The organism is Baaleninema simplex PCC 7105, from assembly GCF_000332355.1.
In the GTDB taxonomy this organism is placed as follows: Bacteria; Cyanobacteriota; Cyanobacteriia; order Cyanobacteriales; family Geitlerinemataceae; genus Baaleninema; species Baaleninema simplex.
Genome location: NZ_KB235959.1, coordinates 457,231 through 500,392, shown reverse-complemented (window position 1 = coordinate 500,392; position 43,162 = coordinate 457,231). Strand labels below are relative to the sequence as shown.

Below are 43,162 nucleotides of genomic sequence, written 5' to 3'. Positions count from 1 at the left end.
GAGTCGTTTGCCATCTGAGTTATGTTTTTTTCGCTGGCTTTCCCCGAGTAATCCTCCCAAATAGTGTCTAAACCCCTTTTTTGTTCTTGGGTTTTGAAGTCGGGGTCGAAACGCTTGCACCACTTCTCAAAGCAGGGTGGCATAGCGGCTGGGGTGGTCTCTCTCATGGGGACACTCTCCACCTTAAATCCTTGTCAGTCAAGGGTTTTGCTTTTATTTTACCTTTTAAGTCCCGCTAGAAGAAAGCGAACCGGGGCGCGTGGATTGGGAAACGATGCTAATGGGACTCTGCACCCCCGCCAACTTACTCGATTTCGTGCGAAACTTCATCTTCTTCGACGAAACCACCCAACCCACCACAAAAATTCTGGCTCGCAACCACCAATATCTCGGTGTGAACCGCGCCTTTACTGCCGTGCGCGATCGCCTCGAACGTCCCAACCCCGACAAACTCGGCGTGTTCTGGCACACCCAAGGCAGCGGCAAATCTTACTCGATGGCGTTTCTCGGCGAAAAAGTCCACCGTCTTTTACCCGGTAGCTACACCTTCGTCATCGTTACCGATCGCGACGACCTGGACAACCAAATTTCCAGTACTTTTTCTAACCTCGGGGCGAACACCGACAAAACCCAAGCCACCAGCGGCGAACACCTCACCGAACTCTTACGCAAAAACCACCGCTACGTCTTCACGCTGATTCACAAGTTCAACCAGCCGGGAACCATCTACAGCCAGCGAGACGACATTATCGTCATTTGCGACGAAGCCCACCGCACCCAATACGGACTCCTCGCCGATAATATGCGGGCCGGACTGCCCAACGCCGCCTTCATCGCCTTTACGGGGACGCCGTTGATGAACTCCCCCGAAGACCAGAAAACCCGGCAAACCTTCGGAGACTACATTTCCACCTATAACTTCCAGCGGGCGATCGAAGACGGGGCGACGGTTCCCCTGTACTACGACAACCGAGGCGAAAAACTCACGTTCGAGTACGACGGTCGAGTTACATCGGTCTCCAACGACGAAGCCTTCAACCGCAAAATCGCCGAAGAACTGGAACGGTACGACCTCGACGCAGACGACGAAGCCAGTATCCGCCGCCGTCTGGGAAAAGATTACACCATCCTCACCGCCAAAGACCGACTCGATCGCATCGCCGAAGACCTCGTGGCTCACTATCTCGAACGCTGGCAAACGGGAAAAGCCATGCTCGTCTGCCTCGATAAAATTACCGCCGTCAGGATTCACGGCTTCATCGATAAATACTGGAAACAGGCGATCGATCGACAACGAAAACGGCTCAAACACGCCCGCGACGAGCAAGAAGCGACGGAAAAACGGGAGCATCTCGAGTGGCTGACCGAAACGGAATATCTGGTAGTGGTGAGCGAATCTCAAAACGAAGTCGCCACCTTTCGCGAGTGGGACATCGACATCGAACCCCACCGCAGGACGATTAAAACCCGAAAACTCGACACTGAATTTCGCGACCCCAAACACCCCTTTCGTCTGGCGATCGTCTGCGCCATGTGGCTGACAGGGTTCGACGTGAAGACCCTCTCGACGCTGTACATCGACAAACCCATGCAGGGACACAATCTCATGCAGGCGATCGCCCGCGCCAATCGCGTCGCTGAGGGCAAACGTAACGGCCTCCTCGTCGATTACAACGGCTTGCTGAAAAGCCTCCGAGCTGCCCTCTCCAAATACGCCCGAGGTGAAGCCCCAGTTTCAGAGGACGAGACGGACACCGAGGACACCAGCCTTTACCCCGATATCGAAACCGAACTCAAGCAATCCTACGAAAGTTAGATCGACAACTGCATCCAGCACGTCAAGCATCTCGGCTGCGACTTGCAACAGCTTATCGAGGCCGAGGGATTCGACAAACTCGCTCAACTCGACGAACACAATGACGGCTCGATTCTCAACGCCATTTGCAGCACTGACGAAAGCCGCGCCAAATTTAACGTCCTCGCCCGTCAGGTTTTCAACATCAAAACATCGCTCTCGGGCTATTCTCACATCGCCCGTCCTTACGACAAACCATATCGCGCGATCGATGCTATTTACAAGCAACTTCACCAACGCCGCGAAGCCAGTGCCGATCTCAATCGCGTTCTGTTCGAGTTGCAACGGTCGATCGGCGATTCGATTCGCGTCGAACGAGAACGAGACGCCGGGGCGGATTCGGGGCAACTCTACGATATTGGTTCCATCGATTGGGATTTACTGAAAACCGAATTCGATCGATCGCCCCGTAAAAACGTTAACGTCCAAGACCTGAAAACGGCGATCGAACATCAGCTCGATCGAATGCTGCAAGGCAACCGCAACCAAAAACGCCTCGACCTGTACGATCGCTACCAACAAATCGTCCTCGACTACAACCGCGAAACTGACCGAGTGGCGATCGAACAAACCTTCGAGGCTCTGATTGCCCTCGTCCGCGACATTTCCGAAGAAGACAGCCGCGCCGTTCGCGAAGGACTCGACGACGAATATCTCGCCATCTTCGATTTACTCTGCCAGGGGAAAGATCGCCTCAGCAAGCAATCGATCGCCCGCGTCAAAACCGTTGCCCGAGAACTGTTGGATATCGTGCGATCGCAGTTAGCTGAAATTGAAGGCTGGTCGCAAAAAGAGCAGACTCGGGCAAAAGTTTGCACGCTCGTTCGCAATCGTCTTTACGACGCAGAGACGGGTCTACCCGAGGATGATTACTGTGAAGAGGAGATCGATTGTTATACCGAGAAGATTTTTCGGTATATTCAAGAACAATACAGCGCAGCATAATGCTAGTTACACCCGCAATCACCACTGCCAAAACATCCACAGATACTCAGGCTCAACATCCGGTCAAAGCTTCAGACATTGCGATCGCCTCGAGCCAGTTTCTCCTTCATATAGCAGAATCATTTGAGTTGTGAACGCCCTCTGTAGTTGGGATTGCTGTGCTACAGTACTTTCAGATTACAGGATTTCACGAATCAGTTGGTCTGGCTATATCCCATCCCTATCTCAAAGTTTCTCTGAACTTTGCAAGAACCTCTCTGTGTCCTCTGTGTCTCTGTGGTGAAGGTGTTTTAAAACCAAGCTTATTGGAAAAGGACGGAGTATCAGCACATCACTACAGGCGCAATCAATTCTTCACCCCACCCAACACAGCGAATTTCCAGCCAAGGAAAAACTCCCCGTACCCAGACGGAGAGTTCTGTATTGCAAACAAGAGGAAGAGAAGTTTATCGCTTCTCGAACGACTGAACTTCCAAAACAGGCCCGATCGCGGCAAGCGTCATCACATCGTCGCGTACCGAACCGTTAACCTCTACCTTCAGGCCATCTTCGAGCAATTCCGGGGGCGCACCTCGATAAATTTCGTAAGTCGTCCCGTTGTCAGCTTCGATCGCCCAGGTTCCAGTACCCATCGCAACCCGTTTGACCGTTCCCGTTACCATCATCCTGTCACACCTCCAGGTCTCACTGCTAAACGAGCCAGCGCAACGCAGGCGAGGGCGTTCGCCGCCAGGAAGCCGCGAGCCACCCAACCGCTACCGAGCCACACCAACGCGGGATCGATCGCCGCACTCACCGCCAAACAACTGGCAACGCCCAGTGTCGTTCCAACGGCAAACCATTTCCAATCGCGATGTCCCAGCAGCAACAAGATTAACCCAGCCGGAATCAACACGCTGGCAAAAATGGGGTTGAGAGCCGGATTCCCTTGAATTGCCGTTCCTAACTCCGGTAACGAACTCCCCATGACCCGCAGCGGCCATTGGGGTAAATCGAACAGGTACAGACTCCGCAACACGAAGACGCCGGAACTGCCCATCACCAACCCCGTGGCTAGATTCCAGTTCCAACGGAAGGGGAAGTAATTCCGCAACAACCACGCCAAGAGATAGGAACCCACAACCATCGCAATTTTCGGCAACAGGGCGATCGTTCCGCCGTCTATCCAGAAGCGGGGGTTCAAATAGCCGTTATCGCGCAACCAGCGGAAGAAGTCGCGAAACGTCAGTTGACCGTTAACCGCCAGTTGCACGGCAGATTTCGCATCGAGATGTCCCGAGCCAAAATGGTTGAGGGTGTCGTCCTGTACCGGACGAGCCGATTCTTTGAGGATGCGAACCACGTCTTCGGCATCGTCAACGCCAGCCGCTTTAATCAACGCCGCAACCCCAGCCACGTGGGGAGATGCCATACTCGTACCTTGGAAGGCTAAGAAAGCGGGCGTTCCGTTTTGGGGGTCGATGGTATGTTGCAGGATACCGCCCGATTCGCCATTTTTCGTGTTGCCACCGGGGGCGGAGAGGTCTACCCCTGCACCGAAGTTGGAATAGGGGGCTTTGTCGCCAGAGGCGTCTACAGCAGAAACGCCCACAACGCGGGGATAGCGGGCGGGATATCCGGCAGAGTTTTGGTTGGCGTTTCCGGCAGCGGCCACGATAACGACACCTTTGTTATAGGCGTAGTCGATCGCCTCTTGCATCAGTTGACTTTCGCCGCTTCCGCCCAAGCTGAGGTTGATGACATCTGCGCCGTTATCGGCGGCGAATTTAATGGCTTCGGCAATGTCGCTGACGGTTCCGCCTCCTTGGGAACTGAGGACTTTCAGGGGCATCAGTTTGGCACCGTGGGCGATACCGGCGACGCCGAAGTTGTTGTTTGTCGATTGGGCGATGGTTCCGGCGACGTGGGTTCCGTGGCCGTTGTCGTCGTCGGCTCGTTCGCGATCGTTGACGAAGTCGTAACCGGGAAGGAGTTCGGTGGTTTCGAGATCGGGAACTTGGGTAATTCCGGTATCGATGACCGCTACAGTCACGTTTGCACCGTCGCTGTCGAGCCAAGCCCCTTCTACGTTAATCGCTTGCAGGTTCCACTGCTTGCTGTAGAGGGGATCGTTGGGGCGGTTGGGGGAGAGGGCGGCGTTATCCTCTGGGGTAGAGGTGGAACAGTCGCTGTCTCGGTACAGTTCCGGTTTCGGCAAGCCGTAGATATAGTTGGGTTCGATCGCTTCGACAAATTTGCCGAACTCTTTTCTGAGTTGGCGCAGCCTCTGGCGATCGCCCTCTACGATATAAACATTGTCTGTGCCGGAAAATTCGCTGTTGAGACGGGGTTGCAGGTCGTATTGGCTGCGAATCGCCTCGAGTTGCTGTTCGACTTGTGCCGGGGGAATGTCTTCACGAAAGTCGAGAACGATCGAGTCGTACGTGCCTTGGGCGGCGAGTCCTTGAAAGGTGGATAACGCCCACCCCAAGCCGAGGAGAAATAGAAACGTCAGTAAAAGCTTTTTCATAATCGGTTCGTCGTGTGTTCGGCAGAGCGCGATCTTGAGATTTGTTCCACGATAGCGCATTGCTGACGGGCGATCGATGGGAAGATAAACTGGAAGAGAAAGAGAAGTTGAAACGAAATTCTTCGATTGAGAGAGCAACAGCGAGTCAGATGTGCAAGTTTCAATCGTTGAGTTTGTAGGACGAACTGATTATGGAACGGGGTTTGATTTGGTTGCCCTTATTGGCGTTGTTTTTCGGCCTGGCTTGGGCGGGTTGGAACGAATTTCAGAAAGTGGAGGCGTATCGCAGTTGGGCCGAAGGATTCGATCGCGCCAAGTACGACATTTTGGCGGTATTGGGTCAAAAAGACCATCAAATCACCTGGGGGAAAGCCACCCGTCAGGGCATGGTGGACTTGCAAACGTTTTCTTTACAAGATGTTAAGGAGATTCGCCTGCTCGTTAACGGGGAAGCGATCGACGAAGAGAATTTACCCCGCAAGAGTAAATCTATTGCCTTGGAGTTCGTGTTTCCCGAGTGGCAACCGTCGGTGAACGTTCCGTTTACGGATGTGGAATTGGCGGCGAGGTGGTGTCGGGTGTTGCGATCGCTCGGGTAAGGAAACGAGGTGATGGAGAGATACGGTAATACGGTGGGAGCATCTAGTTAATGCAATGAGTAGAAATACGCATTGACAGAGGTTCGAGAATAGAGAGGAAAGCATTCCCCAGTCGTCAATGACCCCAGAAGAACGTCAAAAACAAGGTGATAAGAAAAACTTATTAAGTAAAGCAAGACAGAAAGCGCATTCGCATATTTTCAAAATTTATAAAGCCATAAGCTTGACGCTTTATCAGTTTAAGACGATTATTAATACCCTCCATAACACCATTGGTTGTTCGGCTCAAGAAATAATTACATATTGTGTTAAGATGTGTTAAGATGATTGCGAATTGTCTTGACAGCATCACCATAAATACTCTGTGCTTTACACAACCATTCTTTAAATTTATTTTTTCCGCTCTCTGGGTCTTGAGTTGTTTCATAAATTTCTCTAAAATCCTCTTTAAGCTGATAAGCTTTTCGTAAACGTTTTGACTGTTTTAAAACGGCCTCTAATTTTTCCAATTCCTCTTCTTTTTAATCTTTTTGGTTTTTCAGCAATAACCATTTTGCTCCTTTGATTTTGATTTTAAACTTCACCTGCTTTCGGATTTTATTTAGATTGTCATTCACCGCTTTCATAACGTGAAATCTATCGACGACAATTTGGGCATTGGGAAACACTTTTTCGATAAGCTTTGGAAATCCTCCGGGTACATCTCAAAAATGTAAATTCATCGAATTGGGCGCACTCAATTTCCAGATCTCCGGCATCTCCAAGATGCCGGAGATCTTATACCGGAAGTGCTAATCGGGAATTTTGCCACCCCAAACTGATGTTTTTGCACTCATTGAGATGCACCCGAAACAGATCGGCTGAAAACCCCATTCCGCAATGATTCATATTGAAAACGATCCGCAAACGAAGTCATACTGCTATATTATCACCTCAAACTCCGAAGACCCCTTTTTATCCCGATTTTGTCAAACAACTAATTTAGAATTGCTATAGTACTCAATTTTGCGGCTGTTGGGTTTCGGCTTCGCTCCATTCAACCTACCCCAGACTCATATTTTTACTGTTTTGCGGTACTTTGAGGTTCGAGATTTTACGACTCAGTTGAGTTTTCTATGGCAATCCTAGATGGTTTGCGGAAACAGATCGGCTGAAAACCCCATATCGTAACGATCTATCCTGAAAACAAGCCGCAAACGAAGTCGTACTGCTATATATAGCAACCCTAAATCAGTTGTGTAACAAAATTGAGACAAAAAGGGAATTGGAAACGGGGAACGGGGAACGGGGAATCAGATTTTTTCGAGTGTTTTAATTTTTGGCGATCCATTTGGGACTGCTATAGTACGATTCCAGATTACTCAATGAAGTTTTAGACTCAGGATTCCTGATAAGATTGTGAGAATTGGTGTCAGAGTTGCGATCGCTTATGCCAAAGGCTCACGTTATCGGTTTAGGAAAGTCAGGGGTTGCCGCTGCTCAGTTGTTGAAACGCAAGGGTTGGAGGGTGACGGCGAGCGATCGCGGAACCAGCGACAGCCTCCAACGCCAACAACAGCAACTCACCGAACAGGATATTCCCGTTAGCTTGGAAACGAGTTTCGATCCCGAGGCGAATACCGATTTAGCCTTACTCGTCGTCAGTCCCGGTGTTCCCTGGGATTTGCCCAATTTAGAGCGATCGCGGGAACTGGGGATCGAAACCATCGGCGAAATGGAATTGGCTTGGCGACATTTGCAAAGCTGTCCCTGGGTGGGAATTACGGGAACCAACGGGAAAACCACCACTACCGCCCTCACCGCCGCGATTTTCCAAGCCGCCGGACATAATACCCCCGCTTGTGGCAACATTGGAAACGCTGCCTGTGAGTTGGCGTTGAGTCAAGCCAACGGTGAGCCACCTCTCGATTGGATTGTTGCCGAAATCAGCAGCTATCAAATCGAGTCGTCCAACAGCATCACGCCTCGGATTGGGGTTTGGACGACGTTCACCGCCGATCACCTCAACCGCCACAAAACCCTCGAAAATTACTACAACATTAAAGCCAAACTCCTCAAGGCGTCGGAATTGCAAGTGTTCAACGGCGACGATCCCTATTTGCGAAGTGTGGCGTCGCAATGGCCGAATGCTTATTGGACGAGTACGACGAACGAGGCGGTGTTGAAACCCTTTGCGTACCTCGACGGCGATGCGGTGATGGTGGATGGTGAGAAAATTCTTTCGGTTTCGGCGTTGAAAATGCCCGGTTCCCACAACCGCCAAAATCTGTTAATGTCCGTGACAGCGGCTCGATTGGCGGGTATCGATGCCGAGGCGATCGCCCATGCTATTGCTACGTTTCCCGGCGTTCCCCACCGTTTGGAGGTGTTGGGAAGTCGCGACGGCGTGCAGTTCGTCAACGACAGCAAGGCGACGAATTACGATGCGGCGTTGGTGGGGTTGGCGTCGGTGGCGTCTCCTGCGGTGTTGATTGCGGGAGGGGAACCGAAGGAAGGGGACGCGATCGCTTGGTTGCACAAGATTCAGGAGAAAGCGGCGTTCGTGTTACTCATCGGCGAGGCAGCGTCGCTGTTTGCTCAGAAACTCGACAGCGTGGGATACTCGGATTACGAAATTGTGGAAACGATGGAACGGGCAGTGATGCGATCGCAGGAAATCGCCCCGAAATACGACGTCGCGACGGTGTTGTTGTCTCCGGCTTGTGCGAGTTTCGACCAGTTTCCGAATTTTGAGGTTCGGGGCGATCGCTTCCGCCAGTTGTGCCAGGAATTTTTGTGATTCTGTCTTTTTAAACTTTTATTATTCTACCGTGTCGAACTTCGCTTTTAACGCCAGTGGCTACCATCACGAAAAGTTCGACGGCTTAAATCGCTACACGGGCGAGATTTTGAGTTCGTTGTTCAACTCAAATGTCTCGAATTTTACGATTTATACGGCAGACAAGTTGTTAAATCGAAATTACGAAAATTTGGTTTCGAGAATTCCGTTTCAAAATATCGACAGAAATGATTTTAAACATAATTTAACTCGGTTAATTTGGCATCAAACCCTATTGCCGATTTCGTTGATTCAACGAAAAACTGATTTGTTTTACTCGCCCGTACCGGAAGGAATGTTATTTCCGGTTTGTCCGCAAATCGTTACAGTTCACGACCTTTTACCGATAGTTTTTCCCGATAGCTATCCGAGAGTAAAATATTATTTTCGATATATTTTGCCACGAATTTTAAAGAAATCGAAAGCGATCGTGACAACTTCTGACAATACAAAAAAAGACATTGAAAGTCAATTTAACATAACCAAAAAGCCAATTCACGTTATTTATCAAGGATATAAAAATAATGTTTTTAACATTAAACGCAGAAAGAGAGATACATTAATTCTTAATAAATATTATTTAAAACTCTTTATTCTGTGCGTTGGCGAAACTCGTCCCTATAAAAACATACGCCGTCTCATAGAAGCCTTTTCTCGTGTCAACGTGGAAAACCTCGAGTTGGCGATCGCAGGAAAACTCAACAAACTCGATCGCGAAATTATCGATTATCCCCGACACCTCGGAATTGGCGATCGCGTCAAATTTCTGGGCTTCGTTCCCGACGAGTCTCTGGCTGCGTTATATCGGAATGCGATCGCCTTTGCGTTTCCCTCCCTTTACGAAGGGTTCGGAATTCCACCTCTGGAGGCGATGGCGTGTGGATGTCCGATTGTGGCGTCTCACGCCGCCTCAATTCCCGAAGTTTGCGGCGATGCAGCCGAATATGTCGATCCGTGGAGTGTCGAGAGTATCGCGGCGGGAATTTACCGCGTCGCCACCGATTCTAATTTGCGATCGCACTTACGAGAACGGGGACTCGAACGGGTAAAATTGTTTGACAGCGATCGTATGTTTGAGGAAATACTCGGAGTTTTGAATCGATATTCAAAGTAAATCTTCATAGGTTGGGTGGAACATAGTGAAACCCAAAAACGATAAATTTAGGAATTTAATTTCGGGCTTAAGCCAAATTGTAAAATTTTAAATTTATCCGTCCCAAAACCACAAAAAACAATCCGGTTCGCTGTTGGGTTCCGTTTTTACACCCAACCTACAAAAATCGACCAAAAAACGAACCGATTGACTGTTGGGTTCCGCTTCTACACCTAACTTACAAATTAATCGACAACATTAAAAGGAAATCGCAACATTGCTCGTCAACCTTTCGTTTTTAATGGAGAAACCCACCGGAATTAGCACGTATGCGCTGAACGTGGTTCCTCATTTGCGAAATCTCGACCCTACCTTACTGGTAGCTCGTCCGTTTAACGAATCGCATTTTCCCGAATTCAAACATTATCCGATTCCCGCCGGACAAACTCCAGAACAAGGCATTCGCGGACATCTCAAACGGCTGTGGTGGACGCAGTTTGATTTACCTCGAATCGACCGAAAACTGAAGTCTAATTTCCTGTTTTCTCCCATCACCGAAGCCCCGTTAGGCTGGAAGGGACGCTATGCCGTAACCCTGTACGACGCAATTCCACTGCGGTTTCCCAAGCGGTTTTCGCCGATGACGCTCTATCACCGCTATTACGTTCCCCAGGTGTTGCAACAGGCAGAAACAGTTATTTGTATTTCCGAATCCACCGCCAACGATGCCATGAAGTTTTATGACGTTCCCGCTTCCAAATTGGTGTCGATTCCGTTGGGGTTCGATCGCACCCTCTACCGTTTTCTCGACCTTCCGACTCAAAACTATTTCCTCTACGTCGGTCGTCACGATCCCTATAAAAACCTACATCGCGCGATCGCAGCCTTTTCCCAACTTCCCAAATCCATCGATTGCGAATTTTGGATCGCCGGATCGTTCGATCGCCGCTACACGCCGCAGTTGCAAACTCAAGCCATCGAGTTGGGAGTCGGCGATCGCGTCAAATTTCTCGATTACGTCAAACGAGAGGATCTCCCCATTTTGACGAATCAAGCGATCGCTTTAGTATTTCCGTCTCTCTGGGAAGGATTCGGCTTACCCGTTCTCGAAGCCATGGCCTGTGGGTGTCCGGTTATCGCCTCCAACGTGGCTTCAATTCCAGAAGTTGCCGGAAATGCTGCAATTCTCATCGATCCTTATAATAGTGAAACGATCGCGACTGCTATGCATCAAGTCGTCATAGATAATACGATGCGATCGCACCTCCGACAAGCCGGACTCGAGCGATCGCATCAGTTTAGTTGGGATAAAACCGGGCCGAAAACTGCCCGAGTCTTACAACAATATTGTCGTCGAACGCTTTAGATCGACGACCTCATACAACTGTACATAGTCCAATAATACCTGTTAGATAAATAGCGAACCATGTTATCACTTCTCTTTCGACATCAAGTTGTTAAAAGACCGCTGTTTTATATTCTCCTACTGAGTTTCTTATTAAATCTTTATGCGATTTGGTGGGGATTGCCAAGTTTTTTAGGCTGGGCGATGGATGAAATTCTTCCCTATCAAGTTTGGGATGGCATATCCGAACGGTTTTCTAACGGTTGGCATTCTAAGTATGCTCCATTTCATTTTTACATACTTAGCATTCTATATATACCTATTTGGCTTTTATCAAAGCTGAAACTCTTAGACTTTTACGATCTTCCGGTTTATAACTTTTTATACTATGTCGGACGCTGTCTCAGCTTGGTAATGGGAACCACATCGATCTATATCACGTACTTATGTGGTCGAGAACTACTTTCCAAACGAGCAGCCCTCTTCTCATCGCTGATTGTGACTTTAACCGTCACGGTCATTTATTACTCGAAAACAGTCAACCTAGACATTCCTTATGTCTTTTGGTTTTGCTTATCTTTATTGTTTTACATCAAGATACTCAAACACCATCGACTCCGAGACTATATTCTCTTTGCGGCAACAGCTACGACCTCCGTTTGTACCAAAGACCAAGCCTATGGGTTATATATTTTAACCGTGTTGTTTATCGTATTCGAGCTGTACCAATATAAAAATCGACAACACCCTCGAGTTTCGGCTTGGAATCTCGTTTGCGATCGGCGAATCTATTTACCCATTGCGATCGGTGTTAGTTTGTTTGCGATATATCACAATTTCCTGTTTAACTGGGATGGATTTGTAAAACATCTCGACCTAATCCTTGGTGATGCGAGTTACAGTGGGGTAGAAATCAGCGAAGAAAACAAACATAATTGGATCGAACAGTTAAGATTGTTCCATCGTTTTTTAAAAGATTTAGTCGTATCGTTTGGGTTTCCCTTGTTTGCAGTCTGTCTTTCAGGTGTAGTTCTCGCTCTCCGAAACCCACGAAGAAACCAAATTTTATTAAGCACTTTAATTATTGTGATTTCATACTACATCTTTTTTTTAATGCCGATCGCATTTTGTCGAGAACGATTTTTAATTCCAGTTTGCATCGTCCTTTCCTTATTTGGCGGTAAGTCGATCGATGGAATTTTGAATGTTGTGTCAAATCCTCTGACTCAAATTTTAGTTTCTGCCCTATTTATCTACAGCTTTTTTTATGGATCGTCGATCGATCTACTCATGCATCAAGACTCGAGATATTACGTCGAAAACTGGATGCAACAGAATTTACAACCCGGCGATACTCTTACAATGTATGGCATCGAACGGTATTTACCGCGAGAAAACAAAATGGCAGACTTTGAAGTGACGGTCGATAAAACCTTTGAGTTTGAAGACCTCGTCCGAGAATCCCCTCAATACATTGTCACAACGAGTCTTATGAATTTAAACACTTATACGCCATCGTCTCCAAATTGGAGCTTTTTCGTCCAACTTTATGGCGATGATTCGGGCTACGAGACTATTTTAAAACACCAAACCAAACCGATTTGGAACCTACTGTATTTAGACGGCTACGAAGCAATAGAAAATCCGAGGTATCGAACGGGAAACCTGAACAAAATCAACCCTGAAATCACAATTTTAAAACGACGCGACGAGCTTTAGAGGTTTGAAGTACGACTTCAAGTCGGGTGCAACCGTGCTATTCTCCTGTTGAGTGTGTTCTGTGTGGAGTGACTTGAATATGGTGATGTCTCCGGCTGTTCGACAACTTAACGGCTCGGTAACGGTGCGATCGCCGTTTGCCCTGAGTCCCCTGTCGCTGCCTAAATCGCCCCTGTTCGGAACCGACGGTATCCGAGGTAAAGTCGGCGATTTACTCAACGCCCCCCTCGCCCTACAAGTAGGATTTTGGGCGGGACTCGCCCTCCGCGAACGCTACGGAACCGGGGCGATCGTCTTGGGACAAGATTCGCGCAACTCCAGCAGTATGCTGGCGGCAGCACTGTCAGCGGGATTAACCGCCGCCGGATTGGAAGTGTGGGATCTCGGCTTGTGTCCGACGCCTTGCGTTGCCTACCTCACCCACTGTTCCGAGGCTGTAGGTGGTGTTATGATTTCCGCCAGTCACAACCCCCCCGAAGACAACGGCATCAAATTCTTCGGGGCGGACGGCGTTAAACTCCCCAACGACGTACAACGCCAAATCGAAGACGGAATCCGCGGCCAACTGCACCCTCGCGAAATTGACAGTTGGGGGCATCACTACAACCGCCCCGAACTCGTCGGCGACTATCTCTCCTCGCTGCAAACTCCCCTCAACGGCGATCGCGACTTTTGCGGACTGCGCGTCGTCCTCGATTTAGCCTGGGGTGCCGCCAGTCAAGTCGCCCCCCAAGCCTTCCGCGAACTGGGTGCAGACGTCATTTGTCTCCACGATCGCCCCGACGGCGATCGCATCAACGTCAACTGCGGTTCGACACATCTGGAAGTTCTGCAAGCGGCGGTTCTCGACCACAACGCCGATTTGGGATTTGCCTTCGACGGCGACGCCGATCGCGTGTTGGCGGTGGACGGACGCGGACGCCCCATCGACGGCGACTATATCCTTTATCTGTGGGGTCAACACCTACAAAAGTCCCAGCAACTCCCCGAAAATCTCATTGTTTCCACCGTTATGGCGAACCTGGGATTTGAAAGAGCCTGGGAAAAACAAGGCGGAAAACTGCTGCGGACTCCGGTAGGCGATCGCTACGTTCATGCAGAAATGTGCCGAACCGGATCGATGTTAGGCGGCGAACAATCGGGTCACGTGATTTGCAGTCATTACGGCATCAGCGGCGACGGATTGATGACGGCGTTACACTTGGCGGCGTTAGTACGATGCAGCGGAACTTCGCTTTCGGAATTAGTCGATAATAGTTTCCAAACTTACCCGCAACTGTTGAAAAACGTGCGCGTGGAAGATCGCGAGTTGCGGACGAACTGGCAAAATTGCGATCCCTTACAACAGGCGATCGAGCAGGCGAAAACGGCAATGGGAGATCTCGGTCGCGTGTTAGTTCGTGCTTCGGGAACCGAACCGGTGGTTCGCGTGATGGTAGAAGCGGTTAACGCCGAACTGGCCGATCGCTGGGCGGAAAATTTAGTGTTTGCCGTTCGCCAGCATTTGGTGTAGTGGTAAGCTGAAACTTTGGAATCTGCTTGAAAATTTGGCTGTAAAACTCCCCCGTAGAGGAACGATCTGAAATGCTTTTACGGGGGGGAGCGATCGCTTCAAATCCAATCGTTCGATCGTCTTTTTATTATTTTTATGATATAATAATAAATTGTACTTTTTGAAATATCCACAGAATCGTCTCAGATCGGATTCAATCAGCAATGTCTTCGTTAACCTTCGCAGATATATTTTCCGGAATTGGCGGATTTCGACTTTCACTCGAACAAGCAGGATTGAAATGTCTGTATTCGTGTGAAGCAAACGAATCCTGTCGCCAAGTCTATTTTGAAAATTTTGGCGATTACCCCGATGGCGATATTTCTGAAGTGGACTTTAGCCAAATTTCCGATGTGAACGTCGTCACAGCGGGGTTTCCCTGTCAACCGTTCAGCATCTGCGGAAAGCGTCGCGGTTTTTCGGACGAACGAGGAACCATATTTTTCTATTTATGCGAATTTTTAAAACAGAAGCAACCCGAAGTCATTATTTTAGAAAATGTCAAACATTTGCTTCACGTTGCCAAAGGTTCAAATTTTAAAGTCATTTTAAATACGCTTCAAAGCTTGGGGTATCTCGTCACCTATAAATTACTAAACGCTAAAGATTTCGGACTTCCTCAAAATCGAGAGCGAGTTTTTATTGTCGGTTCTAAGTATAAAAAGTTCGATTTTTCTAAACTTCAAAAAATTGAACCCGTTCCCAATTTAAAAGATTTCTTAGACAACGAAGAAAATTTTGAGTATTTATCCCCCGACGAATACACTCTCATTGAAAATCCCAAAAAACAGGATTCAGGACTGATTTTCGTCGGATATCGAAATAAGAGTATTTGGAAAACGGGAATTCGTCCGAATACCGAGCATTTATCGCGAGTCCATCGCCAACCCAATCGAATTTACTCCGTTGACGGCGTTCATCCCACGCTTCCTTCACAGGAGTCTTCTGGACGATTTTTTATCTATTTACCCGAGAAAGATAGAGTTCGTAAATTGACATTGAAAGAATGCTATAAAATAATGGGTTTTCCGAAAGAGTTTAAAAAAAGCTCGGTTATCGGAGATGCTTATCGTCAAATTGGAAATTCCGTCGCGACAACGGTTGTACGAGAACTGATTCGTGAAGTAATAAATCAAAAGATTTTTAGTTCGAGTTCGAGGTATCAACCAGATGCGGTGGTTAAACAACCCTTACCCCCGGTGCAACTAACAATTCCTGGCTTGTAATCATGAACCACGCGCAAAAACTGAAAGAGTTATATTCAAAATCTATCGATCTCGAAGAGTCTCAGGTTACAAAATTAGAACGTGAATTACCTGAATATGTCCAAAAGCACATACGCACGATTGCTGAAAAATCACTATCTTTCAAAGGCGTTTATACGGTCTTAGTGACGCTTTTAGTTCATAAAATTTTAAACCCAAAGCAAGATATTCGATATCATCAAGAACAATTAGAGAATGGGTTTTCTGGGCGCACTATAGACACTAAGTATATTACACCCACTTTACGAGATTTAGAACTCCCAGCAATGGCAGAAACTGGCTGGTTGACTCGCTCCCTCGAGCAACCGTATCCTTACACTTTGAATTATGAAGGTAAAATTGGCGATAAAAAGGTTAAAAAGGCTTTTTTAAAACTCGTCTATTACGTTCAAATCATCGATCTCGATTGTGCTAATACTATATTAATGCTTTTACTCAAGCAGGTTAAAACAATAAGCGATAGCGCTAAAAATATCGAAATTTCGCCGTTAAAAAATCCCGAACGTTTGGATATTGACTCTCTCGTCGAAAGCCTTTCACTGCATTTCAACAGTACGTATGGCGTTCGCGGTGCGTCTAAGTTACCTGTCTTGGCATTTTATGCGATTTTCACTGTGTTGCTGCAACAGCTTGAGAGATATCATGACTGTAGTTTGAAAGATTTAGGAAGTCATACAGCCTCAGACTTAAAATCTAAGACAGCGGGAGATATTGAAATTTTGGATGCTGAGAAAAATTTGACAGAAGCTATTGAAATTAAACACAACAAACCGATCGACACCTCAGTGATCGCGATTGCTCGAGAGAAAATTTACAAATTCAATCCACGCCGCTATTGTATATTTTCTTCGCATGAAATTAATTATGAAAACATTAAAAATCAGACAAGAGAAATCGCCATAAAACACGGCTGTCAAGTTATTGTGAATGGAATAGTTCCCACTCTCAAATATTATCTAAGGCTTATTGCTTCCTTGGATGATTTTGTATCTCGATATTCTGATTTAGTACAAAAAGACAAAGAAATACAACTCATTCACAAACAAAAATGGCAGGAAATTATTGGCAAGTTAAATCGACTTTAAATCTCGGTCGATCCACCGATTTATACTTAATTCCCATCACATACCAGTCGATCGTTCAACTTTCACATTGACTCACACTACCCAAAAACGCACCCCAACCATGCTGAGAGACGAGGGAAACGCGCTCTCGAGAGGGTACTACCTCTCGACAGGTCGATCGATCTCCACAGTTGAAAAGTCAGTCAAAAACAGTGTGATGACACCTTTAGCCTTTATTATGGAGTTTGCGCGCAAAACGCGGAGACGCTAAAACGTTCTCCCCATCAGTTATCGCGCAGTGTGGGGCAAGACCCAGCCTAACCTTTCCACAACTCAACCCCTCTCCTACCGCCCGTATCGACGATCGAGCCGAGCCATGCCTATCTTAGAAGCCTTTATTTTTGCCACCGTCTTTTGCGGTTTTTTCGGCATCATTTGGAAACGGAACCTGATGATGAAAATCTTGGCGATGGATGTCATGAGTACAGGAGTCATCGCCTGGTACGTCTGGGTGGCAGCACGAGACGGTCTGTTAGCACCGATCGACACCGGAGGCGAAGCCGTTGACTACGCCGATCCCGTCCCGCAAGCGGTCATTCTGACGGCGATCGTCATTGGCTTTTCCATCCAAGCCCTAATTCTCGTGGGAGCGATGAAACTGTCGCGGGACACGCCCACCCTGGAGATTCGTGAAATCGAAAAAAATAACACGCCATGACTGCGATCTCCATTGCCTGGATTACTCTGCCGTTTTTAGTCGGCTTTAGCATTTACCTACTGCCACAGCTCTCTCGCTACCTGGCTGTGGCGGTATCCCTCGTATCCCTGGGCTACGGGATGCAGCAGGTGCTACGGTCGTCTCCGGTTACTTTACAACTCCTCGACAACTTCGGGGTGACACTGACGATCGATTCCCTCAGCGGTTTCTTTATCCTCACCAACGCCCTCGTAACACTGGCGGTTCTACTCTACTGCTGGGCTGGCGATCGACCGGCGTTCTTCTTCACCCAAATTATCCTCCTCCACGGAAGCGTCAACTCCGCTTTCATCTGCGCCGACTTCATCAGCCTGTACGTGGCCTTAGAAGTCATCGGCATTGCTGCCTTTCTCCTCATCACTTACCCCCGCAGCAATCGATCGATTTGGGTGGGGCTGCGCTACCTGTTCGTGAGCAACACCGCCATGCTGTTCTATCTCATTGGCGCGGCGATGGTCTATCAAACCCACCAATCCTTCGCCTTCACCGGACTCGCACAGGCCCCCACAGAAGCCCAAGCTCTGATCTTTGTCGGACTGCTCACCAAAGGAGGCGTCTTCGTCTCCGGGCTGTGGCTGCCCCTGACTCACTCAGAATCAGAAACCCCAGTCTCGGCAATGTTATCGGGAATCGGCGTCAAAGCCGGAGTCTTTCCCCTCGTCCGTTGCGCTTTGCTCGCCGAAGAAATCGATCCCCTCGTGCGGTTGTTTGGCGTCGGCGCTGCCTTGCTGGGCGTGGTCTACACCGTCTTAGAACAAGACACCAAGCGGATGCTGGCGTTTTCCACCGTGTCACAACTGGGCTTCGTTCTGGCCGCGCCCGAGGTGGCGGGATTTTACGCCCTCACCCACGGACTCGTCAAATCCGCACTCTTTCTCATTGCCGGAAACCTACCGAGCCGCAACCTCAAGACACTTCGGCTCGAACCGATCGCCACCCAAGTTTGGCTGCCCTTGGCCGTTGCCAGCTTTTCAATTTCGGGTTTTCCCCTGCTGTCTGGATTTGGAGCGAAAGTCCTGACCATGAAAAACCTTCTGCCCTGGCAAGTCGTCGCCATGAATCTAGCCGCCGTCGGAACGGCAATTTCTTTTGCCAAGTTCGTTTTTCTGCCCCACGACACTCAAGCCGAATCGAAGGCAAAACCGGGGTTTTGGCTGGCCGTTGGGTTGTTGGTGGCAGGGCTTTTCGTTGCCAACGGCGTGTATTACGAAGCGTACAACCCGACCAACATCATTAAACCCTTAGCCACGATCGCCCTCGGATGGCTGGCCTACGGGCTGGTATTTCGGCGAGTCCTGGTACAGCCCCCCCGCGTTCTCGAGGAATTCGAGCATCTAATCGGAGTCATGAGTTTAGTGGCGATCGCTCTCTTTTGGATGGTTCTCGCATGATTGGCTATCTAGATTTACTGCTGCGACTGACGATCTGGTTTTTACTCACCGCCGACCTCAGCCCGGCCAATATCTTCATTGGGGTGGCGGTGGCCTTCCTCTTACCGCGCAGCTCGACAAAACGGGCAGTCCTCAAAGACTGGCTTCACGTTCTTTGGGAAATTCTCCAGGCCATTCCCATCGCTTACCTCGAAGCCCTAGAAATGATCTTTCGTCCCCATCCCCAGGAAGTTCAGACTCGGGAACAGGTTAAGCCCAATCGCACCCTCGGGCTGATTTTTCTAGATATTTTTCTGATTACCTTTACGCCCAAGACCATTGTTTTGAAATACCAAGAAGACGGATGGTATAAAGTGCATTGGGTGCGTCGGCAGCGACGCGGAAACGGGAGAGTACAGGAGCGGGGAGGGCCTGAGACCCCATGATGAACGCCATCTTAATTACCATGATTTTGGCCTTGCTGCTTCCGATTTACGAAGCTTGGCAGGATGACAACATCTGGCAAAAAATGCTGGCTTTTGCCAGCATCGCAACGAAAACGTCGATCTTGATTTTGGTGGTTGCCGTCTTGCGGGACGACTGGACGATCGGCGTGGTGGGGGTATTGATTTTAAGTGTCGGTAATGCGGCGTTAATGTTGTTGGCTCACGTTCTCAGACGCTTAAACGAATTATGATAGATGCTTTGAGTTATGGATTGATGGGACTTGGCGTTGTCTTCTGGTTTTGGGGGACTTGGCCGCTTTTGGGACATCGATCGGTACTCTATAAACTCCATAGCCTCTCGGTCTCCGATACCTTGGGATCGATGGCGGTCATTGTCGGTCTACTGCTGAAAATTCCCAAGGAATGGCCGCTGTTGGTACTGGCGCTGATTTCTCTGGCCATCTGGAATACGGTGCTGGGCTACGTGCTGGCCTACTGTTCGACGGAGGGAGGAGGCAATGACTGAGGATTGGTACGTGGTGGCGATCGTCGCCTTGTTGCCGTTAACGGCGGGAATGTTGGTCACGCAGGTCAATCCCTACCACGCTCTGGTGATTCGCGGCATTTTAGGGGCTGTCGCTGCCCTCGTGTACGCTCTGTTTGGGGCGGCGGACGTGGCGCTGACGGAAGCTCTCGTCGGGACGATGCTCTCGATTACGCTGTATGCGATCGCGGTGCGCTCTTCTTTGATGATGCGCGTTGGGGTTCTGGCTCCCGAGACCATCTCAACGTCGGGTGAGGCTGAGATCGTCGCCGTCTCGGAGATCGATCGATCTCACCCAACGGCTCCAGTTCTCTCGGCACTGCGGCAATCTCTGGGAAAATATCATATGCGTCTCGAACTGGTGACTTACGCCAGTCCGCTGGCGTTACAAGCTGCTCTAACGACTAAAGACGTGCATACGATTTGGCTGACCTCGAAGGAGACCTTGAAGTCAGAACCGGCAGAGTCTCCGGCGTCAGATTCTGCGCCCGTTTACCAGCTTCAGACGCGAGTCCGGCGGCTCTACGAGATCTTACAGGGGCAACTCCCCCCTACGGCGGAGTTAGTTTATGTCAACCCCACTGACTCGAGCGGTTTGAAGAAGCCGCCGGAAATGGGAATGTCGGACGATTCAACGGAGACTTCATCATGAAGTGGGTTTATTTGGCTGCGGGGATCGCTCTGTGCTTGAAAATACTGTTTTTTCCCGATCCCGATCTCAACTTGACGGATGTTTCGATCGTTGAAACCATCGTGCAAGACAGCGGCGTCCCCAATGCGGTGTCGGGCATTATTTTTAGAAATCGCCTCTACGACACGATTTTTGAAGTGGTGGTCTTTACGTTGGCAATTTTAGGGGTGCGGTTTCTGCTGGCGGACGAACGCCCCACCTGTACGGTCTATCAATTTAACGACGGCCCGTCGATCGTGCTGGCCCGTCTGGGGGCGACGATTTCGGCTCTCATCAGCATCGAACTGGCGATTCGAGGACATCTCAGTCCCGGCGGTGGTTTTGCGGCTGGGGTGGCTGGCGGAACGGCGATCGGATTGGTGGCGATTACCTCTTCGCCTCAGTGGATGGAAGCGATTTACCAACGCTGGCACGCCGCGACGTGGGAGAAGATTTCGGTATTGGTGTTTATTGTGCTGGCCGGGTTGTCTTTGGTGGGGATAGAACCGCCCCACGGCGAGGTGGGAACCCTCATCAGCGGCGGTTGGATACCGATTTTGAATATTTTGGTAGCCATTAAGGTGGCGTTGGGCTCTTGGGCGGCCATTTTACTATTTATCCGCTATCGAGGACTGTTGTAGCGAGGTGAGGGGATGATGAGATGAGGAGAGAAAACAATTGAGAGTTGAGAGTTTCTCCCTTTCTCCCCCTCTTCCCCTCTCCCTCTCTTAACTGCGCCAAACTGTGGTATCGATACCGAGGGAATTGCCGAGTTCTAACAAGGCGCTCAGGGTGTCGGGAACGGCGGCGAAGTCCGGCTCGACAGCGGCTAACATCGGACACCAATTGCCTACGTGACCGTGCAACCAGTTGTAATACAATTCCTGAATGCGATCGAGAGACAAGCCCAATTGCAGTTTGTCAGACAGTCGAACGAGTTTGTCGATCTCAAGGACGCGATCGAGACCTCCGGCGAAATCGTCAGCGTGCAACACGTGCCATAGGGTTCGCCAAATCAACTGTTCGAGGGACTGTTTCGCCTCCGGTACGTTGAGGTGACAGCGCAAACTGACGGCTTCGGTGGCGATCGCCTCCAATTCCACCCAGTAGTCTTTTTTCAACGGGCGATCGGCCAAGCGTCCCACCTGCTGCACCAAACCGCGCACGGCTTCGAGACAGCGTTGGCTGAGGGCGATTTCTGCCGCCACTTGTAACTCGCGCGGTACGGGTAAATCGTTGCGCTGGAAGGCTTTCAACACGCCGTAGTTTTCCCGATACACCTGAGCGTAGAGGCGATCGAGCCGTTTGAGGGTTTCCCGTTCGATTTGATGGATCACCCGCTCTTCTTCTTCGGCGAACAAGTCGGACAAGCCGAAGGTTTTCCCGTCGAAGTAGTGATTCATCGTCAAGATGGTTTGCGCCGCACTCGTCGATTCCAACGCCTCGAACAACGCCTGGGATTTTTGACGGTATTCTAAGCGACCGGCAAACGGTTGAATGCAGCAGTGAAAATCTAAACTTCCCAGGTGCAACACCGCAAAGCTCAAATTCAGGGTTTCCCAGGTGATTTCTGAGGTCAGTTGCAGTTGACCCACCGCCAAGGTCAGAGTTCCCATGCGCTGGAGTTGGTAGTCCAGTTGTCGCGCCTGGTAGCAGTACACCCGCTGTTCGGGGTGGTAGGGCTGGAACAGGGAACTGATGGCGTAGTGGGCGGCGATTTGTTCGAGGCTGACTTGGGCGGGTTTGACGTTGTGAACGTATACCGCCGCCCCGTCTTTGAAGAAGGGAACGTTACTCGGGGCTTGGGCTAACCGCTGTACGAATTCCGGTTCGAGATCGCACCCCGTTACCTGTCCGGCCAGTTCGATCGCTCGTGCGGCGTACCGTAAAATCTGCGTCCCTTCAGGGCGGGACAGTTCCTCGAAAAACCAACCGCAACTGGTGTACATCAACAGGCTGTGTCGCTGCATTTCCAGCAGACGCAGGACGTCGATTTGTTCTTCGGCGTTGAGGGCGTGTCGTTGGTGACGGGACAGGAACGCGGCGACGTTTTCTTTCGAGCGATTTTTCAACACCCCGATGTACTCGTCCCGTGCGACCCAAGGATCGCGCAACAAGCGCCCTGCTTCTCGTTCGTAGAGGTCTACCAGGCGATCGCGCAGCCAATCGAGGCTGTCTCGCAGGGGGCGACGCCATTTCTGCTGAGTTCCGCCGCCGCCGCCACAGCCACAGTCGTCTCGCCAGCGCTCGACCCCGTGAGAACAACTCCAAGCGGTGACGGGTTTGAGTTCGCATTCCCACTGCGGCGGGTTTTGACTCAGGTAGTGGCCGTAATTCGTCACCGTCCAATCCCGGTTGGGGAATTCCTGGGTGAAGCTGTAAGCGATACATTTTTCGGTTCCGCCTTTATGGTGGCCGAAGGTTTCGCCATCGGTCGCAACCGAAATCAGTTGTGCGGGACGGCGATCGCCGTGAACGGCCATCCCCAACCGACCGGCTAGGGTGTTGGCGTTGGATAACAAGTCGTTAAAGCCGATGTCTCGAGAAATCGGCCCGTCGTAGAAAAAGATGTCGATGTAGGGACGGGTGGAATCGGGCTGTCCGTCTGCATTTTTTAGGTAGCAGCGATAGGGACGAGTCGGATCGATCTGTCCGCCGCCGACTTCGTGCCAATCGGGATCGGGAGTGTCTTCGTTCGGTAACACCCGACAGCGTTCGACTTGAGACGGGGCGAGAATCAGGAACTTAATGCCTTCGTCGATGAGGGCTTCGAGGGTCGGGTAATCGACGGCGGTTTCTGCCAGCCACATTCCTTCGGGATCTCGTCCGAAGTGGGATTTGAAGTCGGCTTTCCCCCAGCGAATTTGAGTGCGTTTGTCGCGATCGTTCGCCAGCGGAAGAATGATGTGGTTATAGACTTGGGCGATGGCGTTGCCGTGGCCGTCGAGGCGATCGCAACTGCGGCGATCGGCTTCGAGGATGCGTTCGTAGACTTCCAAGTCGTACCGCGCCAGCCAGTTCATCAAGGTCGGCCCGATGTTAAAGCTGAGATACTCGTAGTTGTTGACGATTTCGACCACTTCGCCGCGATCGTTGAGAACTCGGGCGAAGGCGTTGGGACGATAGCATTCGTAATGGATGCGTTCGTTCCAATCGTGAAAGGGACGAGCGCTCGGTTGGTGTTCGATCGCGTCGAGATAGGGGTTTTCTCGCGGCGGTTGGTAGAAATGTCCGTGGAGGGTGACGCACACCCCTTTAGCCGTAACGCGAGGTGCGATCGCTGGAGCGGACTGTCCCTCTGTTGCACCGATGGAGTTAGCTTTGGACGTGAAAGTCATGGGAATTCTCTTCGCTTCTTGCGTTAGTTTTTCGAGCGTTTCGTCACGTTCGCGATCGCCGTGTTTCGTCTTTCGAGATGCAAGGGATCGAGACGACGTAAAATGGCGTGCGATGGGGGTTAAAAGCGGACGAGACACCCACCTCAAATCTTTTGAAGTGTGTTCTCTGTAGCGCTCGAACGACTGAAAAAAACTTTCCTAAAACGCGACGCTGGACTTTAAGTGTATCGCAGTTTTAATTTGCTTTATTGTACCACTCTCATTCTTATTTTCAAATCTTGTAACGAACAATTGCGTTATTTTACAGTTCGTCAACGATCCTAGTTTTTGATGACAAACGATCCCGATCGAAGTCTTTAAAACGGTCAAAGTCAACTTAATTTCCGACCTCGCGGCGATCCCAGCGATCCCAACTTTCCGTCGAAGCGGGCGATCGCTTCCAGCAGAACGCCACCAGAATTCAAATCTCCCTTTATGCTGGACGGTGGTATTGCGATCCAACAGCACAACGAAACCCAATGTCCGTCAAAAACTTAATTTTTCTTGCATTGTTGGCGTTCGTCCCCATTTCGATCTCCGCTGAAGTCTTCGAGTGGGGGGACACCTGGATTTTCATCACCGCCGCCTGTGCGATCGTTCCCCTGGCCGCCTGGATGGGAGCCGCCACCGAAGAACTAGCCGTTGTCGTCGGCCCCACTGTTGGCGGACTGCTCAACGCCACTTTCGGCAACGCCACCGAACTGATTATCGCCCTGATTGCCCTGAGAGCCGGATCGATCGAAGTGGTCAAAGCCAGCATCACCGGCTCGATTCTCGGAAACCTGCTCCTTGTCATGGGACTGTCCATGTTCCTCGGGGGTCTGCGGTACAAAGAACAAACCTTTCAATCGGTCATGGCTCGCTTGAACGCCTCCGCCATGAACCTCGCCACCGTCGCGATTTTGATTCCCACCGCCGTCGTCATCACCTCCAACGGCATTACAGAACCCACCATTCGCCAACTCTCCAGTGCTGTAGCAGTGGTTCTCATCGTCGTCTACGGACTGACCCTGCTATTTTCCATGAAAACCCACGCCTACCTCTGCGACGTGGGAGAAGCCGAACTCGAAACCCATTCTGGCGAAGCGGGAGAAAGACCCAATCCCTGGCTGTGGTCGGGGGTTTTACTGGTTTGTACCCTCGCCGTCGCGTACGAGTCCGAGTTACTGGTCGATTCCTTAGAACCCGCCACCGAAAGCCTGGGATTGACCGCATTGTTTACCGGGGCGATTCTCGTACCGATTATCGGGAACGCCGCCGAACACGCCACAGCCGTTACTGTGGCTATGAAGAACAAAATGGATCTCTCGATGACCGTGGCCATGGGATCGAGTTTGCAAATCGCCTTATTCGTCGCTCCCGTATTGGTTTTAGCGGGTTGGGTTTTCGGTCAACCGATGGATTTAAACTTTAACCCGTTCGAGTTAGTCGCCGTCGTCGTCGCTGTAGCTTTAGCAAATTCCGTCAGTTCCGACGGGCGATCGGATTGGTTAGAAGGGGTATTACTCATCGCTACTTACGCCGTCGTCGGCTTAGCGTTCTTCTATCACCCGGTTTAATGGCAGGTGATGAGATAATGATGAGATGAGGGGATGATGAGAATCGGTAGGGTGCCGTGACGCGGCGAGAAAATGCGATCGAATTCAGGTCAATGGTATTACCGCGTCACGCACCGCCCCAACCGGTTAATGACGAGATGAGAGGATGACGAGATAAGATTTCACGTCACTCTTCCCTTTTCCCTCTTCCCTGACTACGCTTCCCATCCCCAGATAACGCGGACGCCCCAGAAGATGATTAACAGGGCGATCGCCACGAAATCAGAGACGCGCAAGCGAGACTCGTGCCAGAGAACGCGATGGCGATCGGGACTGGTGAAACCGCGAACTTCCATCGCCGAGGAGATTTGCGCCGCCCTCAACAGTAGGTTTTCGAGCAAGCGTTCGGCGACGACGAGCCAGATTTTTGAGGTTCCGCGAAATCCCAGTTTTTTCCAGTTAATGGCGCGAGTTTGGATCGATCGCGAGAGGTTTTGAATTTCTTCTAAAACTAAGGGCAAAAAGCGCAAGGAGAGCGTGAGCGTCAAGGCGATTTCGGTCACGGGAAGATCGAACCAACGCAACGGTCGCATGAGGTCTTCTAACCCGTCGGTAATCGCTTCGGGTGACGTGGTCAATAAATAGAGGTTCGTGCTGTAAATCAGCGTAAACAGCAGCGTACTAATGCTAACGGCCAGATCGAGAGAATGGCGGGTAATCGCCAACGGCCCGCGATCGAACCATATATAACGATAGTCCGTCGGTTGCGGGAGTTCGGTTAAATCGGGAATTGTTGGAGTGGTAGCGGTATCTGTCGCGTCGTTGGCGTCTTCTTCCTCAACTCCCCAGCCAAAGGGATCGTACCAGGGATTGCGATCGGGTTCTTCGGGAACGATCGCCTCTTGTTGGGCGAACGCGAGTTCGTCGGCGGGGAGACGGGGTTGGTGGGTATCGGTGAGACTGTCTGGGGTGATCGCGCCGATGAGAAGCACCGTCAGACAGAAAAATATCAACCATCCCATCTGTTGTCGCCACACCCGTAAGGGAATTGCCGCTGCTAACGTGATGAAAATCAGGAATACTACGAGAGATATACGCCAAATCGGATTTGCTAAAAGTGGCGTGACGAGAAAACTCATCAACCAGACGAGTTTTACCCTGGCATCGAGGTGGTGCAGCCAGGTAACGGGTTTTTCCAGGTACAAGCCTAGGGGGAGAGAACGCAGTAAATCCATTCCGAAATTGTAGCCGATCGCCTAACCGTAAAGCTTTTTCAAAATTTGGGCTAACGCTGAATCCAAATCTTGCAATGCCTCGTCTAGACTACGGTATTGCGAGCGACCTTCCCAAGGCATTCTACCCATATCGAGAGCGCGAACGAACGAGGTCAAAGGACCGTCTGGGTCGTCGCCAAGCTGAATCCATCCGTCATGTTCTACGATCCAACGTTGAATATTGGAATATTTGCGATCGAATGTATCTACCATCTCAAGGAATACTCAGCCATTTCGTTTGAGTTCTCAGACTATTTTAACGGCTATTTTCTAAAAATCAAAAAAGCCCAGATTTTTTATGAATCTAGGCTTCGATTTCATACTGGATTTAGGTCAGAAGAAATGACAGAACGAACATATCGAAAACGACGGTCACCTACCGACTCATTTCCAACATTCGTTGAATCGGTTTCAGTGCCGCTTGTCGAACCTCTTCCGGCATCGTAATTTCCGGTTGGCGATACTTCATAGACAGATAGAGTTTTTCGAGAGTATTCAACCGCATATGGGGGCATTCATTGCAAGCACAATTTCCCGTTGGCGGTGCAGCAATAAACTCTTTTTGCGGCATCGCTTTCTGCATTTGGTGAATGATACCGGGTTCGGTAGCGACGACAAACGAGTCTTTTGCACTCTGTTTCGCGTATTTGAGTAACGCCGTTGTCGAACCGATGTAGTCCGCGTGACGCAACACGGGGGGTTCGCATTCCGGGTGTGCGATGACTTCCGCTTCGGGGTGTTCGACACGCAGTTGCACGATTTTCTTTTCCGAGAAGTTTTCGTGAACGATGCAGCTTCCGTCCCACAACAGTAAGTCGCGGCCGGTTTGTTCCATCACGTACCGCCCCAAGTTGCGATCGGGGGCGAAAATAATCGGCCGATCTTTGGGGATTTGGTTGACAATATCGACGGCGTTGGAACTGGTGCAAATGATATCGCTCATCGCCTTAATCGCCGCCGTGCAGTTGATGTAAGACACCACGAGGTGGTCGGGATGTGCGGCTTTAAATTGGGCGAACGCCTCTGGCGGACAGCTATCGGCCAAAGAACATCCCGCCGCGAGATCGGGGAGAATCACCAATTTATCGGGGTTGAGGATTTTCGCCGTTTCCGCCATAAAGTGAACCCCCGCAAAGACGATAACGTCCGCGTTGGTGTCGGCGGCTTGACGAGACAACCCGAGAGAATCTCCGATGTAGTCGGCGATGTCTTGGATGTCAGGGTCTTGGTAATAGTGGGCGAGGACAACAGCGTTGAGGTCGCGTTTGAGCGTGGCGATCGCCTCGAACAGATCCTCGGGAAGGTCTGAAACGCGGGTAGTTTGAGGAGAACGTGCAGTGGTAAACACAGTGGCAGCGATATCGTCTTCTTAGATTTAACCTATGGTTAACTGAATTATAGTGGTTTTTACCAAAAATATCTGAAGAAGGGGAGAGGGGGAGAAGGGGAGAAGGGGAGAAGGGGAGAAGGGGAGAAGGGGAGAAGGGGAGAGGGGGAGAAGGGGAGAAGGGGAGAAGGGGAGACAAGAAATACCCTATGGAGTCGGTGCGTGACGAGTTGGCCGGTAAGACCGGATACTTTTCTGGTCTTTAGGTCACGCACCCTACGATTGCTGTTCCCAGATCCGCTGTTCCCTATCTTCACTGGTGACTGGTGACTGGTGACTGGTGACTGTAAAAGCTGAGTTCATCCCGATCTGAAAGCTCTCCTGTCTGGGACGGTTTTTCGGTATGATTCACAGGGAGCAGCTTCGCCTGCACTGGGATGCGTCTGACGTTCGGCCGACCACAGACCCCGACGTCAAGCATCGTTCAAAATTTAATTTTTGCGAGTTTTTACGCTCCGCTGTAGTGGGAGATATCGCAGGCGAACACCTGCGACGCCGTACCGTTAAAGTGGCGAGCGTTGCCGGACTCTGACGAAGCGACCCCCTGCCAGATACCGATTTGGCGAACGTTAATGGAGGACAGACCCCTGGCTACTACCGTCATCTTAATCCGTCACGGACAAAGTACGTACAATCTCGAAGGTCGCATTCAAGGACGCTGCGACAAGTCTGTTTTAACTGAACTCGGGCGGGAAACTGCCCGTCAAACTGGCCGCGCGTTGGCAGGAATCTCGTTCGATGCAGTCTATTGCAGTCCCCTGCAACGGGCGTCTCAAACGGCGGAGATTATCTGCCAAACGCTATCTGAAGATGGAAGTCTGACGCCGACGGTTTCCGATTTACTGCGAGAAGTGGATTTGCCGCTGTGGGAAGATCGGCGTCGGGACGAGGTGATGGAAACGTTTCCCGACGACTATCGCCTCTGGAAAGCTCGTCCCCACGAGTTCAAAATGGTCGTTCCTACTGAAGACGGCGGAACGCGAGACCATTTCCCGATTTTGTCGCTGCACGAACAGGCGAAGCAGTTTTGGGAGTTCGTGCTGTCGAAACACGCCGGTCAAACGGTGGCAGTGGTCGCCCACAATGGGATTAACCGCTGCTCGATTAGTACGGCGTTAGGGGTCGGTCCGCAAGACTATCAAGGGATTCAACAGTCGAACTGCGGTATTTCGATTTTCCGATTCTCGGGCGGTTTGAGCGATACAGTTCAGATGGAGTCGATGAACCAAATCGGCCATCTCAGTGAAGATCCGTTTCCCTCACCCCGCAAGCCCCATCGCGGCCCGAGGCTGTTGTTGGTACGTCACGGGGAAACGCAGTGGAACCGGGAATCGCGCTTTCAGGGTCAAATCGACGTTCCGCTCAATGAAAACGGTCGCGCCCAGGGGCGTCGGGTGGCTCAGTTGTTGAAGTCGGTGAAGTTAGACTTTGCGGTGACGAGTCCGATGTTGCGCCCCAAGGAAACGGCGGAGTTGATTTTGGAACACCATCCTGGGGTCGCGTTGACGACGAACGAGAACCTGCGAGAAATCGGTCATGGTCTCTGGGAAGGGAAGCTGGAATCTGAGATTCGAGGGGAATACGGCGAGTTACTCGAGCGCTGGAAGACGCAACCGGAAACGGTACAGATGCCGGAAGGGGAGAATTTACAACAGGTTTGGGATCGGGCGAAGTTGGCGTGGGACGAAATCGTGAAAGCCTATGGGGAGAGCGATCGCCCGCTGACGGGAATCGTTGTCGCCCACGATGCGATTAATAAGGCGATTTTGGCCTCGCTGTTCGATTTGGGACCGGACCATTTCTGGAACTTCAAGCAAGGAAACGGGGCGGTCAGCGTTATCGACTATCCCCACGGTCCTGACGGAAAACCGGTTTTGCAAACCTCGAACGTCACGCTTCATTTGAACGAAAACGGCGAGTTGTTCGATCGCACTGCTGCTGGTGCGTTGTAGAACCGTCGTCTTGTTGGGACATCACTGTGAGGAGGGAAATGGCTGCAAAGGAAGTCTTGCGTCAGGTTCGCACGATCGATCCGCTCTCGAAGACCGATCGCGTGGCGGATGTTTGGCTCGATAACGGAACGATTCGCGCGATCGCCGATCGCTTGGACGACGATCTACCCGAGACGGAGGAAATTGACGCACGAGGTGCGATTCTCGGTCCGGGCTTGGTGGATTTATACGGTCGTACGGGCGAACCGGGATTTGAGGAGCGCGATACTCTGGAATCTTTGGCGAAATCGGCGATCGCGGGGGGCTATACCCGCGTGACGCTACTTCCGAAGACGGTTCCTCCCATCGATACCCCCGCAGGCGTCGCCCAGTTGTACTCGCGTTGGGAAAAACTGGGGTCGATCGCGCCTCGATGGAATCCCCCGCAGCTACAGGTGTGGGGGGCGTTGACGCAGAACCTCGAGGGCGATCGCATGGCGGAGTTAGGAGACTTGGCCGAGGCGGGCGTTGTCGGCTTTACGGACGGTTCCCCCCTGTCTAATCCGGTATTCGTGCGTCGGGTGTTGGAATACGGCCAGGGTTTGCGGCGTCCTCTGGCCTTTTATCCGTGCGATCGCCGTTTGGCCGGAGAAGGGGTCGCTCGAGAAGGGGGCGATGCTCTACGATTGGGACTCCCAGGACTTCCGGCGATGGCGGAAACGGCGGCGTTGACTGCTCTACTCGAGGCGGTGGCGGAATTCGATACCCCCGTTCACGTGATGCGGGTTTCGACCGCCCGCAGTGTGGAAATCGTCGCCGAGGCCAAACGCCGGGGACTTCCGGTCACGGCTAGCACCCCTTGGACGCATTTGATTTGGGATACGACGGATTTGGCGGAGTACGATACGAGTTTTCGCCTCGATCCCCCGTTGGGAACTCCTCGCGATCGCGCTGCTTTAGCTGAAGGGGTCAAGTCAGGAATTCTCGACGCGATCGCCATCGATCGCGCCCCCTATACCTACGAAGAAAAAACCGTAGCCTTTGCGGAAGCGCCAGCGGGTGCAATTGGGTTACAATATTCGTTTGTTCTGTTGTGGAACGAGTTGGTCGCCTCGGGTCGATGGACGCCGTTGGAACTCTGGCAAGCAACGAGTACGAACCCGGCGCACTGTTTGCAGCAGTCGCCGCCCACTTTAAGTTCAGGCGATCGTGCAGAGTTGTTGTTGTTCGATCCCAACACCCCTCAAAGCCTCTCGGCGCAAGCGCTCGAGTCGCGCTCCTCGAACGCTCCCGGTCTGGGAGTTCGTGTCAACGGGCGGGTGCTTCGGACTTGGTGTTAGCTAAGATGTGACAAACGATCGTATCGCAGCAGCGGTGGCGATCGCTCAATGTCACTCGTTCCCGTCGGAATCGGGCGATCGCTGGCTCTTTACAAAACTTTAACTTCGACGCGTCGAATTTTTGTCATTTTCCAGTTGGAAAACCCCTCTCGACTCTAACGAACTATTGTATTTGTTATAGTCTTGTTAAGAAATTTATAATTTTAAGAAATGTTCCAGATTCTCCCTAGGTATATCCGTAAAAATACTGATATAGTAGAAATGAGATCGTAGAAAGAAGTTTGCCAGACCCATTTCGAGAGACTGCATCTGACCGAATTGTTCGTTATCGTAGTGATGGAGCTGTTCGAGCGATGAAGACGTTCCTACAAATCACTAGCATGGTAATTCTGGCAGTGGGTGCCTGCACGATCTCCGGAGAGTCTGTTTTGGCTGCTGAGTCTTCCCCGACAGGTGACGTATTGCTTCCTCGGGAACTCTCGGAATACGAGCCAGACGTCGAACCGGGTGTTCCCACTGGACCGGGAAGCGGCAGCCGCTGTTACGAATGACACCTCTTTCAACCCGTTCGAGCGATTTTCGCCCCGATCGCTCGAATGAAGGGAAGAGTGTGAAAAATTACATTGCCAAGCATCGGTCAAAATACTCTCGATTATCACCTTCAAAGTCTAAAAACCCCCCAAAACTTCCAAAAACCCCGATCCAACCCAAACGGTATTGAATCACGCTGTTTCGCTGCGATCTGTTGTTTGAGTTACATTTTGCCCGAGATCGTCTTCGAGAATGGAACTGCACCAGAGTCGATCGCCGCGTCCGAGAGTATGAACGCGCCACTGCGGATCGCTGTGAGGAAAATCGCTGCGGTAGTGACCGCCTCGGCTTTCAGTGCGAAACGCAGCACTTTTGAGAATTAATTCGGCAATATCGAGGAGGTTGCGCGTTTCCCCCCAAGCTAGGAGCGACGAGCTATCGCCGTCAGCACCGATATCGGCCGTGCGACCTCGAACGAGGGCGTTTATCTGTCGCGAAAGGGACGAGGCGGCGAATTCTGCTTTCCAAGCCGCGATGCGATCGAGGGCAAATTCCAGCGTGCGCGCGTCGCGAGAAATCCCCGCACTCTGCCACACCAATCGAGGTAAATCGTGACGTAACTGTTCGATCGCCCCTCGCGCGCCGCTGAGGTCGATCGCGTCGTGCTGCGTCGCGGGGGGAGTGTCTGCGATCGCCGTCTCGAGCAGTTCCAAATGTCCCAACTGCGCCCCGAACACGATACATTCGAGCAAAGAATTACTCGCCAGTCGGTTCGCGCCGTGAACGCCCGTGCTGGCAGTTTCGCCGACAGCGTACAGTCCCTCGATCGACGTGCGCCCCTGTAAATCCGTGGCGATTCCCCCCATCCAATAGTGCGCGGCCGGCGCCACGGGAACCGGTTCGGAAAAGACATCGACGCCCCACTGACGACACACCCGCACGATATTCGGAAACCGTTTGCGAATCCGTTCCTCGGGAATCGAGCGAAAATCGAGCCAGACGTGGGCCTCGGCGGGATCGAGACCCGTACTGCGAAGGTAGTTAAAAATCGAACGGCTGACCACATCGCGGGGGGCTAACTCCCCTTCGGGATGGTAATCGAACGCGAAACGGCGACCTTCAGCATCGACGAGATGCGCCCCTTCCCCTCGCACGGCTTCGCTAATTAAAAACCGAGGCGCACCGGGTTTCATCAACGCCGTGGGGTGAAACTGGAAAAATTCTAAATCGCGCACGATCGCCCCAGCCCGCCAGGCCAAGGCCACCCCGTCCCCCGTACTGACTGAAGGATTGGTGGTTTTGGCGAACACCCGGCCGCCGCCCCCCGTGGCCAAAACGACCGCCCGAGCTTTGACCCAGCAAATTTCACCGCGATACAGCACGCCAACCCCCTGACAGCGTCCCGTTTCGTCGAGCCACAGGTCGAGAACGAACGCCCGAGAGATGGGGGTAATGTTGGGGCGTCGGGCGACTTGTCGTCCCAGGGTACTGACGACGGCGCGTCCGGTGGTGTCGGCGGCGTGGAGAACGCGACGGCGGGAGTGAGCGGCTTCGAGGGTCAAGGCCAGCCGGTCGTCTTGGCGGTCGAAGGAAACGCCCAATTCGACGAGCGATCGAATACAGTCGGGCGCTCGTTCGGCTAGAAACTCCACGGCCGGTTTGTCGCACAGTCCAGCTCCCGCCTTGAGGGTGTCTTCAATGTGGAGTTTGGGGGAATCGTCCTCCGCTACGGCGGCCGCAATTCCGCCCTGGGCCCAATCGCTGGCGGAGAGTGGAATTTCGTCTTTTGTCAGCAAGCCGACGTTGAGGGAATCGGGCAAACACAAAGCGGCGTAGAGTCCCGCCGCTCCCGACCCCACCACGATCGCATCGAAGCTCGGCGGGAGTGTCGGGAGAGACTGAACCTCAAACGTCGGTGAACTCACAATAAAAATCGCCCCTTGTTCGATGTTTGACCTGAAGGAATTTGGATGCCGCTGGCAACCCTTGGAGACCGGCTGTCGTCGCAACCGATTTCTCTTTACCTCAGTGTACAAGGGGCGTTGGAAGTTTTAAACGTTTTCGCGATCGGGACGGAGATCGACGCGATCTCCCATCGTTTTTTAGTAAATCCCGTTGTTAATGCGATCGTCGCCTTCGATGAGGAAGGATTCGGGTTCGGTCACTGTGAACTTATCTAAGTTCGCTTGCAGAATTTCTTTCTGACGTTCGCTCAACCCCGGAATATCTAGCACGTCTTCGACGTTTTCGTAAGGAGCGTGTTCGATCACGAGCGTAGCGAGCGTGGGATACATCCCGCGATATTTGCGGAACGCCCGGAGGTTGGTGTTGTTGAGATCGAGTTTCTCTCCAAACTCCGTTTTGAGTTTGACGTCGAAGGAGTTTTTCAATGCTCCTCCTTCGTTGGCCATGGCAGGTTGAGGCAGTCCGACCCATCCCGCCAAACCGACGAGCAAGCAAACAACCGTTAACAGGCGCACCAGTCGTTTCATTAATTCAATCCCTCTCTCGATGATATGCAAGTTTTACCGTCAATAGTACCATTTTCCACGACATCTCTATCACGGCTCGTTCGATGGGGATCGCGCGAAATTCGTCCGATGCGTACTTTTCTCGTCGGGACGGTCAAACTTCGATTTCTTGATAGCTGACGCGCACGAAGGAATCGAGATCGTCGAAACTACCGGCGTAGGTGAGGGTGGGGCGATCGTAGCCTTTGAGGATGACGCGGTGTTCTTCAAACAGGTCTCGACTGGCTTTGATGGCGCTGAGATAGTGATAGGTCGTTTCGCCCAAGGCCACGTCTTTGTGGAGTTCTTTCGTGGCGGATTCTAAGCGAAAGGCTGCGTTGACGGTGTCTCCGAGGGCGGTGTAGTCGGGGCGATCGCCGGTTCCCGTATTCCCCACCATCGCGTATCCTGTATTGACCCCCGCACCGATCCGCAACGGGAACGGGAGGGGGTAGCGATCGCTGAGTTCCCGCGTCATGTGGTGCAGTTCTCCCAACGCTTGACAGATGCGGAGTACTTCTTCTTTACTGACGCCTTCCTGGCCGATTTCCGGGGCGCTGTGGAACCAAACCGCCATCACCGCATCGCCGATATATTTATCGACCCAACTTCCCGCTTCGCGGATGATATTTCCGGCCCGTCGAAACCAGGTTCCGATGATTTCTGAGAGCATTCGTTCGTCGAGCTGGCGGGTCAAGACGGTAAAGTCTCGAATATCGACCACCATGACTGAAATCAACCGCCGTACTGATAAAACCGCCGTGGCGCCGGAGTCTTCTGTATCGGTGTCGTCCGGGTCGGGGGCTGTTTTGGTGGGAGAATAGAACGTCAGTTCGGTTTGGCCGAGGGTGACGCGATCGCCGTTGTTGAGGCGTACGGGAACGCTGACCCGTCGTCCGTTGACGAACGTACCGTTGCGAGAACCGAGATCGATTAAGTAAAACTCACCCAAATCTGTTTGCTGAACCATGGCGTGAGCGCGGGACACCCATCGATCGGGGAGTGTAATCTGGTTGTCATCGCTGCGGCCGAACGTCCAGCAGTTATTTCCCGATAAGGGAAGGTAACGCGAGCCAGATTCGGTTCGCAGGATGAGATGGGGGGCAGATTTCCAGGTCACCACAGGCACTCTCTCTACGACAGGTTGACGGAACAGGGGGAGAGCTACGTCGCTTTGTATCTTTTTTATATTTTGTCGAATCTGCGCTCTTTTGGTTTCGCACGCAACCGATCGCGTCTTGGCGCGAGTTTGGCGACTCTAGCCTAACAGAAGGCGTGGTGGTTCGGACGCCAACGCACTCGACGCGAAGCTCGGCAATGGCGATCGCGTGTGAGATCTCTCAGACCTGTCTTCCCCGAACGACCTCTAACGCGAGGTTAACCCGCTCGGCTCGATACACCCTATCCCCATATTAAGCCGCTAGAGCAGCGAACCAAAACAGTGTATCTACGAAAATCGTACTCAGAACTGCGCCGGAAAACGCCCAACGGTGAAGGGAAGTGTTGGGGGATTTCCAAGCGGCACCTAGGGGTAAAATTCCCGATAAAAACAGCACGCTTCCCAAGACGATCGCGCAACCGATGCCCCACGGCGTTTGGACTTTGGCGATCGCAGCCTGGAAAATCGGCATGGCGAATTCTGCATCGACTTGCATCAACTGACGCCAGTGCGGCATCAGATCGACTAAATAAAAATATACATCAGTTACGACAGTTCCAAATAAGGAGCCGATGGCGAACCAACTTCCGACGAGCAGGCGTCGGCGACTGATGCACCACAGGGGTAGCGGTAGGGCGATAAATTCAACGGGAAGGTGGAGTAGCGGCTCCCAGCGCAACCAGCCCCAGTAAATGGCACCTGCCAGCCAACTTCCGGCGAAACCCAACAGTAAATCGCCCCACAGCCAGGTTTTTCGTCGCGAGAGCAATACGCCGCTCGATCCCACCCAAAACAGCGTCAGCACCACGCTTATCCACGGGAAGTTCCGCACGAGGGGCGCTTCGGCGAACACGGGAACGGACACGAGAAATACGGCGGCGGCGAAGACCTGCCACGCGGGTTCTGCCAGTACGTTCGACCCCGATCGCTGGTCTTCAGAGGGCTGCGATCGCTGTCGATAGAGGGTTGGATCGGTGAACGGATAGTAAAACAACGTAATTGTTAACATTTGCAAATTCTCCTCATCAACATAACATATCTCTCTTTGGCGGCGAGGCGTGGAGGGTGATGGGGGGGGGAGGAGACGAAGAGGAGGGTGGAAAATCAGACCCCGTTAAAACTGGTTGAGGTGAGGTTAAAATCGAACTCGAAATTTACTAAAAAATTCGAGACGATCCCCTCTGTCATTAATTCATAACAAACACCTTATAAATCCAACATTAATATTAAAAAATAACGAATAAACTGAAGGCTTAGCCTAAAATAAAACCATAGAAAATCTGCCTATCGAGTGACCAGTCAAGGTTAAGAATTATGGCTTACGTATGCGAACTCGGCGGCGATCGAAGGGTTTATCTCGACAACCGGGGAACGCAAACCGTCGTCACCACCGTCAGCAGCGGTGCGGGACAACAACAACAGTCGAGCAGCGGCTTTGAAACGGGAGCTTGGACGGCACCGCCGACGATGTATCGCACGCCGAACGGTGTCGTGCTGCACGTGCAAACCGAACGCGGCGATCGCACAATTCAAATCCAAGGGCAGCAAATGCAAAGTCAAACCGTTGCCTCGTCAGATCGCGAACGCATTCCCTTAAACGAAATCGACGAGATGCCCGCTGCCTCGAAACCGTCAATGGAACCCATGAAACCCATGGAACCCATGAAGCCAATGGAACCCATGAAACCCATGAAAATGGGAGATATGGAAATGAACGCCAATCCGATGGAAATGCGGATGGGGAACATGGAAATGAAAATGGGATCGTCGCCGTCGATGGGCGATCGCCCGGAAAATCAGCGGCGGTTCTGCACGCAATGCGGCGCCTCCGTGGGAGCGAGCGATCGCTTTTGTGGAAGTTGCGGCCATCGGCTGAGTTAGACGGCTGTGGTGGGTACGTCACACGAGAGCAGGCTGACGAGGGAGGCGATCGCGTCTCCAAAGGCTTCAGCGATCGATCGCCTGGGGGATTGGGTCGAAACACAGCTACAACGCCTCGGCGTAGAACTGACGATGGGGGGAGAACCCACGTTCGTCTCCGAAGACGATTTCGAGTCGCTCCAGTGGCGCACCGAAGCCCTCGGCGACGACAAACGCCACATCGCCGGACAGTTGTTGCAACGTCTGGCCAGACGGTTTGACAAGCCGGGAGGATTGCTGCACTACGGCCTGGGGAAACTCTATCCCGGCGAACGCGATCCTCGTTGGGCGTTGGGCTACTACTGGCGACAAGACGGCGTTGCCATATGGCGCGATCGCCGTTTGCTCTCCGAAGACGGCCAGTCCGACGGTTACGATCTCGACACCGCCACAGCATTTATCGAGTGTCTCGTCCGACATCTCGGCGTGTCCGAGCGCTGCATCTGTCCGGCTTACGAGGCCGACTCGTCCGAGAAAGCCGGATATGTTTTGCCGCTGTTACCCGTTTTTCACGGCGATCGCGTGTCCTGGTGTTCCTGTCGCTGGCAGGTTTCCCCCTCGAAGCATCCTACCCCGACCCTCACGCTGCTCGAGGGCAATTCACCGCTGGGGTTGCGCTTACCGTTACAAACCCTTCCCGAACCGACAAGATTCCTCGAAGAAGCCGTTCTTCCCCTCGGGGAAACCCTCGCCGTCGCCCCCACCCCCATCGAAGCCTCGGACAACAGTATTCGCATCGCCCTGTGCGTCGAAGTTCGCCAGGGAACGTTGTACGTGTTCGTCCCACCGTTGACGGGGGCGGCGTGTTTCCTCCACGCGATCGCGGCGATCGAAACCACGGCGGCCGAAACGGGGGTGAAAGTGGCGATCGAAGGCTATCCGCCGCCAGGAAACGCCCGAATCGCGGGATTTTGCATTACCCCCGATCCCGGTGTCATCGAAGCTAACGTTCACCCCGCCGCATCCTGGCGAGAATTGGTCGATCGCACGACCATTTTGTACGAAGAAGCACGACGCTGCGGCTTGGGAACCGAAAAGTTCGATCGCGACGGAAGACGACTGAGTACCGGCGGTGGCGCCCACATCACCCTCGGCGGAAAAACCACCCAGCACAGCCCCCTGTTACGCCGCCCCGATTTACTGCGGAGTTTCATTAGCTACTGGCAAAACCACCCCAGTCTCTCCTATCTCTTTTCCGGTCGGTTTGTCGGCCCCACCAGTCAGTCGCCCCGAGTTGACGAAGCGCGACACGAGAGTTTGTACGAGTTAGATCTGGCCTTTTCTCACCTCGAACGGGGGCGAAATTTGTCGCCGTGGGCGATCGATCGCCTGTTGCGAAACCTCCTGATCGACGTGACGGGGAACACCCACCGCACTGCTTTTTGCATCGATAAACTGTTTCCAGTCAAGAACCCGCGCCAACAGTTGGGGTTGCTGGAGTTGCGATCGATCGCCATGCCGCCGACCCGAGAAATGCGCCTGTTACAACTGTTGTTAGTGCGGGCGTTCGTTGCCTGGTTTTGGGAAACTCCCTACACCGAACCCCTAACGCGCTGGGGAACGACGCTACACGATCGCTTCATGTTGCCCCACTATCTCGAACTCGATTTTCGCGCGGTTCTCGACGACTTACAACAGGCTGGATATTCCTTCGAGTTAGATTGGTTCGCCCCGTTTTTCGAGTTTCGTTTTCCACAATACGGCGTGGTGCATCGGGACGGATTGACACTGGAGTTGCGCCACGCCATCGAACCCTGGAACGTTCTTGGGGAAGAAATGTCGAAATCGGGAACGGCGCGATACGTCGACGACACGATGGAACGGGTTCAGGTGAAGCTGTCTGGCGACGAACGACGGTTGAGGCACTACGCCGTCACCTGCAACGGCGATCGAGTACCTCTGGGACGGTCTGGAACGCCCGGCGAGTGGGTCGCAGGGGTGCGATTTCGTGCCAGAACCCACGAAACGCTGTTGCATCCGGCGATCGCCCCCCACGCCCCGCTGCATTTCGCCCTCGTGGAATCGGACACCCATACGGCGATCGCCGAGTGTATTTATTGTGTCGAACCGCCCGATCGCCCGTTGGATACGACGTTTCCTCAAAATGCAGAAGAGGCGCGATCGCGTTGCTGCGAGCGGTTTGTCGTACCCCGATCGCGATCGCACCCAGTCGATATCGTCGAGGCGTTACCGGATGCAGAATTTCCCCTCACTCTGGATTTGCGGCGTATCAGACCCTGAATCGTCGAGAAATCGAGGAAAGCGAACGTGCTAACATCGACCTGCAACCCCGCCCCACTGCGTCGCAGGCGATCGCTCGTCGAGTCGATGGCGATCGCATCCCCACGTTGCATCTACTTGCCAAACAGTCAACTCAATGCTCGAGTCTAAAATATGGCAACGGTTCGCCTAGAACGAATTACCCGTCAGTTTCAAAACGTTACCGCTGTTGAAGACATCACCTTCGAGGTTCCGGGGGGTGAATTTTGGGTATTGGTCGGGCCGTCTGGCTGTGGAAAATCGACCATTTTACGGACGATCGCCGGATTAGAACGGGCCACTTCAGGACATCTGTACATCGGCGAAACTTGCATCGATGGCGTTCCAGCACGACAGCGAGACGTGGCGATGGTGTTTCAAAATTACGCTCTGTATCCTCACATGACCGTGAAGGAGAACCTCTCGTTTGGCTTGCGAATGCGTCGCACCGACCCGAAAACGATCTGCGAGCGGATCGATCGCGCCGCTACCGCGCTTGATATCGCCCATTTACTCGATCGCAAACCCAAACAGCTCTCCGGGGGACAACAGCAGCGGGTGGCGTTAGGACGGGCGATCGTTCGCCAACCGCGCGCGTTTCTCCTCGACGAACCCCTCAGCAATCTCGACGCGCAACTGCGAGAGGAAACCCGCGCCCAGCTTAAAGAACTGCACCAGCAACTGAGGATTACCACGATTTACGTCACCCACGACCAAGTCGAAGCCATGACCCTGGCCGATCGCATCGTGATTCTCGATGGCGGTCGCATCCAACAAATCGGAACGCCCTTGGAGTTGTACGATCGCCCGGTCAACCGCATGGTGGCCACTTTTCTCGGAAGTCCCCCGACGAACCTGTTTTATGCCACTTACGACGGAGTGCAATTCGATCTCGAGGGGCAAAAACTGCCCGCATTTCCCCTCGACGACAGTTCGACGAACGCTTTACAGTCTTTTCAACAAGCCGGACGAGGGATCGAATTCGGAATTCGCCCGGAAGACGTAGAACTGGCCGATACCGAACGCGGACAGATTCAGGTCGAGGTGAGCATTGTCGAACCTCTCGGACGGGAAACGTTGGTGCGGGCGGCGATTCCCTCTCGAAGCGCGAAAACCCCGCCAATTTTAAACTTTCTGACATCGCCAGCGGTTCGTTTGACCCCAGGAGAACGCGTGTGGGTGAGGTTTCCGAGCGATCGCCTGCTCGCCTTCGACCCACAAACGGGAAAGGTTATCGAAAATTTTGGGTCTAAAACCCCGCCCCTTCGACTTAGCTCAGGGCAAGCCTTCTAGGGCGGCTTTACAGTACAATGGACGTGAATGGTTAAACTGGCTAACGAAACCCAAGTTAGTAAGTTTGCCTAAAACTCCAATTGAATTGGAATTTTGGCGGTGGGACACACCGTTACAGCCTGTGAAGCGAGTGTAAGACTTGAAGGATCTCGATCCGGAGAGCAACTGCGAAAAACTCGAGAGAGAAGGAAGCAGGAACCCAAATCGCGAGGTTTGGGAATCACCGTCCTTCCAGGGCGGTGAGGATGTCAACCGCTACCCCACTTCTCCTTCCCACGCTGGGGTTTTTTCCGAGAACCGAGTCTGATGCGAGAGCGCGATCGCGGCCATTTCTTCCGAAATCCGAATCTCAAACACGGGTTTGCCCCAGTCAGACAAGCCCCTCTATCCCCCCAACCATCCCCCCAACCATCCCCCAACCCCCCTTTGAAAGGGGGGCGAAGGGGGGATAGGGGGCTAAGGGGGGATGTGGTGAAGACTTCTTGAAACCTAGCTTATTGGAAAAGGATGGAGTATTGCCCGTCGCGATCGCGATATCTCTCCTTAAATTTAAGTTTCAATTTAGATCCAATTGGCGATCGCTTCGATATCTTAAAGAGTAATTTAGATACCGGCCCGAGATAGCGTTCCATTGAAGCCTTAGTGGTGCAGAAAAGTCCTGAAACCCTTGTTAGAAAAGATATCGCCGTATTAAAGGGTTGCCCGCAAAATCCCAGATCGGTAAATGGTTGCCGGAGATCCCCGGCATCTCCAAGATGCCGGGGATCTGGATTGAATTCAAATACATATTTGATGTAATTTGTCAATCCCAGATCTCGAAAAGTTTTCTGCACCACTGAACCATTGAAGCAGGCGGTGGATGTGAAGACCGTCGAAAATTGATAGACGAGTGGAGAATCGCGACAGATTTGAGCAAAATCGAACGTGATCGCCCTCAGAGCTTCCTGGAATCATTGTCGGTCGAGTTGAGGTTTGGTCTGAACTGCCCAGGTCGAAATACTTATTTAGCTTGCCCTCTTCTCGCCCAACCCTTTATGGCGTACCGAACGAAGGTACGTATGTATCGTGTTTCTCGTGAGTTCTGTGTTAAAGTCAGTCCTTTCGTGGTTGTTTTCCGAAAAAAATCGGACTTACGACTACACGGGTTTGTCCGCTGAGAGCGATTATATCTTCGAGCCGACTGAAGACGCTAACAGTGCTTATATTACGAGTACGAGAGATCTCCCTAAATCCGGCGATCTCCTCGTCCTTCCGGCACGAGACGGCCCGGTTTGCTATCGTATTCTACAACTCGATACCTATAACGATTCTCCCGACCTGTGGACGGCTCAACTCGAGCGAGTGACGGAAAGTTAACAGGGTGAGGAGTCGAGTCGCCTTCAATCGGTTTAGGACGGAGATAGAAAAGTTGTAAAAAGACCCGAAATAGGCAGTTTGCAATAATAGGCGTTCAAGACAGTTGAGATTTGAGCTTGTCTAACAGCGTCCCGTCTAACTTCACCGTAACTTCTAACCGTTGCGACTCGTCCCGCAATACCAATAATGCCTTTCCGTCTCCTGCGACGCAGTTCAACGCCGACGGCTTCACTTCTAGGGATTCGTAAACGATCGTGGGAACTGCTACCCGTAACACGACTTTAGGCTGAGATTTGGGATAGATGTAAAGCTGCTGTCGCGATTCGTCGAGTTCGAACTGACGGGCGGTAATATTATGCGTGTCCGTTTCCTCGGGTTTGCGCCAGTAAATCGTGATGCCCTTGAGTTCTGGGTCGGTCATCGCAAAGCGATCGTCGAATCGCTGCGGTTCCCAATCCAAATCGTCGCTGTTTCCGCCGTCGGGAAGCAAACGCTGCTGCCAAAGGATTTCTTTGCCCGCTAACTTACCCCACCAACGACGAATTGTCTCTAAATTATCGGAGTTATTGGGGCTATTGCTGCCGTATTGCCAAACGAGTTGGGATTCCATGAGAAGCTATCTCGCTCTGTGATGCCAATCGGTCATACAGCCAGTTTAACCGAGATGGGAAGAAGGGGAGCAAGGGAGAGAGGGAGAGGGGGAGAGGGGGAGAGGGGGAGAGGGGGAGAGAGGGAG

The 43,162-nt window shown here is 52.0% G+C and carries 39 protein-coding genes and 2 pseudogenes; 27 read left to right on the top strand and 14 right to left on the bottom strand.

Going from position 1 to position 43,162, the window contains the following annotated elements; translation table 11 throughout:
• Positions 1–274 precede the first annotated feature (274 nt).
• Both GEI7105_RS33825 and GEI7105_RS33820 read left to right on the top strand, forming a co-directional pair.
• Positions 275–1,816: a type I restriction endonuclease subunit R gene (locus GEI7105_RS33825; RefSeq protein ID WP_218959086.1), complete on the top strand. Its 1,542-nt coding sequence runs from the start codon at positions 275–277 to the stop codon at positions 1,814–1,816.
• Positions 1,817–1,858: 42 nt separating this feature from the next.
• Positions 1,859–2,800, top strand: a complete 942-nt coding sequence (locus tag GEI7105_RS33820) for a type I restriction enzyme endonuclease domain-containing protein (RefSeq protein WP_017662585.1) — start codon at positions 1,859–1,861, stop codon at positions 2,798–2,800.
• 446 nt (positions 2,801–3,246) lie between these two features.
• Here GEI7105_RS33820 and GEI7105_RS0122080 read toward each other — a convergent pair whose 3' ends face one another.
• Complete coding sequence (locus GEI7105_RS0122080; protein WP_017662584.1) at positions 3,247–3,462, bottom strand: hypothetical protein; 216 nt, start codon at positions 3,460–3,462, stop codon at positions 3,247–3,249.
• On the bottom strand, positions 3,462–5,309 hold the full coding sequence (locus GEI7105_RS0122075) for a S8 family peptidase (protein ID WP_026097864.1): 1,848 nt from the start codon (positions 5,307–5,309) through the stop codon (positions 3,462–3,464). The genes GEI7105_RS0122080 and GEI7105_RS0122075 overlap by 1 nt, the downstream gene beginning before the upstream one ends.
• A gap of 191 nt (positions 5,310–5,500) precedes the next feature.
• On the opposite strand from GEI7105_RS0122075, the gene GEI7105_RS0122065 reads away from it, so the two are divergent.
• The gene (locus GEI7105_RS0122065; RefSeq protein WP_017662581.1) at positions 5,501–5,908 is read left to right on the top strand and encodes a hypothetical protein; all 408 of its coding nucleotides are present in this window, start codon (positions 5,501–5,503) and stop codon (positions 5,906–5,908) included.
• Between the two features lie 163 nt (positions 5,909–6,071).
• Here GEI7105_RS0122065 and GEI7105_RS39130 read toward each other — a convergent pair whose 3' ends face one another.
• Together GEI7105_RS39130 and GEI7105_RS41095 are read right to left on the bottom strand one after the other, a co-directional pair.
• Positions 6,072–6,335, bottom strand: coding sequence for a transposase (locus GEI7105_RS39130; RefSeq protein ID WP_071592103.1), 264 nt, complete (start codon positions 6,333–6,335; stop codon positions 6,072–6,074).
• Positions 6,217–6,588, bottom strand: a pseudogene (locus GEI7105_RS41095) (ISL3 family transposase); the annotation flags it as partial. The gene GEI7105_RS39130 and the pseudogene GEI7105_RS41095, both read right to left, overlap by 119 nt.
• Positions 6,589–7,337: 749 nt before the next feature.
• On the opposite strand from GEI7105_RS41095, the gene murD reads away from it, so the two are divergent.
• From murD to GEI7105_RS0121990, 15 genes and pseudogenes are all read left to right on the top strand, one after another.
• Positions 7,338–8,687 carry a UDP-N-acetylmuramoyl-L-alanine--D-glutamate ligase gene (murD, locus tag GEI7105_RS0122055; protein ID WP_017662579.1) on the top strand — a complete coding sequence of 450 codons (1,350 nt, stop codon included), beginning with the start codon at positions 7,338–7,340 and terminating at the stop codon, positions 8,685–8,687.
• Positions 8,688–9,021: 334 nt separating this feature from the next.
• Positions 9,022–9,840, top strand: a complete 819-nt coding sequence (locus GEI7105_RS31870) for a glycosyltransferase family 4 protein (protein ID WP_245555487.1) — start codon at positions 9,022–9,024, stop codon at positions 9,838–9,840.
• Between the two features lie 280 nt (positions 9,841–10,120).
• A complete protein-coding gene (locus tag GEI7105_RS0122045; protein WP_017662577.1) occupies positions 10,121–11,185 on the top strand; it encodes a glycosyltransferase family 4 protein in 1,065 nt (354 codons plus the stop codon).
• A 60-nt stretch (positions 11,186–11,245) separates the two neighbouring features.
• Positions 11,246–11,872 (top strand): annotated as a pseudogene (locus tag GEI7105_RS41090) (ArnT family glycosyltransferase); the annotation flags it as partial.
• A 582-nt stretch (positions 11,873–12,454) separates the two neighbouring features.
• Positions 12,455–12,883 carry a hypothetical protein gene (locus tag GEI7105_RS40070; protein ID WP_245555476.1) on the top strand — a complete coding sequence of 143 codons (429 nt, stop codon included), beginning with the start codon at positions 12,455–12,457 and terminating at the stop codon, positions 12,881–12,883.
• 85 nt (positions 12,884–12,968) lie between these two features.
• A complete protein-coding gene (glmM, locus tag GEI7105_RS0122035; RefSeq protein WP_035493805.1) occupies positions 12,969–14,396 on the top strand; it encodes a phosphoglucosamine mutase in 1,428 nt (475 codons plus the stop codon).
• A gap of 203 nt (positions 14,397–14,599) precedes the next feature.
• Positions 14,600–15,661, top strand: coding sequence for a DNA cytosine methyltransferase (locus tag GEI7105_RS39125; protein ID WP_026097862.1), 1,062 nt, complete (start codon positions 14,600–14,602; stop codon positions 15,659–15,661).
• 2 nt (positions 15,662–15,663) lie between these two features.
• Positions 15,664–16,785, top strand: a complete 1,122-nt coding sequence (locus GEI7105_RS39120; protein WP_026097861.1) for a hypothetical protein — start codon at positions 15,664–15,666, stop codon at positions 16,783–16,785.
• 361 nt (positions 16,786–17,146) lie between these two features.
• Entirely contained in the window at positions 17,147–17,482 is a 336-nt protein-coding gene (locus GEI7105_RS0122020; protein ID WP_026097860.1) for an NADH-quinone oxidoreductase subunit K, read from the top strand.
• Positions 17,479–18,912, top strand: a complete 1,434-nt coding sequence (locus GEI7105_RS0122015; protein WP_017662573.1) for a cation:proton antiporter — start codon at positions 17,479–17,481, stop codon at positions 18,910–18,912. Before GEI7105_RS0122020 ends, GEI7105_RS0122015 begins: the two co-directional genes overlap by 4 nt.
• Positions 18,909–19,337, top strand: a complete 429-nt coding sequence (locus tag GEI7105_RS0122010) for a Na+/H+ antiporter subunit E (RefSeq protein WP_017662572.1) — start codon at positions 18,909–18,911, stop codon at positions 19,335–19,337. Before GEI7105_RS0122015 ends, GEI7105_RS0122010 begins: the two co-directional genes overlap by 4 nt.
• The gene (locus GEI7105_RS0122005) at positions 19,337–19,588 is read left to right on the top strand and encodes a hypothetical protein (protein WP_017662571.1); all 252 of its coding nucleotides are present in this window, start codon (positions 19,337–19,339) and stop codon (positions 19,586–19,588) included. Before GEI7105_RS0122010 ends, GEI7105_RS0122005 begins: the two co-directional genes overlap by 1 nt.
• Positions 19,585–19,863, top strand: a complete 279-nt coding sequence (locus GEI7105_RS0122000; protein ID WP_017662570.1) for a monovalent cation/H(+) antiporter subunit G — start codon at positions 19,585–19,587, stop codon at positions 19,861–19,863. Before GEI7105_RS0122005 ends, GEI7105_RS0122000 begins: the two co-directional genes overlap by 4 nt.
• Positions 19,856–20,533, top strand: a complete 678-nt coding sequence (locus GEI7105_RS0121995; protein WP_017662569.1) for a DUF4040 domain-containing protein — start codon at positions 19,856–19,858, stop codon at positions 20,531–20,533. The genes GEI7105_RS0122000 and GEI7105_RS0121995 overlap by 8 nt, the downstream gene beginning before the upstream one ends.
• Entirely contained in the window at positions 20,530–21,192 is a 663-nt protein-coding gene (locus GEI7105_RS0121990; protein WP_017662568.1) for a Na(+)/H(+) antiporter subunit B, read from the top strand. Before GEI7105_RS0121995 ends, GEI7105_RS0121990 begins: the two co-directional genes overlap by 4 nt.
• 87 nt (positions 21,193–21,279) lie before the next feature.
• Here GEI7105_RS0121990 and GEI7105_RS0121985 read toward each other — a convergent pair whose 3' ends face one another.
• Positions 21,280–23,889 (bottom strand): DUF3536 domain-containing protein, encoded by a 2,610-nt coding sequence (locus GEI7105_RS0121985; protein ID WP_035493800.1) that lies wholly within the window; start codon positions 23,887–23,889, stop codon positions 21,280–21,282.
• Between the two features lie 518 nt (positions 23,890–24,407).
• Here GEI7105_RS0121985 and cax point away from each other — a divergent pair.
• The gene (gene cax / locus GEI7105_RS0121980; RefSeq protein WP_017662566.1) at positions 24,408–25,487 is read left to right on the top strand and encodes a calcium/proton exchanger; all 1,080 of its coding nucleotides are present in this window, start codon (positions 24,408–24,410) and stop codon (positions 25,485–25,487) included.
• A 194-nt stretch (positions 25,488–25,681) separates the two neighbouring features.
• Here the strand turns inward: cax and GEI7105_RS0121975 are convergent, their stop codons facing one another.
• From GEI7105_RS0121975 to nadA, 3 genes are all read right to left on the bottom strand, one after another.
• The gene (locus GEI7105_RS0121975) at positions 25,682–26,701 is read right to left on the bottom strand and encodes an energy-coupling factor transporter transmembrane component T family protein (protein ID WP_017662565.1); all 1,020 of its coding nucleotides are present in this window, start codon (positions 26,699–26,701) and stop codon (positions 25,682–25,684) included.
• Positions 26,702–26,722: 21 nt separating this feature from the next.
• Positions 26,723–26,953 (bottom strand): hypothetical protein, encoded by a 231-nt coding sequence (locus GEI7105_RS0121970; protein WP_017662564.1) that lies wholly within the window; start codon positions 26,951–26,953, stop codon positions 26,723–26,725.
• A 163-nt stretch (positions 26,954–27,116) separates the two neighbouring features.
• Positions 27,117–28,088 (bottom strand): quinolinate synthase NadA, encoded by a 972-nt coding sequence (gene nadA, locus GEI7105_RS0121965; protein WP_017662563.1) that lies wholly within the window; start codon positions 28,086–28,088, stop codon positions 27,117–27,119.
• A 382-nt stretch (positions 28,089–28,470) separates the two neighbouring features.
• Here nadA and GEI7105_RS0121960 point away from each other — a divergent pair, with 382 nt between their 5' ends.
• The 4 genes from GEI7105_RS0121960 (at position 28,471) to GEI7105_RS37730 (ending at position 31,949) form a co-directional block, all read left to right on the top strand.
• Positions 28,471–28,659 carry a hypothetical protein gene (locus tag GEI7105_RS0121960; protein WP_017662562.1) on the top strand — a complete coding sequence of 63 codons (189 nt, stop codon included), beginning with the start codon at positions 28,471–28,473 and terminating at the stop codon, positions 28,657–28,659.
• A gap of 40 nt (positions 28,660–28,699) precedes the next feature.
• On the top strand, positions 28,700–30,079 hold the full coding sequence (locus GEI7105_RS0121955) for a histidine phosphatase family protein (protein WP_017662561.1): 1,380 nt from the start codon (positions 28,700–28,702) through the stop codon (positions 30,077–30,079).
• Between the two features lie 38 nt (positions 30,080–30,117).
• A complete protein-coding gene (locus GEI7105_RS0121950; RefSeq protein ID WP_017662560.1) occupies positions 30,118–31,398 on the top strand; it encodes a dihydroorotase in 1,281 nt (426 codons plus the stop codon).
• 353 nt (positions 31,399–31,751) lie between these two features.
• Entirely contained in the window at positions 31,752–31,949 is a 198-nt protein-coding gene (locus GEI7105_RS37730; protein WP_144053982.1) for a hypothetical protein, read from the top strand.
• A 171-nt stretch (positions 31,950–32,120) separates the two neighbouring features.
• On the opposite strand, the gene nadB is transcribed toward GEI7105_RS37730, so the two are convergent.
• The 4 genes from nadB to GEI7105_RS0121925 all read right to left on the bottom strand — a co-directional run bounded on the left by nadB (position 32,121) and on the right by GEI7105_RS0121925 (position 36,607).
• Positions 32,121–33,854 (bottom strand): L-aspartate oxidase, encoded by a 1,734-nt coding sequence (nadB, locus tag GEI7105_RS31860; protein WP_051044221.1) that lies wholly within the window; start codon positions 33,852–33,854, stop codon positions 32,121–32,123.
• A 177-nt stretch (positions 33,855–34,031) separates the two neighbouring features.
• On the bottom strand, positions 34,032–34,421 hold the full coding sequence (psbU, locus tag GEI7105_RS0121935; RefSeq protein WP_017662557.1) for a photosystem II complex extrinsic protein PsbU: 390 nt from the start codon (positions 34,419–34,421) through the stop codon (positions 34,032–34,034).
• A 133-nt stretch (positions 34,422–34,554) separates the two neighbouring features.
• Positions 34,555–35,559: an adenylate/guanylate cyclase domain-containing protein gene (locus GEI7105_RS0121930; protein WP_510924320.1), complete on the bottom strand. Its 1,005-nt coding sequence runs from the start codon at positions 35,557–35,559 to the stop codon at positions 34,555–34,557.
• A gap of 292 nt (positions 35,560–35,851) precedes the next feature.
• On the bottom strand, positions 35,852–36,607 hold the full coding sequence (locus GEI7105_RS0121925) for a DUF3120 domain-containing protein (protein WP_017662555.1): 756 nt from the start codon (positions 36,605–36,607) through the stop codon (positions 35,852–35,854).
• 305 nt (positions 36,608–36,912) lie between these two features.
• Between GEI7105_RS0121925 and GEI7105_RS0121920 the strand changes: the two genes are divergently transcribed.
• From GEI7105_RS0121920 to GEI7105_RS0121910, 3 genes are all read left to right on the top strand, one after another.
• The gene (locus GEI7105_RS0121920) at positions 36,913–37,479 is read left to right on the top strand and encodes a zinc ribbon domain-containing protein (RefSeq protein WP_017662554.1); all 567 of its coding nucleotides are present in this window, start codon (positions 36,913–36,915) and stop codon (positions 37,477–37,479) included.
• 9 nt (positions 37,480–37,488) lie between these two features.
• Entirely contained in the window at positions 37,489–39,759 is a 2,271-nt protein-coding gene (locus GEI7105_RS0121915) for a transglutaminase family protein (protein ID WP_245555475.1), read from the top strand.
• Positions 39,760–39,912: 153 nt separating this feature from the next.
• Entirely contained in the window at positions 39,913–41,070 is a 1,158-nt protein-coding gene (locus tag GEI7105_RS0121910) for an ABC transporter ATP-binding protein (protein ID WP_017662552.1), read from the top strand.
• A 255-nt stretch (positions 41,071–41,325) separates the two neighbouring features.
• Here the strand turns inward: GEI7105_RS0121910 and GEI7105_RS40590 are convergent, their stop codons facing one another.
• On the bottom strand, positions 41,326–41,448 hold the full coding sequence (locus GEI7105_RS40590; RefSeq protein ID WP_017662551.1) for a hypothetical protein: 123 nt from the start codon (positions 41,446–41,448) through the stop codon (positions 41,326–41,328).
• Positions 41,449–42,153: 705 nt separating this feature from the next.
• Here GEI7105_RS40590 and GEI7105_RS0121900 point away from each other — a divergent pair.
• The gene (locus GEI7105_RS0121900) at positions 42,154–42,426 is read left to right on the top strand and encodes a hypothetical protein (protein ID WP_144053981.1); all 273 of its coding nucleotides are present in this window, start codon (positions 42,154–42,156) and stop codon (positions 42,424–42,426) included.
• Between the two features lie 94 nt (positions 42,427–42,520).
• Here the strand turns inward: GEI7105_RS0121900 and GEI7105_RS0121895 are convergent, their stop codons facing one another.
• Positions 42,521–43,036 carry a hypothetical protein gene (locus GEI7105_RS0121895; protein ID WP_017662549.1) on the bottom strand — a complete coding sequence of 172 codons (516 nt, stop codon included), beginning with the start codon at positions 43,034–43,036 and terminating at the stop codon, positions 42,521–42,523.
• Between the last annotated feature and the right edge of the window lie 126 nt (positions 43,037–43,162).

Excerpts from the sequence above, each read along its gene's own strand:
- GEI7105_RS37730 (WP_144053982.1), top strand. The coding sequence starts at position 31,752 with ATGAAGACGTTCCTACAAATCACTAGCATGGTAATTCTGGCAGTGGGT.
- GEI7105_RS0121990 (WP_017662568.1), top strand. The coding sequence starts at position 20,530 with ATGAAGTGGGTTTATTTGGCTGCGGGGATCGCTCTGTGCTTGAAAATA.
- GEI7105_RS0121960 (WP_017662562.1), top strand. The coding sequence starts at position 28,471 with ATGATTCACAGGGAGCAGCTTCGCCTGCACTGGGATGCGTCTGACGTT.
- GEI7105_RS0122000 (WP_017662570.1), top strand. The coding sequence starts at position 19,585 with ATGATAGATGCTTTGAGTTATGGATTGATGGGACTTGGCGTTGTCTTC.
- GEI7105_RS0121955 (WP_017662561.1), top strand. The coding sequence starts at position 28,700 with ATGGAGGACAGACCCCTGGCTACTACCGTCATCTTAATCCGTCACGGA.
- GEI7105_RS0122005 (WP_017662571.1), top strand. The coding sequence starts at position 19,337 with ATGAACGCCATCTTAATTACCATGATTTTGGCCTTGCTGCTTCCGATT.
- GEI7105_RS0121995 (WP_017662569.1), top strand. The coding sequence starts at position 19,856 with ATGACTGAGGATTGGTACGTGGTGGCGATCGTCGCCTTGTTGCCGTTA.
- GEI7105_RS0122010 (WP_017662572.1), top strand. The coding sequence starts at position 18,909 with ATGATTGGCTATCTAGATTTACTGCTGCGACTGACGATCTGGTTTTTA.
- GEI7105_RS0122075 (WP_026097864.1), bottom strand. The coding sequence starts at position 5,309 with ATGAAAAAGCTTTTACTGACGTTTCTATTTCTCCTCGGCTTGGGGTGG.
- GEI7105_RS0121970 (WP_017662564.1), bottom strand. The coding sequence starts at position 26,953 with ATGGTAGATACATTCGATCGCAAATATTCCAATATTCAACGTTGGATC.
- GEI7105_RS0121920 (WP_017662554.1), top strand. The coding sequence starts at position 36,913 with ATGGCTTACGTATGCGAACTCGGCGGCGATCGAAGGGTTTATCTCGAC.
- cax (WP_017662566.1), top strand. The coding sequence starts at position 24,408 with ATGTCCGTCAAAAACTTAATTTTTCTTGCATTGTTGGCGTTCGTCCCC.
- GEI7105_RS0121910 (WP_017662552.1), top strand. The coding sequence starts at position 39,913 with ATGGCAACGGTTCGCCTAGAACGAATTACCCGTCAGTTTCAAAACGTT.
- glmM (WP_035493805.1), top strand. The coding sequence starts at position 12,969 with ATGTCTCCGGCTGTTCGACAACTTAACGGCTCGGTAACGGTGCGATCG.
- GEI7105_RS39130 (WP_071592103.1), bottom strand. The coding sequence starts at position 6,335 with ATGAAACAACTCAAGACCCAGAGAGCGGAAAAAATAAATTTAAAGAAT.
- GEI7105_RS0121950 (WP_017662560.1), top strand. The coding sequence starts at position 30,118 with ATGGCTGCAAAGGAAGTCTTGCGTCAGGTTCGCACGATCGATCCGCTC.
- GEI7105_RS0121925 (WP_017662555.1), bottom strand. The coding sequence starts at position 36,607 with ATGTTAACAATTACGTTGTTTTACTATCCGTTCACCGATCCAACCCTC.
- psbU (WP_017662557.1), bottom strand. The coding sequence starts at position 34,421 with ATGAAACGACTGGTGCGCCTGTTAACGGTTGTTTGCTTGCTCGTCGGT.
- GEI7105_RS31870 (WP_245555487.1), top strand. The coding sequence starts at position 9,022 with ATGTTATTTCCGGTTTGTCCGCAAATCGTTACAGTTCACGACCTTTTA.
- GEI7105_RS0122065 (WP_017662581.1), top strand. The coding sequence starts at position 5,501 with ATGGAACGGGGTTTGATTTGGTTGCCCTTATTGGCGTTGTTTTTCGGC.
- GEI7105_RS40070 (WP_245555476.1), top strand. The coding sequence starts at position 12,455 with ATGCATCAAGACTCGAGATATTACGTCGAAAACTGGATGCAACAGAAT.
- GEI7105_RS0121985 (WP_035493800.1), bottom strand. The coding sequence starts at position 23,889 with ATGACTTTCACGTCCAAAGCTAACTCCATCGGTGCAACAGAGGGACAG.
- GEI7105_RS0122045 (WP_017662577.1), top strand. The coding sequence starts at position 10,121 with ATGGAGAAACCCACCGGAATTAGCACGTATGCGCTGAACGTGGTTCCT.
- GEI7105_RS39120 (WP_026097861.1), top strand. The coding sequence starts at position 15,664 with ATGAACCACGCGCAAAAACTGAAAGAGTTATATTCAAAATCTATCGAT.
- GEI7105_RS0122080 (WP_017662584.1), bottom strand. The coding sequence starts at position 3,462 with ATGGTAACGGGAACGGTCAAACGGGTTGCGATGGGTACTGGAACCTGG.
- GEI7105_RS0121975 (WP_017662565.1), bottom strand. The coding sequence starts at position 26,701 with ATGGATTTACTGCGTTCTCTCCCCCTAGGCTTGTACCTGGAAAAACCC.
- murD (WP_017662579.1), top strand. The coding sequence starts at position 7,338 with ATGCCAAAGGCTCACGTTATCGGTTTAGGAAAGTCAGGGGTTGCCGCT.
- GEI7105_RS33825 (WP_218959086.1), top strand. The coding sequence starts at position 275 with ATGCTAATGGGACTCTGCACCCCCGCCAACTTACTCGATTTCGTGCGA.
- GEI7105_RS39125 (WP_026097862.1), top strand. The coding sequence starts at position 14,600 with ATGTCTTCGTTAACCTTCGCAGATATATTTTCCGGAATTGGCGGATTT.
- GEI7105_RS0122015 (WP_017662573.1), top strand. The coding sequence starts at position 17,479 with ATGACTGCGATCTCCATTGCCTGGATTACTCTGCCGTTTTTAGTCGGC.
- GEI7105_RS0121895 (WP_017662549.1), bottom strand. The coding sequence starts at position 43,036 with ATGGAATCCCAACTCGTTTGGCAATACGGCAGCAATAGCCCCAATAAC.